47 protein-coding genes (2 of these 47 running past the window's edge) are annotated in these 57671 nt (G+C 36.9%); 18 read left to right on the top strand and 29 right to left on the bottom strand.

The genetic code is table 11. The annotated features are described in order from the left end of the window. The 10 genes from C1634_RS07850 to C1634_RS07805 all read right to left on the bottom strand — a co-directional run. Nucleotides 1–1100, bottom strand: partial view of a PepSY-associated TM helix domain-containing protein gene (locus C1634_RS07850; RefSeq protein WP_103233858.1) — the 5' portion only. 175 nt of this gene lie to the left of the window's left edge; 1100 of the gene's 1275 nt are visible here — the first part of the coding sequence; it begins with the start codon at nt 1098–1100; its stop codon lies beyond the left edge, outside the window. Between the two features lie 216 nt (nt 1101–1316). Then, a complete protein-coding gene (locus C1634_RS07845; protein WP_103233859.1) occupies nt 1317–3467 on the bottom strand; it encodes a TonB-dependent siderophore receptor in 2151 nt (716 codons plus the stop codon). 157 nt (nt 3468–3624) lie between these two features. Next, nucleotides 3625–4446, bottom strand: coding sequence for an acyl-CoA thioester hydrolase/BAAT C-terminal domain-containing protein (locus C1634_RS07840; protein WP_103233860.1), 822 nt, complete (start codon nt 4444–4446; stop codon nt 3625–3627). Nucleotides 4447–4505: 59 nt separating this feature from the next. Further along, nucleotides 4506–5081, bottom strand: a complete 576-nt coding sequence (locus C1634_RS07835; RefSeq protein ID WP_103233861.1) for a Crp/Fnr family transcriptional regulator — start codon at nt 5079–5081, stop codon at nt 4506–4508. Nucleotides 5082–5117: 36 nt separating this feature from the next. Further along, nucleotides 5118–5609 (bottom strand): hypothetical protein, encoded by a 492-nt coding sequence (locus C1634_RS07830; protein WP_103233862.1) that lies wholly within the window; start codon nt 5607–5609, stop codon nt 5118–5120. Nucleotides 5610–5730: 121 nt separating this feature from the next. After that, nucleotides 5731–7302 carry a rhomboid family intramembrane serine protease gene (locus C1634_RS07825; RefSeq protein WP_103233863.1) on the bottom strand — a complete coding sequence of 524 codons (1572 nt, stop codon included), beginning with the start codon at nt 7300–7302 and terminating at the stop codon, nt 5731–5733. A gap of 219 nt (nt 7303–7521) precedes the next feature. Next, a complete protein-coding gene (gene carB, locus C1634_RS07820) occupies nt 7522–10704 on the bottom strand; it encodes a carbamoyl-phosphate synthase large subunit (RefSeq protein WP_109738177.1) in 3183 nt (1060 codons plus the stop codon). A 56-nt stretch (nt 10705–10760) separates the two neighbouring features. After that, the gene (locus C1634_RS07815) at nt 10761–11111 is read right to left on the bottom strand and encodes a four helix bundle protein (RefSeq protein ID WP_109738176.1); all 351 of its coding nucleotides are present in this window, start codon (nt 11109–11111) and stop codon (nt 10761–10763) included. A gap of 58 nt (nt 11112–11169) precedes the next feature. Further along, nucleotides 11170–12243: a carbamoyl phosphate synthase small subunit gene (locus C1634_RS07810; protein WP_103234758.1), complete on the bottom strand. Its 1074-nt coding sequence runs from the start codon at nt 12241–12243 to the stop codon at nt 11170–11172. Nucleotides 12244–12419: 176 nt separating this feature from the next. Further along, nucleotides 12420–13310: an aspartate carbamoyltransferase catalytic subunit gene (locus tag C1634_RS07805; RefSeq protein WP_103234759.1), complete on the bottom strand. Its 891-nt coding sequence runs from the start codon at nt 13308–13310 to the stop codon at nt 12420–12422. Nucleotides 13311–13550: 240 nt separating this feature from the next. Between C1634_RS07805 and C1634_RS07800 the strand changes: the two genes are divergently transcribed. After that, nucleotides 13551–14012 (top strand): Lrp/AsnC family transcriptional regulator, encoded by a 462-nt coding sequence (locus tag C1634_RS07800; protein WP_077414878.1) that lies wholly within the window; start codon nt 13551–13553, stop codon nt 14010–14012. A gap of 910 nt (nt 14013–14922) precedes the next feature. Here the strand turns inward: C1634_RS07800 and argH are convergent. From argH to C1634_RS07750, 8 genes are all read right to left on the bottom strand, one after another. Continuing rightward, entirely contained in the window at nt 14923–16227 is a 1305-nt protein-coding gene (argH, locus tag C1634_RS07785) for an argininosuccinate lyase (RefSeq protein WP_103234761.1), read from the bottom strand. 358 nt (nt 16228–16585) lie between these two features. Beyond that, nucleotides 16586–17668, bottom strand: coding sequence for a M20 family metallo-hydrolase (locus C1634_RS07780; protein WP_103234762.1), 1083 nt, complete (start codon nt 17666–17668; stop codon nt 16586–16588). Continuing rightward, nucleotides 17643–18437: an acetylglutamate kinase gene (gene argB, locus C1634_RS07775; protein ID WP_109738307.1), complete on the bottom strand. Its 795-nt coding sequence runs from the start codon at nt 18435–18437 to the stop codon at nt 17643–17645. Before argB ends, C1634_RS07780 begins: the two co-directional genes overlap by 26 nt. A 59-nt stretch (nt 18438–18496) precedes the next feature. Then, nucleotides 18497–19456, bottom strand: coding sequence for an N-acetylornithine carbamoyltransferase (locus C1634_RS07770; RefSeq protein WP_103232340.1), 960 nt, complete (start codon nt 19454–19456; stop codon nt 18497–18499). A gap of 232 nt (nt 19457–19688) precedes the next feature. Continuing rightward, complete coding sequence (locus C1634_RS07765; protein ID WP_103232339.1) at nt 19689–20828, bottom strand: aspartate aminotransferase family protein; 1140 nt, start codon at nt 20826–20828, stop codon at nt 19689–19691. 97 nt (nt 20829–20925) lie between these two features. Next, nucleotides 20926–21891, bottom strand: coding sequence for an N-acetyl-gamma-glutamyl-phosphate reductase (gene argC, locus C1634_RS07760; protein WP_103232338.1), 966 nt, complete (start codon nt 21889–21891; stop codon nt 20926–20928). A 52-nt stretch (nt 21892–21943) separates the two neighbouring features. Continuing rightward, nucleotides 21944–23140, bottom strand: a complete 1197-nt coding sequence (locus C1634_RS07755) for an argininosuccinate synthase (RefSeq protein WP_103232337.1) — start codon at nt 23138–23140, stop codon at nt 21944–21946. Next, the gene (locus tag C1634_RS07750; RefSeq protein ID WP_103232336.1) at nt 23112–23798 is read right to left on the bottom strand and encodes a GNAT family N-acetyltransferase; all 687 of its coding nucleotides are present in this window, start codon (nt 23796–23798) and stop codon (nt 23112–23114) included. The genes C1634_RS07755 and C1634_RS07750 overlap by 29 nt, the downstream gene beginning before the upstream one ends. Nucleotides 23799–23958: 160 nt before the next feature. On the opposite strand from C1634_RS07750, the gene C1634_RS07745 reads away from it, so the two are divergent. The 13 genes from C1634_RS07745 (at nt 23959) to nhaA (ending at nt 40758) form a co-directional block, all read left to right on the top strand. Further along, a complete protein-coding gene (locus C1634_RS07745) occupies nt 23959–24375 on the top strand; it encodes an IS1/IS1595 family N-terminal zinc-binding domain-containing protein (protein WP_103232335.1) in 417 nt (138 codons plus the stop codon). A gap of 311 nt (nt 24376–24686) precedes the next feature. Further along, nucleotides 24687–26066 carry a porin gene (locus C1634_RS07740; protein WP_103232334.1) on the top strand — a complete coding sequence of 460 codons (1380 nt, stop codon included), beginning with the start codon at nt 24687–24689 and terminating at the stop codon, nt 26064–26066. A gap of 189 nt (nt 26067–26255) precedes the next feature. Next, on the top strand, nt 26256–27836 hold the full coding sequence (locus C1634_RS07735) for an MFS transporter (protein ID WP_109738174.1): 1581 nt from the start codon (nt 26256–26258) through the stop codon (nt 27834–27836). Between the two features lie 43 nt (nt 27837–27879). Then, nucleotides 27880–28107, top strand: coding sequence for a DUF6814 family protein (locus C1634_RS07730; protein ID WP_034696261.1), 228 nt, complete (start codon nt 27880–27882; stop codon nt 28105–28107). A gap of 66 nt (nt 28108–28173) precedes the next feature. Continuing rightward, nucleotides 28174–28368 (top strand): hypothetical protein, encoded by a 195-nt coding sequence (locus C1634_RS07725; protein WP_103232332.1) that lies wholly within the window; start codon nt 28174–28176, stop codon nt 28366–28368. Then, nucleotides 28361–31063 (top strand): ATP-binding protein, encoded by a 2703-nt coding sequence (locus C1634_RS07720; RefSeq protein ID WP_109738173.1) that lies wholly within the window; start codon nt 28361–28363, stop codon nt 31061–31063. The genes C1634_RS07725 and C1634_RS07720 overlap by 8 nt, the downstream gene beginning before the upstream one ends. A gap of 9 nt (nt 31064–31072) precedes the next feature. Next, a complete protein-coding gene (locus C1634_RS07715; protein WP_109738172.1) occupies nt 31073–31432 on the top strand; it encodes a response regulator transcription factor in 360 nt (119 codons plus the stop codon). Between the two features lie 127 nt (nt 31433–31559). Further along, on the top strand, nt 31560–33446 hold the full coding sequence (locus C1634_RS07710) for an AMP-binding protein (protein ID WP_109738171.1): 1887 nt from the start codon (nt 31560–31562) through the stop codon (nt 33444–33446). Between the two features lie 218 nt (nt 33447–33664). Next, nucleotides 33665–35590 carry an acetate--CoA ligase gene (gene acs, locus C1634_RS07705; protein WP_262509914.1) on the top strand — a complete coding sequence of 642 codons (1926 nt, stop codon included), beginning with the start codon at nt 33665–33667 and terminating at the stop codon, nt 35588–35590. A gap of 306 nt (nt 35591–35896) precedes the next feature. Further along, complete coding sequence (locus C1634_RS07700; protein WP_103232327.1) at nt 35897–36670, top strand: hypothetical protein; 774 nt, start codon at nt 35897–35899, stop codon at nt 36668–36670. 220 nt (nt 36671–36890) lie between these two features. Next, nucleotides 36891–37256, top strand: a complete 366-nt coding sequence (locus C1634_RS07695; RefSeq protein ID WP_103232326.1) for a hypothetical protein — start codon at nt 36891–36893, stop codon at nt 37254–37256. A gap of 110 nt (nt 37257–37366) precedes the next feature. Beyond that, nucleotides 37367–39577 (top strand): RelA/SpoT family protein, encoded by a 2211-nt coding sequence (locus C1634_RS07690; RefSeq protein WP_109738169.1) that lies wholly within the window; start codon nt 37367–37369, stop codon nt 39575–39577. Nucleotides 39578–39579: 2 nt separating this feature from the next. Next, nucleotides 39580–40758, top strand: coding sequence for a Na+/H+ antiporter NhaA (gene nhaA / locus C1634_RS07685; RefSeq protein ID WP_109738168.1), 1179 nt, complete (start codon nt 39580–39582; stop codon nt 40756–40758). On the opposite strand, the gene C1634_RS07680 is transcribed toward nhaA, so the two are convergent. Beyond that, nucleotides 40755–41768 carry a YihY/virulence factor BrkB family protein gene (locus tag C1634_RS07680; RefSeq protein ID WP_109738167.1) on the bottom strand — a complete coding sequence of 338 codons (1014 nt, stop codon included), beginning with the start codon at nt 41766–41768 and terminating at the stop codon, nt 40755–40757. The genes nhaA and C1634_RS07680 overlap by 4 nt on opposite strands. Nucleotides 41769–42013: 245 nt before the next feature. Here C1634_RS07680 and rlmH point away from each other — a divergent pair, with 245 nt between their 5' ends. Then, a complete protein-coding gene (rlmH, locus tag C1634_RS07675; protein ID WP_103234492.1) occupies nt 42014–42487 on the top strand; it encodes a 23S rRNA (pseudouridine(1915)-N(3))-methyltransferase RlmH in 474 nt (157 codons plus the stop codon). A gap of 78 nt (nt 42488–42565) precedes the next feature. Here rlmH and C1634_RS07670 read toward each other — a convergent pair whose 3' ends face one another. The 4 genes from C1634_RS07670 to C1634_RS07655 form a co-directional block, all read right to left on the bottom strand. Beyond that, complete coding sequence (locus C1634_RS07670; protein WP_103234493.1) at nt 42566–43018, bottom strand: tRNA (cytidine(34)-2'-O)-methyltransferase; 453 nt, start codon at nt 43016–43018, stop codon at nt 42566–42568. A gap of 91 nt (nt 43019–43109) precedes the next feature. Beyond that, nucleotides 43110–43922, bottom strand: coding sequence for a tetratricopeptide repeat protein (locus C1634_RS07665; RefSeq protein ID WP_109738166.1), 813 nt, complete (start codon nt 43920–43922; stop codon nt 43110–43112). Beyond that, complete coding sequence (locus C1634_RS07660; RefSeq protein WP_103234495.1) at nt 43919–44485, bottom strand: phosphatase PAP2 family protein; 567 nt, start codon at nt 44483–44485, stop codon at nt 43919–43921. Before C1634_RS07660 ends, C1634_RS07665 begins: the two co-directional genes overlap by 4 nt. 3 nt (nt 44486–44488) lie before the next feature. Next, nucleotides 44489–44830, bottom strand: coding sequence for a Sec-independent protein translocase subunit TatA/TatB (locus tag C1634_RS07655; RefSeq protein ID WP_103234496.1), 342 nt, complete (start codon nt 44828–44830; stop codon nt 44489–44491). Nucleotides 44831–45239: 409 nt separating this feature from the next. Between C1634_RS07655 and C1634_RS07650 the strand changes: the two genes are divergently transcribed. After that, entirely contained in the window at nt 45240–46190 is a 951-nt protein-coding gene (locus tag C1634_RS07650) for a hypothetical protein (RefSeq protein ID WP_109738165.1), read from the top strand. A 91-nt stretch (nt 46191–46281) separates the two neighbouring features. On the opposite strand, the gene C1634_RS07645 is transcribed toward C1634_RS07650, so the two are convergent. The 3 genes from C1634_RS07645 to secD form a co-directional block, all read right to left on the bottom strand. After that, the gene (locus tag C1634_RS07645; protein WP_103234498.1) at nt 46282–47082 is read right to left on the bottom strand and encodes an arylamine N-acetyltransferase family protein; all 801 of its coding nucleotides are present in this window, start codon (nt 47080–47082) and stop codon (nt 46282–46284) included. 134 nt (nt 47083–47216) lie between these two features. Continuing rightward, nucleotides 47217–48437: a TCR/Tet family MFS transporter gene (locus C1634_RS07640; protein ID WP_103234499.1), complete on the bottom strand. Its 1221-nt coding sequence runs from the start codon at nt 48435–48437 to the stop codon at nt 47217–47219. 229 nt (nt 48438–48666) lie between these two features. After that, nucleotides 48667–51576 (bottom strand): protein translocase subunit SecD, encoded by a 2910-nt coding sequence (gene secD / locus C1634_RS07635; RefSeq protein WP_109738164.1) that lies wholly within the window; start codon nt 51574–51576, stop codon nt 48667–48669. A 216-nt stretch (nt 51577–51792) separates the two neighbouring features. Between secD and C1634_RS07630 the strand changes: the two genes are divergently transcribed. Then, a complete protein-coding gene (locus tag C1634_RS07630) occupies nt 51793–53160 on the top strand; it encodes a PQQ-dependent sugar dehydrogenase (RefSeq protein WP_109738163.1) in 1368 nt (455 codons plus the stop codon). Between the two features lie 134 nt (nt 53161–53294). Here the strand turns inward: C1634_RS07630 and hemN are convergent, their stop codons facing one another. From hemN to C1634_RS07615, 3 genes are all read right to left on the bottom strand, one after another. Further along, a complete protein-coding gene (gene hemN / locus C1634_RS07625; protein WP_103233110.1) occupies nt 53295–54653 on the bottom strand; it encodes an oxygen-independent coproporphyrinogen III oxidase in 1359 nt (452 codons plus the stop codon). 178 nt (nt 54654–54831) lie between these two features. Next, complete coding sequence (locus C1634_RS07620) at nt 54832–55845, bottom strand: WD40/YVTN/BNR-like repeat-containing protein (protein WP_109738162.1); 1014 nt, start codon at nt 55843–55845, stop codon at nt 54832–54834. 47 nt (nt 55846–55892) lie between these two features. Continuing rightward, nucleotides 55893–57410 carry an amino acid permease gene (locus C1634_RS07615; protein ID WP_103233108.1) on the bottom strand — a complete coding sequence of 506 codons (1518 nt, stop codon included), beginning with the start codon at nt 57408–57410 and terminating at the stop codon, nt 55893–55895. 165 nt (nt 57411–57575) lie between these two features. Between C1634_RS07615 and pnuC the strand changes: the two genes are divergently transcribed. After that, nucleotides 57576–57671, top strand: partial view of a nicotinamide riboside transporter PnuC gene (gene pnuC / locus C1634_RS07610; protein ID WP_103233107.1) — the start only. Its footprint extends 576 nt past the window's final position; the window shows 96 of its 672 coding nt (coding positions 1–96); its start codon is at nt 57576–57578; its stop codon lies beyond the right edge, outside the window.

Below are 57671 nucleotides of genomic sequence, written 5' to 3'. Positions count from 1 at the left end.
CAATAGCCTACATGAAGATCAAAATTCATATGTTCTATCACTTCATGCATCTGAACTTCCTTTGGATAATTGATTTCATTTCCTGTGTATTTGTTGGCTTCCATTGTTTTTCCGTTGACAAGACTTTTTAATCCAATGAATTTGGCAGCAGCCACATGGTAAACAGCTGTAGAATCATTTCTGGGAATACTAATTCTGAACTGTTGGGCTGTAGGAAATTCTTTGAAATTTTTATCTACAAAAGCAGAAAAAGACAATGCCTTTTTCTCAGGATCAAACTTGGGTTCGTATTTTTCAGCAATGGTATGGACGTCTGCTGCTCCTCCGAAGGCCTGTTGCGTAAGATCTGTCAAAACCTTGTAAGCCATAATCAGTCCTGTGATGGTAATAAATACCGCCGGAAGCAATGAATAGAAACCAAAGACATTATGAAAATCGTAGTTTTTTCTACGCCATTTTGTTCCTGATTTAATTTTAAATGCAGCCGTTCTTGTGGTTTTATTCCATTTTTTGGGCCACCAAAGAATCAGTCCGCCGATTAGCTGAATAAAAAATATGATTGAGGCAATTCCGACCACCGTTTTACCAAACTTCCCTGCCAGCAATTGAGCATGAATATGAGCTACTACATAGAAAAATTCATAGCTTTTTGTAGAACCGATCACTTTTCCGGTGTAAGGGTCAAGATAATGGTAGGCAAATACCCCTCGCGGACCGCGTTCTTTTTTTTTAGGTTTCTCTGCTTTACCTGCATTTTTATCTTTAGGCGGCTTGGTAGCTGAAGCTACCCTGAAACTTCTGTCTGCTTCTTTATAGGTATCAAAATAAAATGCTTTCCTGTCCGGAACCTGTTGATGAAACTGGGCAAGCAATTCCTCGGGTGTCATTTTTCTGGCATTGGCCGGAGCCTGAACATATTTGGCATTTCCACCGCACAGATCAATAATTTCATCACAAAAGACGAATACCGTTCCTGAAAGGGTAACAGTCAGCACAATGATCCCGGATACCAATCCGAGCCAGAGATGCAGCCATCCGGTAATCCTTTTGGTAAGGGATTTTCCTTGCTTTTTCCTGGGATTAGTTTTTTTGTTTTCCATATCTTTTAGTATTCCCAAATTATACGGGTTGAAAATGCAAGGGCGCAAAAGAATTTATCATTGTGCATGTTGTAAAGTGAAAGGAGTATTCCTGTTACTGTTTACTTTAGCATATTTGAAGCTCCAGGAAGACTTACACGTTATAAATCTAATATTTGCGCCTTTGCGGTTTTCACCCTTATATTTTCTTTGAGATTTTTTTTGTTTTTTTAAGGATTAAAATTTGAATGCGAAGTTGGCAAGAATCTCTCTTGGTTTCTGTGGCTGCCCATAGAAGTTCCAATACATTTCATTCAGGGCATTATTCATTTTCAGTCCAATCCTGTATTTTTTCTTGTCATAGAAAACCGTTGCTCCTACCGTTGTATAAGACGGTGCCAGGAAATGATTCGTGATGTTGATATATGTTTGGTCTACAAAATTAAATCCTGCCCCGAAACCAATTCCTTCGTAAGCGCCATCCATAATCTTGTAACTGGTCCATAGATTCGCTACATGTTTAGGGGTCCAGGCCATTCTTTTCCCTTTGTCTTTGCTTCGGTCATCATACTTGTTGTCGTTATAGCCGTATCCAGCAACGATATTCCATCCTTTAAAGGGATTGGCGATAATTCCTATTTCCAGTCTCTGACTTTTAATATTACCATCCTGAATACTTCCTATTCCACCTGGATCAGCAACAAGTCTGTTTTTGACATTGATATTATAATAACTTACCGTCGTCAGTAATTTTTTATTAAAAAGATCCAGTTTGAAACCCGTTTCAATCTGATTTCCCTGCTCAGGATCCCATTTTGTTAAAACTCCAGCTTCATTAAGCGATGGAGCATAGTTTTTAAACCCATTTACGTAATTGGCAAAGAATGAAATCTGCTCTTTAACAATTTCATATACCAATCCAAATTTTGGCGAAAACTGGGTCTGACTGTAGCCCGAGACTTTATTTTCAGGATACCCGTTTTTAGTAGAAATCTCTACCCCATTCACAATGGTATCGTCATTTTTATAGCTGTCTACTCTCAAACTTGCCATTATCAAAAGGTTATCTGTGATATTCAATACATCAGAGACATAACCACTTATTGTTCTGAATGTTGTAATATCAGATTCTGTAGATTTTCTATCCTTATTCATGAATTTATTTCTTGAGATCGGGTCCCATGCTGAAGAACTGTCAAGATTCACTTTATCATAAGGCAGGAAGACATTGCTGTATCCGTTGGCTTCATAATATGGATATTGATATCTGGTTTTTTGCTGGAAATAATCTATTCCGACAACAAGGCGGTTCCTTAAGCCTCCTATTTTAAAATCTCCGATAAAATTCTGCTGGACGTTATCTGTCGTAATTTTAAAACTATCAAAAGGACGGATCATTCTTTCCACCTGATTGTTATTCAAATACCTGAGGACTAAAAAGATAGATTCATTTTCATTGGCTTCGCCTCTTTGGTAAGATGTTCGTGAAGTCCATTGATCGTTGAATTTATGAGTAACCTCAGCCATCGTTACAAAATTGGTTCTTTTGGAACCGATATCATTGCTTGTAAATGCTCTTTTATACGCTACTTCAAGGTCTTTCATCGAATGTAAGGTCAGTTTTTCTGAGTTTCTTACATAAGCATTCAATGTTTTATCTGGTGCATGAAATTCGGTATCAAGCGTTACTGTGGTTTTGTCGCTTACCTTGTACAAAACACTTCCTGAGAAAAATAATCCTTTGTTATAGCCGGCATCCTGGAAAGAGTCTTGTGAATAAGCAGCCACATTGAATCTGGCTAAAGCTGTTTTCTCTTTATTTAAAGGCGTATTCACATCCGCTGTGATTCTGTTCATTCCCCAGCTTCCGGTGGTGTAATTGATAATTCCCCCGAATTTCTCCTGTGGTTTTTTGGTTACCACATTTACCACTCCACCGTAATTGGCCAGCGTTCCTCCGAATAAGGTTCCGGATGGCCCTTTTATTACTTCTACTCTTTCAATATTAGCAATCTCGGACTGCACTCGCGGGTTTTGCGTCAATCCGTTTCTGAAACTGGCATTTGAGCTGAATCCTCTCAGAAAAATATCGTTTCCACTGTCATTCACACTGTTGCTTACGACAACTCCCGGAGCAGAAGCCATTGCTGTATTGAAATCAACAGCTCCCATTTCACTGATGATTTCTTTGGGAACGAGATTATAAACGGTAGGATTTTCCAGGTTCTCCAAAGGAAGTCTTGCTATGGATTCAGACTTTTTGGTTCTGTAATTGTGGGTTCCCTGAAGTGAGACTGACTGGATCTCGGACACTTTAATGGTATCCGTTTCCTGTGCACTCAGCATAGCCACTGCTAACAAAGATGCAGAAATAGTAATTTTTTTCATTTTTATAATTAAGCTTAGTCGAGCAAAATTACTTATTTTTATTAATTCTAAATAAAAACATGATGCAAATCATGAAATACTCTTTCTTGAATAGCCCATAAATAAAGGGTTCCTGAAAATTCAAGAACCCAATTTTATATGTGTTTACATTTTTATTTTAAAAATATTTTTGAAGAAAGATAAAAACCTGGTCAAAATGCTGGTAAGGTTCAGTATGAGTACCTTCCCATTTACGATGTTCAAAATGATACTGATAATGATTGTCTTTAAGCCTCTGAATTATTTTATCTGACATCTCTGCCGATGGACATATTTCATCCTGATTACCGGACATCAGTAAAATAGAAGCTTTAGAATTTTCTACTTTTATAAGAGACTTAGCTTCAGCGGTTTTATCCTGCAGCATTGCTTCGAACGCTTTTCTTATATCCTGCTGAATCATAAAAGGAACTGCGGCTTCATTGACAGGAACGAAAGGAAGTTCTTTACCTCCAAATGTCCAGCTGGAAGTAGAAAAATGGCTGGTATTTCCGGGAAAAGCAACATGGCTGGCCGAAAGAGCAATAATACAAGAAATATCAGGATAATAGCTTCCAAGAAGCAGGGCAAGATCAGCACCTCTGGAACCTCCTACTATCGCTATTTTATCTGTATGCGTTTTCTGTTTAGCAGCCGATATAGCATTATACACATTCTGAATCTCAATTTTGTCAAGAAACTTCGGGGAATTCTTTGAACCAAAATAGGCTAATGCCAAAAAAGCATAGTCTTTATCAAGGAACTGATCCCTTACTGATTTCCAATGTCTGGACGCCCAAGCATTACCTCCCTCTGAACCTCCCAGGCCTACTATCAAGCCTTTTATCTTTTTTGAGGGAGTATATAAGACAGCATCTGTGTTTTTGGAATGAATAGTATCCTGCGCATTCAGAGTAACGCTTATTAACAGAAAAAAGAAAATTTTAAATAATAGTTTCATGATTTTTTTTGCCAAAAATAGACCCGTACAATGGATTTATTTTTGCTCTAGATCAAAAACTACTTTTCTGTACGTAATCTGCTCAGAGTAGATTGTGTAATTCCCAGATAGGAAGCCACCATTCCCAGTGGAATCCGGTGGTAAATCCCTTTATACCCCTTTAGAAAATGTTCATACTTTTCTTTTGCTGTCGAGAATCTCTGTGAAGTAATTCTTTCCATGAGATGCCCAAATACGCTTCCCATAGAGAGTCTTGCATACCGTTCCATTTCCGGGAAATGGTCGAAAAGATAACCGAGATCATTCACCTTCAGGCAAAAGGTTTCTGTTTTTTCAAGAGAGTCGATATAGTAGATGTCCTTAGTTCTTTCTATAAAACTTTTAGGAGAATTGATCCATTCATTTTCACAAGAAAAATATTCACTGATCTCAACTCCATCTTTCAGATAATAGGTTCTCACCAGCCCTTTGAGAATAAAATAGCTTTTTGTACAAACCTTATCCGCATCCTGTACCAGCTCACCTTTTTCAAAAGTGTGAAAAGATAATCTGCTTTCAAGCTCATTTCTCAACGTATCACTCACTTTAATATAATGGCTGAAATGAGCGATAATATGATCAAATCCTGATACCATAGAAACTTATTAAGAACTAAAAAAGGTTTATATCCTTTACATAGCCATCATCATGGACATATAATAATTGGCGCAATGTAATGCGTTAATTAAAACAATTTCTTTATTCGGAAGTGTTTCGAATTTTTCAGAGGTCGTGATATTATATTCATAGTTCATAGAACTCCACTTCAGATTCGGCTTCATCACAAAAAGCTCTGTTCCCTCCTGATCAGCCAATACAAATGATTCTTTAAATATTCCTCTATGCTTAAAAAGAAACCCGTCTTTCACTCCATCAAAATAGGTCTGAATGACAATTTCTCCATTCCAGTTCATGCGAAACTTCAGAAGAACCCTTTCATTGTCTTTCAACTCAATAGTTGTTCCCCAGAAACCTTTGGGTTCAACCAGATAAAAGCGGTTACCAATCTCAATTTCTGCATTGAATTTAAACCAGCTTGTATAGATAAGTCTTCCTATAAACTGACTGTCTTTTGTGACTTCAAAAGATAAAGAATTGCTTGATTTTGCCTGATATTCTGCCATGGTTATATTTTGATTTGGTGGAATTTTTATTAGTTTTTAAATATTAATAACAGACTGAATTTTAACGCACTAATTTATAAATAATTCGGCAAACATAATGTGTTTTTAAAACGTTTGATAATTAATTGGGCTGATCTTCTTTACTTTGATGTTCTGCAGTAGGCTCTACTCCTTTTTTCAATCGCCCAGACAAGATCATTCCGATAATAAATCCAGCCACCAATCCACCAATGTGGGCAGCATTATCAATACCTCCCGTGAACCCCATGAGCAAATTAAAACCTACAAAAACAAGCGTACTGATTAAAAAAGCTTTACTAAAGTCCGCTGAAAATACTTTAAAAAGCATACAAGCTATAAAAAAACCATATAAGCCAAAAATTGCTCCTGAGGCTCCAACACTTACCGTTGCATCATACCACCAAATACTTGTAAAGCTGGCTAGAATACCTGTTATTAAATATATCAACAAGTATTTTCCTCTGCCTAAAAGTGGTTCAAGGAAAATTCCGACAAATAAGAGTCCAACCATATTTACGAAAATATGCATTAATCCTCCATGTAGAAAAATGTTTGTTAGCAGGCGCCACCATTGATTGTCTATAGTCGAGGGTCTAAAATTAGCTCCCCAATTCAATAAATCATCACTTTTAAAAGAAACTAATCCCAATCCTGAGAAAACCATTAATAGGTAAATCAGTAGATTGAAATCAATTAAAATAGGAGTTATAAAAAATCCTTCTTTTGGAATAAACATATCAAGGATTTCTTTTATGTCAGAATCTATTTCAGTAATCCCTTTTTTCTTAAAGTTTTCTAATTTACTGCTATGAAATTTGGGAAACAACAATAAGAGGAAATAGACAAAAGCACCTATCCCAAAAGAGCCCAGTACCCAGAAAAACTTATTTCCATTTCGCGTTTCAAATGGTTCTGTTCTCGCTTCAAAAATTATATTATCATGAGATAAATTTTGCTCTATTTTTTCAAGAGCTTTATTATATTCATCATGATCTTCCGTATTTCCAATGTTTTCTAAATAAATGAATTTATGAAAATCTGTATTTTCAAATTCTTTCTGTGATCGTTCTGCCAATAGCTTATACTTTTCTTTTTTCTTTTCATCAGAAAGACTATTGCTTATTTGCTCTGAGTAGAGTTTTCCTAACCAATATTTGTGAGTTTTATTAATCGTATCAGAAGCACTTTCTAAGATCGGCATTGTAACATAAATAAGCATATTAAAATGTTCGTTATTTCGTCCTGAAGTAGATACAGTATTTTGTATCGCAATATGATGCTTATCTATATAATAATTTTTAAGAGTATAATATTTTGTATTGTCTTTTTTAGGCAGTTCTGAAATGACATTTAAATTCGTCAGCTTTCCTGTAGCAGTTACTAAATATTTTTGAGCAATAATTGTCGGAATAGCGATAGCAATACAAGCTAATAACTGGTAAACAAAAGAAGAGTTCTCATTTTTAAATTTCAACAATTTTATCCTTGGTCGAAGACAAATCAAAATTAGGACAGAAGACAACCCAATAGGTAGCCAAAACTCAACAATATCTTCTTTCAATGGGATACCTATTTTCATAAAAAGGAACCAATTCAGAAAGGTATATGATAAAATAAAACCTAATGCAATTAATAAAAATGGTTTATAAATAAATTGTAATTTATCTTTCATTCTGTTTTTCAATATTTCAGACAGTCCTCAATTTTTCTTATGTTGAGTTTGTCTTTATCATTATGTTCAGCTATCAGATCTCCCACTAAAGCCTTGCTCTGCTTCTAAACCTGCTAATAACTAGGTTTTCAAAGTTACTTATTTCTTAAAAATTTAATTAAAAAAACCTCATAGATTTCAGAAATCTATGAGGTTTGGAATATTTATTCTTGATCGAAATTACATCGTCTCCATTTTGAAGCTCATGCTTTCGATTACTTTTAAGATCGCTTCTACTGTATCCATTGACGTCAAACAAGGAACACCGTTTTCCACGCTCATTCTTCTGATCTGGAATCCGTCTCTTTCTGCCTGTTTACCTTTTGTAGTGGTATTTACAACATACTGAACTTTTCCTTTCTGAATCAGGTCGATAAGGTTTACGCTTTCTTCTCCTATTTTGTATCCGATTTTGCAAGGGATTCCTTTTTCTCCGAAGAACTTCGCAGTACCTTCTGTAGCCCAGATTCTGAATCCTACTTCATGGAATCTTGCTGCAAGAGCTGCTGCTTCTTCTTTGTGCTTATCTGCTACTGTAAACAAGATAGACCCGTGCATAGGAACTTTTCTTCCTGCTGCAACCAATCCTTTGTAAAGTGCTTTTTCAAGGGTGGTATCTTTCCCCATTACTTCTCCTGTAGACTTCATTTCTGGGCCTAAAGAGATATCAACTTTCGTTAATTTTGAGAAAGAGAACACCGGTACTTTTACAAATACGCCTTCTTTGTTTGGAACCAATCCGTTTTTGTAACCTAAATCTTTCAGTTTTTGTCCTAAAATTGCCTTTGTTGCAAGGTTAGCCATTGGAACCTCTGTGATTTTAGATAAGAAAGGAACTGTTCTTGAAGAACGTGGGTTCACCTCGATTACGTAAACATTTCCTTCAAAAAGAACGTATTGGATGTTCATTAATCCGATCACCTTTAATCCTTTTGCCAGCCTTTCCGTATAGTCTACCAGGGTATCAATTTCGCTCTGAGAGATATTCTGTGGTGGATATACCGCTATAGAGTCTCCGGAGTGAACTCCTGCTCTTTCGATATGTTCCATAATTCCCGGAATTACTACTGTTTCACCGTCACAGATGGCGTCTACTTCAATTTCCTTTCCTACCATGTACTTGTCTACCAAAACAGGGTGCTCTGGGCTAGCCTCTACAGCGTTTTCCATATAGTGAGCCAATTCTGCTTCTGCGTATACAATTTCCATTGCTCTACCTCCAAGAACGTAGCTTGGACGTACCAATACCGGGTAGCCGATTTCGTTTGCAATTTTTATCGCTTCTTCTTTTGATGTAGATGTTCTTCCTTTTGGCTGAGGAATTCCCATTTCCTGAAGTGCTTTTTCAAATTTGTCTCTGTTTTCAGCTCTGTCAAGGTCTTCTAATGAAGTTCCTAAGATCTGTACTCCGTGAGATGCTAATTTATCGGCAAGGTTGATCGCCGTCTGTCCTCCGAACTGTACAACTACCCCTTTAGGTTTTTCAAGATCAATGATGTTCATTACATCTTCTTCCGTAAGTGGCTCGAAGTATAATTTGTCAGAGATCGAGAAGTCTGTAGAAACAGTTTCAGGGTTGTTGTTGATGATAATTGCCTCGTAACCCATTTCTTTGATCGCCCATACTGAGTGAACAGTAGCGTAGTCAAACTCAACTCCCTGTCCGATTCTGATAGGTCCTGAACCCAGTACAATGATTTTTTCTTTGTCTGAAACAACACTTTCGTTCTCTTCTTCGTAAGTTCCGTAGAAATAAGGGGTTTCACTTTCAAACTCAGCGGCACAAGTATCTACCATTTTGTAAACCGGCATTACTCCGTTTTCTTTTCTAAAGTTGAAAACCTCACGTTCTGCTACATCCCAAAGAACAGCAATAGTAACATCTGCAAAACCTAATTTTTTAGCTTCAATTAATGTTTCTTTATTAAATTTGTTCTCAGCGATTACTTTTTCAAAATCAACTAATTTTTTCAGTTTCCAGATGAAGAACTTGTCGATTTTACTCCATTCTACAATCTGTTCCCAATCATATCCTCTTCTTAAAGCGTCACCGATGATGAATAATCTCTCATCATCACACACTCTGATTCTTCTTTCGATTTCTTCAGCAGTAAGAGCCTCAGCCTGCTTTGTTTTTAATCCTAAATGTTTGATTCCTGTTTCTAATGAACGGATTGCTTTCTGTAGGGATTCTTCAAGATTTCTTCCGATTGCCATTACCTCACCAGTCGCTTTCATCTGAGTAGAAAGTCTTCTGTCTGCTGTTTCGAATTTATCGAATGGGAATCTTGGGAATTTTGTTACTACATAGTCAAGAGCAGGCTCGAAACATGCGTATGTTTTTCCTGTTACCGGGTTCATGATTTCATCCAGCGTTAATCCTACAGCAATTTTTGCAGCAATTTTTGCAATCGGATATCCTGTTGCTTTACTTGCTAAAGCCGATGAACGGGAAACTCTTGGGTTTACCTCGATGATATAGTAGTCGAATGAATTTGGATCTAAAGCCAGCTGTACGTTACACCCTCCTTCGATTCCTAAAGCTCTGATGATTTTTAAAGAAGCATTTCTCAGTAACTGATACTCTCTGTCTGAAAGCGTCTGAGAAGGTGCCACTACGATAGAGTCTCCTGTGTGAACACCTACCGGATCTATATTTTCCATGTTACAAACCACAATGGCATTGTCGTTTGCATCACGCATTACTTCGTATTCAATTTCTTTGAAACCAGCGATTGATTTTTCAATAAGACACTGTGTAACCGGGCTGTGCTTTAATCCCAGTTCAGCAATTTCCTTCAATTCTACTTCAGTTGAAGCGATACCTCCTCCTGTACCTCCCATTGTAAAGGCAGGACGAACAATTACCGGATAGCCAATCTCGTTTGCAAATGCAAGGGCTCCTTCTACGGTATTGACAATATCAGAGTCTGGAACCGGTTCGTTCAATTCTCTCATCAATTCACGGAAAAGGTCTCTGTCTTCTGCTCTGTTGATCGCAGAAAGTGTAGTACCCAATACTTCCACTTTGCATTCTTCAAGAATTCCTGATTTTTCCAACTCAACAGCCATATTCAGTCCTGTTTGTCCTCCAAGTGTTGGTAATAATGCATCAGGACGTTCTTTTCTGATGATGTGGCTTACAAACTGTAATGAAATCGGCTCGATATATACTTTATCAGCGATTTCCACATCTGTCATAATTGTTGCAGGGTTTGAATTGATCAAAATTACCTTGTAGCCTTCTTCCTTTAAAGACAGACAAGCCTGCGTTCCTGCGTAATCAAATTCAGCTGCCTGACCAATGATGATAGGTCCTGAACCGATTACTAAAATTGTTTTTATATCTGTACGTTTTGCCATTTTTCTTTTTTTATTAGAGTCAAGAATCTAGAGCCAAGAGCCAAGATTTCCAGACTTTATTTTAAACTATTTTTGAATGAGTAAATCATTCTTTGAATTTCAGAAACTTCATTTAATAAAGCATTTACTTTGTCTTCAGTTAAAAGATTCAACTCTTTCACCAAAATCAATTGAGTTTGCAATTCAAATGCAGAGCCTAAAGCAATAGCAAGAAAGTGATTAAATTCTTTACTGCTATTTCTCCCAGAACCTTCAGCAATATTAGAAGGAATAGAAACGACACATCTTTTAATTTGAGAAATCAAACCAAACTTTTCATCACTGCTTATCTCTTTACAAATAATATAAATATTTTTTGCCAACGCAATAGATTTTTGCCAGAAAAGTAGTTTTTCAAAGTTGTGCATCTGTATGTTTTTTCCGTCTTAAGTCTTGACTCTTGGTTCTTGGCTCCTTATTTTATTTTTACTTCTTAAAGTCCTCCATCATTTGAATAAACTCATCAAACAGGTAGTTTGCATCTTCAGGGCCTGGGCTTGCTTCAGGGTGATACTGAACAGAGAAACAAGGGTGGATCTTGTGTTTTAGACCTTCATTTGTTCTGTCGTTCAATGCAATGTGTGTTTCGATAAGGTCTGTTCCTTTTAAACTTTCCTGATCTACTGCATACCCATGGTTCTGAGAAGTAATAGCTACTGTATTTTTCTCCAGATCCAATACCGGGTGATTTCCTCCTCTGTGTCCGAATTTCAGTTTGAAAGTTTTCGCTCCACAAGCAAGACCAATCAACTGGTGTCCTAAACAGATTCCGAAGATCGGAACTTTTCCTAATAACCCTCTGATCATATCCAAAGCATGCGGCACATCTTCCGGGTCACCAGGACCGTTTGACAGCATGATTCCGTCCGGATCCATCAATAGAATCTCTTCTGCTGTAGTATCCTGTGAAACAACGATGATATCGCAGTTTCTTTGAGATAGCTCTCTGATAATTCCCAGTTTTGCACCGAAATCTACCAACACTACTTTGAAACCTCTGTTAGGGTTAGCATAAGGTGTTTTTGTTGAAACTTCCTCTACCTGATTGGTTGGGAAATTCGTTGCTTTCAGCTCTGCAGCTACTGCAGCTTCATCAGCATCAGCGTTCACAATTTTTCCTTTCACCACTCCATAGTTACGAAGAATTCTTGTCAGTCTTCTCGTATCAATTCCTGAAATTCCTGAAAGGTTTTTCTTTTTAAATAATTCATCTAAAGTAATCTGAGTACGGAAGTTGGAAGGAAGATCGCAAAGTTCTTTTACGATAAGCCCTTTGATTGCCGGCTCTATACTTTCATAATCATCACGGTTAATACCATAATTCCCGATAAGCGGATAGGTCATACAAACTATCTGACCGCAATATGATGGGTCAGAAATCAATTCCTGATACCCTGTCATTCCGGTATTGAAAACTACTTCTCCTGCAGTTTCCAATTCTGCTCCGAAACCTTCTCCATGAAACACTTCACCGGACTCCAGTATTAATTTTTTCTTCATTTTAAACTTTTATCTCTTATTATTATATGTCATTAACAGGTCGCCCTTACAGGGCTCGGATTATTTAAATCCTTTTTATTTCTATGGGGTTCTCCCATTGCTATTAACAGGCCGCCCCTCCGGGGCTCTTTAACTTTTAACTTCTTACTTTTAACCTAGCTCTTTTACCTTGGCTCTTATTTAAAAGTATACCCTTTTTCTTCCAACGCTTCTTTCAAAATGGCCATTCTGGCGAATACTCCGTTTTGCATTTGTTTGAAGATTCTTGATCTTTCACATTCTACAAGGTCTGAATCTATTTCCACTCCTCTGTTGATTGGTGCCGGGTGCATGATGATTGCTTCTTTTTTCATTACCCGCTCTCTGTCTTTGGTCAGACCATATCTTTTATGGTATTCTGAAGCAGTGAAGCTCATTGCCGCATCATGTCTTTCGTGTTGAATTCTTAATAACATCAGCACATCTACTTCAACGATCAGTTCATCTACTGAAAGATAGGTTCCGTTGATCAAAGCTCCTTCGTCAAACCATTGTTCAGGTCCTGAGAAGTATACTTTAGCGCCTAATCTTCTTAATGCTTCTGCACTTGAGTTGGCAACACGGCTGTGTTTTACATCTCCTACAATTCCTACTTTCAATCCTTCAAACTTTCCGAATTCCTGATAGATCGTCAGCAAGTCCAGCATACATTGTGAAGGGTGGTTTCCTGTTCCGTCACCTCCATTGATTACCGGAATGTTAATATTTTTCAGTTCCTCGAAGTATCTGTCTTTCTTATCGCGGATGACAACAAGGTCTACTCCTATACTTTCGATGGTCTTTACTGTATCATAAAGACTTTCGCCTTTGTTTACCGAACTGTGCGATGCATCAAAAGGAACTATCTGAAGTCCCAGTTTTCTTTCTGCAAGATCAAAACTTGTTTTGGTTCTTGTACTGTCTTCGAAGAAAAGGTTTGAGCAAAAAACTTCTCCTTCAATTTTAGCAGTTTTACCATTTGCAAAAGCCATTGCTTCTGTCAGTATACTGTTGATTCTCTCGGTGCTTAGTTCTGTAATCGTAAACATAATTCTTATTTTTGGGCATAAAAAAAGCGAAGACAACAATCTTCGCTAATAACAATAAATATCGTAAAGGGCGCTTTCGCCCGGTAAATCTAATGATATAAATGCTTTTTTATTCATTAGGTGCAAAGATATAACAATTTTATGAACCTACAAAAATTAAGTTTAAAATAAATTAAAAACCTCAGTATTTCCTTATTCTCATTTAAAATTAATATTTTTGTTAAAACTCAAATTTATTCTATGGATTTAAAAGACAAAATGATTCTCAGCATTATTCAGGAAGACTCTACACTATCGGTTAAAGAAATTTCCGAAAAGATTGGTCTTACTTTTACTCCTACGTATGAGCGAATCAAACAATTGGAGAAACAGGGAATCATTCAGAAATATGTCGGGCTTTTAAACCGTGAAAAATTGGGTTTAAATATTGTCGTCTACTGTAATGTCCGTCTGAAGGAACAATCCAAGAAAGTATTGGAAACCTTTGAAGAACATATCGGAAAATATGATGAGGTACAGGAAATCATCAGCCTTTCCGGAGAGTATGACTATATGTTAAAAATAATTGCTAAAGACATCAATTCTTATAACGAATTTGCTGTGAATGTTATCTCAAACATTCCTAATATCGGGCAGTACCACAGCTCCATCGTGCTTCATGAGGTAAAAAAATCTACCAAGTTTAAAATTGACCTGGAATAAATATTTCCGCTTTAAACTTACAATCAATCCCGATTTCACCTGCTGAAAATTTTTGATTTTCTTGCATCTTGAAATACACATACATATTTGTTTTATTCCTTGCTCCTTTGCGCTTACCATTATATTTTATTTTGTTAGAAAAACGCAAAGACGCAAAGAAATTTATCAACTTTATGCTATCAGGCGCAAAGATTTTATCTTTGATAAAATTTTGGGCAGTATATTTAATCTTTATTTTCAACTATAAATACTACTTCACAAGACAACAAAATTGATCAAATTTAAAATTGATCTGGAATAAATATTTCCGATTTAAACTTGCAATTAATTCCGACTTTACTTGCTGAAATCTTTGATTTTCTTGCGTCTTACAATACATATTTGTTTTATTCCTTGCGCCTTTGCGCTTACCAACAGGTTTTATTTTGTTAGAAAAACGCAAAGACGCAAAAAAATCATCAACTTTATGCTATAGGGCGCAAAGATTTTATCTTCGATAAAATTTTGGGCAGTATATTTACTCTTTATTTTCAACTATAAATAATACTTCACTAGCCAGCAAAATCTACCAAATTCAAAATTGAACTCGAGTAAATCCTTTTATTTTATACCATTAAGATTTTTTTAAGGATGAAAAGTAATTAAGGAATTCGTGGGCGAATTTTAAAACTATGCAGCTAAAAAATCGCAGATTTCCTTAGCTTACCTTAAAGCCTTCATCTACCTTAATGGTTCAATATAATCAATCATCAAATTCAAAGAGCGGAGTAAAATCAAACCATTAAGATCACTTAAGCAGCTAAGATTTATTAAGATTAAGGTTTACAAACGAAAAGACAGCAGGCTAAAATAAATTTTAGAAATTCCACTGATTCTGCCCAAGTTTTTGATGACCTTAATGGCTTATATTTTAACCCAATAATTTATTTTTCAGTTTATTAAACTGGTATTCTATTTTATCCAGGCAAAGGTTCCCGATACTTCCCTGGTGGGTATGTTCAAGATTTCCTTGCTTAAATTCAAATTCATTGTTTTCGATCTCCTGGCCTACCTTCACATAAGCATCACGGAATGAGCTTCCATTTTTCACTTCTTCGTTGATCTTTTCTACACTGAAAAGGTATTTATACTTTTCATCTTCCAGAATCCCGTCTTTTACCTGAATATTAGGCAAAGTATAGCTTAGGATCTCTAAGCATTCCTTTAAAGAATCTATGGCTGGGAAAAGAATTTCTTTGGTAAGCTGTACATCTCTGTGATATCCTGAAGGAAGGTTATTTGTCAAAAGGATCAGTTCATTCGGAAGGGACTGGATTCTGTTGCATCGTGCACGAACCAGCTCAAAGATATCCGGATTTTTCTTATGAGGCATAATGCTGCTTCCTGTTGTAAATTCCTTTGGAAAGCTAATAAAATCAAAGTTTTGGCTCAAATACAAACAAACATCATAAGCGAATTTCCCAAGCGTTCCCGCCAAAGTCGCCATAGACATTGCCAGCATTTTTTCTGACTTCCCACGGGTCATCTGAGCATACACTGAATTATAATTCATCGACTGGAAACCTAAGTTATAGGTTGTACTTTCACGATTGATCGGAAACGACGAACCATAACCTGCCGCTGATCCCAGTGGATTTTTATTAATGATATTCTTTACTGAAAACAGCATTTCCACATCATCCAAAAGCGCCTCCGCGTAGGCTCCAAACCATAAACCGAATGATGAAGGCATTGCAATCTGCAAGTGAGTATATCCAGGCAGCAAAACATTCTTGTGCTGATCTGCCAACTGAATTAAAATCTGGAAAAACTCATCGGTAAGAGCTGTGATCTCACGGATCTCATCCAATAAATATAATTTAATATCCAGTAAAACCTGATCATTTCTTGATCTTGCTGTGTGGATTTTCTTTCCCGTATCTCCTAATTTTTCAATTAAGATCGCTTCTACCTGAGAATGGATATCCTCAGCATCTTTATCAATTTCAAAACTCCCATTCTCAATTTCATTTAAAATAGTCTCCAAAACAGATAGCATCTGCTCTGATTCTTCCTGAGTGATAATGCCGGTTTCTGCCAACATTTTACAATGTGCCATAGAACCTTTGACATCATATTTCGCTAAACGCTCGTCAAAGTCAAGATCTTTCCCGACTGTAAATTGAGTGACTAATATATTGGTGGCCAGGTCATCCTTCTGCCATATCTTTTTCATATGTAATTGTCTATTTTTTTTAAAATCATATGCAATCACCACTTCTATCTGTTGTATTACCAGAAAAATTCGTGGGTAGTGATTTCATCATATTTGATTTAAAATATTTGTTGGTTTTGACACGCCCAGCAAGGCAATCCTTATTACTATTAACTATAAAAAAACATTTCCTTATGTAAAGCTTTCATTTCTAATTTTCTTTTTGCATAAATCTTATTAAAAACTAAACTTCAATGCCTGCCGGGCAGCGTCAAAACATATATTTAGAGATTAGAAATTAGATGTTAGAACTTAGTTATAACCTTTGTATGGCCTTTTTCTTACTAACTTCTGGTCTCTAGCTTCTAACTTCTCTCTTTTATAACACTTTTTCTAAAATTCTGATGTAGATTTCTATTCCCTCTTCTATTTCCTGGATATAGATAAATTCATCTGCCGTATGAGAGCGCCTACTGTCTCCAGGGCCCATTTTTACGGATGTACATGGAATAATCGCCTGATCTGAAGAGGTTGGTGAACCGTAGGTTGTCCTTCCGATTTCAATCCCTGCTTTTACAAACGGATGGTCCATTTCGATCTTTGAAGAATTCAGTCTGAAAGATCTGGCAGTCAACGTAGATTTCATCTGAGACTGAATGATTTCAAATGTTTCCTGATTGGAATATTCGTCTGTAACCCTCACATCCAGTGTAAAATTGCACGACTCCGGAACGACGTTATGCTGTACTCCTGCATGAATTCCGGATAAGGTAACTTTCACTTCTCCCAGATATTCTGAAACCTTTGGAAATTTAAAGGCTAAAATATTCTGCAGATCCAGCATACATTTTACAATCGAGTTATCATGATTAGGATGAGCGGCATGAGAAGGAGTTCCTTTCATTTCTCCATCAATCACAAGAAGGCCTTTTTCTGCAATCGCCAGATTCATCTGCGTGGGTTCTCCTACAATGGCGAGTTCTACATTAGGCAGCTGTGAAAATAAAGCTTCAATTCCATCAAATCCTGAAATCTCCTCCTCTGCCGTCAAAGCAATAACTAAATTATATTTTAAATCTTCTTTATCATAAAAGTGTAAAAAAACCTGTGCCATAGAAACCAAAGAAGCTCCGGCATCATTGCTTCCCAATCCAAACAGCTTCCCGTCTTTTTCAATAGGAACAAACGGATCCAATGTATAAGCCTTATTAGGTTTTACGGTATCATGATGGGTATTCAGCAAAATGGAAGGTTTAAACACATCAAAGTGTTTATTCACTGCCCAGATATTGTTTTTAAAACGTTTGGTAGGAATCTGATGTTTCTTGAAAAAATTCTCAATTTCCACCGACGTATTGAATTCATCTTTACTGAATGAAGGAATCTCAATCAAATTTTTAAGCAATCCGACTGCATTATTCAACAACTCTTCTTTATTATAAACAGATTTCAGTTCCTGCATGATGATTTTCTATATGGTTTTTAAGTTCTGTTTCTTTGATCAGAAACACCTTATTTACATTATTTTTTATCGCTCCCAGAGCATTTTCAAGTTTGGGTAAAATACCCTTGTGAAGTTTTCCTTCTTCTTTTAATACCGCAAACTCTCCTTCCGTTACGCTTCTGATCAATGATTCGGGGTCGTTTACATCCTCCAAAACTCCTGCTTTATCAAAGCAATACAAGAGTTCAACTTCATATTTCTCCGAAAGGGCCTGCGCCATTACAGAAGCAATAGTATCTGCATTGGTATTAAAAAGGTTTCCTTTCTTATCGTGGGTAATCGCAGAAAATACAGGAACAAGATCCAGTTTCATTAATTTTGAAACCAACTTTTTATTCACACTTTTCTTATTGATATCTCCCACAAACCCGAAGTCTATCTCAGGATCTTCTCTTTTTTTGGCCTTGATCAGATTTCCGTCTGCACCGGAAAAGCCTATGGCATTGCATTTTTTCTGTTGTAATTTTTCAACAATATTCTTATTGATTCCTCCTGCATATACCATTGTTACAATGTCCAATGTCTCTTTATCTGTAATCCTCCTTCCGTTGATCATTTTCTGCTCGATACCCAGTTTATCAGCCAGCGTCGTCGCCAACTTTCCACCGCCATGAACAAGGATCTTCTTTTCCTGGATTTCAGAAAACTGTTCTAAGAATTGGTTTAATAATTCCTCATCATCAATTAGAGCTCCCCCAATTTTTATGATGTATAATTTTTTTTTCATTGTAAACTTTTTGAGATCCTTACCTCTTTTATCCTTGTCAAGGATTAAAAGCAAAAAAATTATTTGGCTTTTAATTCATCTAAAATTTCACTGAACACAGCCTGTGCAGAGAAAATACGGTTTTTTGCCTGCTGATAAATGATAGAATTCTCGCCATCCATCACCTCATCACTCAATTCTACATTACGGCGAACCGGAAGACAGTGCATTACTTTTGCATTATTGGTATTGGCTAATTTTTCATTCGTCAGCATCCAATCTCCATTCACTTCAGGCATTGCTGCATAGTCATCAAAGGAGGACCAGTTTTTCACATAAATGAAGTCTGCATCCTTCAACGCTTCGTCCTGATCATGAATTACTTTTATATTTTTTGTAAATTTTTTATCCAAATCATACCCTTCGGGATTGGCAATTATAAGCTCTACATCCATTTCCTGCATCCATTCTGCGAAAGAGTTTCCCACAGCATGTGCAATAGGCTTAATGTGTGGTGCCCAAGTTAACACCACTTTAGGTTTATGCTCTTTTTTCCAGTTTTCTGTAATGGTAATACAGTCTGCTAAACTTTGCAGCGGGTGACGGGTTGCAGATTCCAATGAAATAACAGGAACTTTTGCATGTTTTTCAAACTGACTTAAGATGCTTTCATTCACATCATCTTCCTTACTCTTCATTCCGGCAAAACAACGCACCGCAATGATATCACAGTATTGATTCAGAACCTCGATAGCATCTTTAATGTGTTCTACCGTATCTCCATTCATGACAGCTCCGTCAGCAAATTCAAGATTCCAGGCTTCCTGAGCAGCATTTAATGTCAATACATTTAATCCCAGATTTTGAGCTGCAATCTGACTGCTCAAACGGGTTCTAAGGCTTGAGTTTAAAAATACAAGTCCTATTGTTTTACCTTTTCCTTTTTCTGTTTCGGTAAGGGGGTCTGCTTTTATTTGTAAAGCTTTTTTTATGATTTCCTGTAAGTTTTCTACATCACTTACAGAGGTGAATTTTTTCATTTTGAATTGATTTTAAAGATTTTCTTTTCCCTATTAATTGTTGATCTAACCACAAAAGTTTTTATTTAAACACTTTAGAACACTTAAGTTTTAAAAGTTTATTATTTTGAAAATATGTAAGATCACATAAGATGAAAATCAAAGATTTTCAAAAACTTAAGTGTACTTCTTAAGCGCTTAGTATTTTCTTACAATCACTTAAGTGTTTAAACTCTTTTGTGACTTTTGCGGTTTAAATTTTCTCCAATACTGTTTTCAGAGCATTGATGAAAAGATCTGTTTCCTCTTTTTTGATATTCAGTGCCGGAAGAATCCTCAACACTGTTTTATCGTTAGAGTTTCCTGTGAAAATATGATGATCGAACAATAAGCTTTTCCTTATTTCTGAACAGTCTCTATCGAGTTCTATTCCGATCATCAACCCTTTCCTTCGGATGGATTTAATATGTGGTAAATCTTTAATTTCATTTTCAATATACGCGCCTATCTGCTGAGCGTTTTCGATAAGATTTTCATCTTTCATTACATCCAGTACAGCAATTGAAGCCGCACAAGCCAGATGATTCCCCCCGAATGTAGTTCCCAGCAAACCGTTGCTTGCCTGGAATTTAGGATGGATCAAAACTCCGCCAACGGGGAAACCATTCCCCATTCCTTTAGCTGTAGTAATGATATCTGCTTCTACACCAAATTCCTGGTGCGCAAAGAAGTATCCGCTTCTTCCATATCCTGACTGCACTTCATCCAAAATAAGAACAGCATTATATTTCTCGCACAATTCTTTAATTTTAGATAAAAATTCCGGCGTTGGAATCATAATTCCTCCTACTCCCTGAATTCCTTCGATAATCACAGACGAAATTTCATTTCCATACTTCTCAAAAGTTTCTTCAAGCTGCTGTACATCATTCCATTCTGATTTGATGAATCTTTCAGAAAAGTTAACCGGAGCCACAATTTTTGGATTGTCTGTCACAGAAACCGCTGCGGAAGTTCTTCCATGGAATGAACCTGAGAAATACAGCACTTTGTTTTTTCCGTTATGAAATGAAGCCAGTTTCAATGCATTTTCATTTGCTTCTGCTCCTGAGTTGCATAAGAAAAGGTTATAATCTTCATATCCTGAAAGTTTCCCTAGTTTTTCAGCCAGCTCAGTCTGCAGTTCATTCTGTACCGAATTGGAATAAAAAGAAATTTTTTCCAATTGATCTTTCAGTTTGTTCTGATAGTGTGGATGGTTATGTCCAATGGAAATGACAGCATGACCTCCGTAAAAATCAAGATACTGTTCTCCTTTATCATCCCAAAGGAAAGATCCTTGAGCTTTTACCGGATTTATGTTGAATAATGGATATACGTTGAATAAATTCATGTCTTTTTATAAATGATAATTGATAAATGTTTAATGATACGGGATTCGAGGTTATCAGCTCCCATACATTTTACTTTGTACATTCTACATTGTACTTTTAGAAGGCTATTGGCTTCAAATTCAGTCCTGCATTTTCTTCCCAGTTCATAGCCAGATTCATATTCTGTACTGCCTGTCCTGAAGCACCTTTTAACAAATTGTCAATCGCTGAGTGAATAACGACAACATTTCCACTCTTTTCGATCTGAATCACACAGCGATTGGTATTGACAACCTGCTTTAAATCAACTGCCCTGCTACTTACCGTAACGAAAGGCTCCTCTGCATAAAAATCCTGATACAATTGTTCTATTTCCTTCAGCTCCAGATCCGTCTTCATTGTGGAACTTGTAAAAATTCCTCTTGCAAAATCTCCTCTCCATGGAACAAAATTCAGGGTTACTTCTTTATTATTATATGAAATCAGCTGTTGTAAAATCTCATCTACATGCTGATGAGTTAAAGTTTTATACGCTGAAACATTATCATTTCTCCAGGTAAAATGAGTCGTTGCCTGCAAAGACTGTCCGGCTCCTGTAGAGCCCGTAATCCCTGTAGTAAAGACTTCATTTAACATTCCTTTTTCTGCTAATGGCAGCAAAGCCAATTGAATCGCCGTTGCAAAACATCCTGGATTGGCAATACTTTTTGCCCCTGCCAGTTGTTTTTTATTGATTTCCGGTAATCCGTAGATAAAATCTCTGTTTCCGAAATTCCCTTCTAAACGGAAATCATTTCCAAGATCAATAACCAGTGTTTCATCCTTAACTGAATTTTTAGTTAACCAATTCTGACTTTCCTTATGCGGAAGACATAGAAAAAGAATGTCCACCTCTTCAGGCTTATCAGTCAAAACCATCTCACAAACCGTCGTTAAATCCGGGTACAGATCCGAAATTTTTGTCCCCGAATTCGAACGACTATATAAAAAACTCAATGTCACATGGGGATGAAAAGCCAGTAAGCGTATCAGCTCACTTCCTGTATAACCGTTGGCACCAATTATTCCTACTGTTTTCTTCATTTTGATTCTGACAGAAATACATCCTGCCTTACATTAAATCGTCCCTTCGGAACTAGTTGATATTCTGATTAATCTGGTGGTATATATTTAAAGAATTGCTTACAATTTTTGTATATCCTTTCACATCATCACCGGTCCATGCTCTGTTGGCTTCTCCATAACTTCCGAATTTATCAGACATCAGGTCATGATCGGATTCTATTCCGTTAAGAATAAATCTGTATGGATGAAGCGTTACAAACACTTTCCCGCTTACAGTTTTCTGAGAATCTGTCAGGAAAGATTCTATATTTCTCATGACAGGATCTAAGAAAAGTGCTTCATGAAGCCAGTTTCCATACCAATCGGATAACTGAGACTTCATCATTTGCTGATATTTTGAAAGGGTATGCTTTTCTAATAAATGATGCGCTTTAAGAATCACCGAGGCAGCTGCCGCTTCAAATCCTACTCGCCCTTTAATCCCAACAATGGTATCTCCTACGTGAATATCACGGCCTATTCCATATGCTGAAGCCAAAGTTTCTATTTTTTGAATGGCATATACTGAATGTTCAAAGCTTTCTCCGTTCACTCCTACAACTTCTCCATTTTTAAACTCGATCTCCAGTTCTGAGGGCTGAGTTTCTTTGATTTGAGATGGAAAAGCTTCTTCCGGAAGGTAATTTCTTGAAGTCAAGGTTTCTTTCCCTCCTACTGAAGTTCCCCAAAGTCCTTTATTGACTGAATATTGTGCTTTCTGGAATTCCATTTCATACCCGTGATCTTTCAAAAACTCAATTTCTTCTTCACGGGACAAAGCCATATCACGGATTGGAGTAATGATCTCTATATTCGGACACATTACCTGGAAGATCAAATCAAAACGAACCTGATCGTTTCCAGCTCCTGTACTTCCGTGTGCAATGGCATCTGCCTGTACTTCAATGGCATATTTTGCAATTTCCTGCGCCTGAATAGTACGCTCAGCACTTACAGACAGAGGATACGTATTATTTTTCAATACATTCCCGAAAATCAAATATTTCACACATGAATTATAATAATCTTCCTGAGCGTCTACGCACCTGTATTCCTTTACTCCAAGATTGAAGGCTCTTTTTTCCAATTCTTTTTCTTCTTCTTTAGAAAAACCTCCGGTATTTACAGTAACAGCATACACATCATACCCTAGTGTTTCACTAAGATATTTTGCACAATAGGAAGTATCTAAACCTCCGCTAAACGCTAAGATGATTTTCTTTTTCATCTGGACTTTTTTTATTTTTATTACTAGTCAAATGGAACTCCCCAATGGAATTTGGTGCAGACTGCCCAAAATCGGCTTGGCTCATTTCATCATATTTATTTTCAGGACGATTACTTATCGTCTCTTTTTTTTTATCGTTTTCAGGAACAAATAACATCGCTGTACACAGACAGTTTTTACGTTCCTTCATCATTAAAATCTCATAGTTCACACAGTTCTTGCAACCATTCCAGAATTCTTCATCCTGAGTCAGCTCAGAATAGATTACTGGTTTATAGCCTAAATCACTATTGATTTTCATTACTGCTAAACCTGTTGTCAATCCGAATACTTTCGCTTCCGGATATTTATCTCTAGATAATTGGAAAACTTTCTGCTTGATCTGAGTCGCTATTCCTCCGTTCCTGAATTTCGGAGACACAATCAGTCCCGAATTGGCTACAAACTTCCCATGTGACCAGGTCTCTACATAACAAAAACCTACCCACTCACCATTTTCAGTGGCTACCACAGCATTGCCTTCTGAAATCTTCTTACTCAAATATTCTATGGAACGTTTTGCGATCCCCGTTCCTCTACGCTGTGCAGAATCGTACATTTCCTGCTGTATTTCACTCACATACATTAGATGTTCGCATGAGGAAATTTCTATTTCCATTTATTTATCTAATTTTTTTGGCAAATTTAAAATATATTTTCTTTTAAATCCAAATAAAAAAGATATTTTTTTTGTTTTAAAATTTTTTACAGGTAAAATTATCTTTAATCAAAAATATACATTTGCTAATTTATTATATATTTGCTAAAATAATATAGTTATGGAAAACACCTGTCCTAAATGCAACAGTACCAAAGTGGTAAAAAGCGGGATCATCAATGAAAAACAACGCTTCCACTGCAAAGACTGCAAGTACTATTTTACCGTTAAAAAACTTGGAAAACAGATCGATGATTATTATGTAACCAAGGCTCTTCAGCTTTATCTGGAAGGCTTAAGCTACCGTGAAATTGAAAGAATTATCGGTGTTTCACATGTCACTATAAGTTCATGGATCAAAAAGTACAATATCACAAGACCTCCTCACTCTGAGTTCCATCCTGTTTATAAGATTTTAAAACAAAATGAATTGATTGACTATATTGCAAAGGAAGAAAACATTAAAAACTCAGGGATTATCATTACTCAGTTTGCTGATAAGTATATGTTGATCAAGTGGGAAAGGTTTAAGAAATAGTGCGGGTTTCGGGATGCGGGTTAGATGATGCGGCGGTAAGGATTGCGGGTTTCGAATTAAGGACTAAAAACCAAGATAAAAATATTTTCACAAAACAATATATACCAACTACTTAAAAACAAAATAATTTTAAAATCTCGAACCTCGAACCTCGGATCCAGAATCTCCAAAACCCGGATCCCGCACCTCGAAACTCAAGGCCTCGCAAACAGTAACTATACTATTACCACTAATATATATTAAATTTTCATAAACAAATTATTAATTACAATTTGGCATTCACAAAAAACAACGCCAAAAATTGATAATTTATGAAGAAATTACTTACATTTATTGGAGTAGCCTTAATCAGCAGTTCTGCATATTCCCAAGGTTCTCCTGATTACGGCAATGGCTTAAAAATAAACCTCAATCCGAATGGTGATAAATTCGTCAGATTTATCTTATGGGACCAGTTTTGGCTAAGAAATACCTCCATGAACCCCGGAAGTATGGTAGGCAGCGAACCTACTGACAATTCTTGGAGCGTAGGAAACAGGAGATTACGAGCCTTAGCCTACGCACAGATCTCTAAAAGATATATGATTCTCCTTCATTTTGGGATTAACAACCAAACTTTTATCAATGGAGGTGCAACAGGCACTTCCGGCACAGGAGGTTATGGAAATGGAAAGAAAACACAGCTTTTTTTTCATGATGCATGGAACGAATACGCAGTTATTTTACCTGGAGAAGCGGGAAAATTCAGTTTATCTTTAGGGGCAGGGCTTCATTACTATATGGGGCTTTCCCGTATGACCATGGCTTCTACGCTTAATTTCCTGACATTAGACTCTCCTGTCTTTTCCTGGCCGCTGATTGACAACTCTGACCAGTTTGCAAGACAACTCGGAATGTTTGCGAAAGGTAAATACGGAAAACTGGAATACCGTTTCAGCTTAAACAAACCTTTTGCAACCGATCTTACTCCCTCGAATGTAACGGATCCTTCGAAAGCTGTAGCAGTAGACAACAATGGAAATCCAAGTTTTTCAAAAGCAGGATATGTTGAATACCAGTTTCTTGATGAAGAATCCAATACACTTCCCTATAAAGTAGGATCTTATCTCGGAACAAAAAAAGTCTTCAATGTAGGAGCCGGTTTCTATCATCAGGCAGACGGAACAAGAACTTCCGTGAATTCAACGATTGAAAAGCATGATATTACTCTTTTTGCTGTAGATGCTTTCGCGGATATTCCTTTGGGAGAAGCAAAAAACAAAATGGCAATTTCTGCTTATGCAGGATATTATAACTACAATTTCGGCCCCAACTACATAAGAAACCTGGGAACCATGAATATTGCAGCTTCTGATCCTAATTTTATCGGAAATAAAGCCATCGCAGGACCAGGAAATCTACAACCGACTATCGGAACAGGTAATATTATCTACGCACAGGCAGGTTTACTTTTACCCAGCCAGGCAGAAAAACCGAAAATCAGAATACAGCCTTTCGCGGCCTATACTCACAAAAGCTTTGAGGCTTTCGATAAACCTTCATCGCAGTTTGATGTCGGTGCCAATTGGTTCATAGATGGACATCATGCGAAAATAACAACACAATATTCTACAAGACCTGTTTACACAAGTCCTACAGAAAGTCCTTCTTCCAAAGGGGAATTTATTGTACAGTTTCAGATCTACTTGTAAAATTTAACCATTAAGAATAGTAAAGAAATTAAGATGAGTTAAGTTTCATTAAAGGTAGACAGGAAGAATACCGCTGAAGAAAATAGCTTTAGCTATAATCTTAATTATTCTTATCAACTTAAAACCTCTTAATGGTTCAAAAAAATTCAAATTAAAATCCTATTCCATTAATATCAAAAATTAATCAATATGAGCGAAAACCATCACGAAAGCTATGAAAACATGACCGACAGGCAGAAAAACCGCACCATTTGGAGCGTTATCACCGCCTCATCACTCGGTACATTGATAGAATGGTATGACTTCTATATCTTCGGAAGTTTGGCCGTCGTTTTAGCCACCAAATTTTTCCCTGCAGATAATCCTACTGCAGCATTTTTATCTACATTGGCAACTTTTGCAGCTGGATTTGTTGTAAGACCTTTTGGAGCTTTATTTTTCGGAAGACTGGGAGATATTATCGGAAGAAAATATACTTTCCTCGTTACCTTGCTGATTATGGGGTTTTCTACTTTCCTGATCGGATGTATCCCAAGCTACGAAACTATTGGATTCATGGCACCGGTTTTAGTTTTAATTTTAAGATTGCTTCAAGGATTAGCCCTTGGAGGTGAGTATGGCGGCGCGGCCACATATGTAGCAGAATATGCCCAGCCTCATCGAAGAGGTTACTGGACTTCATGGATCCAAACCACTGCAACAGCTGGACTTTTCATTTCACTGATTGTTATTTTAATTACGAAAACAACCCTTTCTGCAGAAGAATTTGACACCTGGGGATGGAGAGTTCCTTTCTGGATCTCGATTTTAATGGTTGCCGTTTCTTATGTGATCAGAAAAAACATGAAAGAATCTCCGCTTTTTGCTAAGGCTAAAAGTGAAGGAAAGACTTCTAAAAATCCTTTAAAAGAAAGCTTCGGGAATAAATATAACTTCAAGTTTGTATTACTGGCTTTATTCGGAGCTGCAATGGGACAAGGGGTCATCTGGTATACAGGGCAGTTCTATGCTATGAGTTTCCTTCAAAAAGTGATGAATGTAGAATCTTCACAGGTAGATTCGTTAATGGCGATTGCTTTATTTTTAGGAACTCCTTTCTTTGTATTCTTCGGGTGGCTGTCTGATAAAATCGGAAGGAAAGCCGTGATGATGACCGGAATGCTCGTCGCTATTTTAGCTTACAGACCTATTTATGAAAGCATGTTCAAGAGTGTAAATCTTGAAACCAAAACCCTCGCTACCAATGGAATTACAGAAAAAAGAACCGCTAAAATCCATAATAAAATCGCTGCAGACAGCCTAATCACTTTTCACAAAGAAACTCTTTACACAGACGGCACTTTGATCAAAAAAGACAGTGTTGTTCATTGGTCACCTGCGGGAGTCGTTATGAAAGATGGAAAAGCTGAAGAGCCTAAAGTATCTCAAAGCTTAAAATTAAGTGACAACACCAAATGGTATCTGATCTTTTTGGTATTTATTCAAGTACTATTTGTGACTATGGTATACGGACCTATCGCGGCTTTCCTTGTTGAAATGTTCCCTGTGAGAATCCGTTACACCTCAATGTCATTACCTTATCACATCGGAAACGGAGTATTCGGAGGGCTTCTTCCGGCAGTGGCAACTTACCTGGTAACTACCGGAAAAGAAGCGGGACATGCGACATGGTATCTGGAAGGACTCTGGTATCCGATTGGAGTTGCCACCGTATGTTTGATCATTGGATTATTTTATCTTAAAAATAAGAACAATAATCTTCACGATTAAGTACTGAATCACTCAAATTTTTATTAATTTTAAAACTACTAAAATGAACGGACTAAAAAAAATATTAGGCATTCTCTGGATCGCCATCGCGGTGATTGTAGGATATTTCGGAATTACAGTATTGGGAATCCCCAAAATAGCTTCCGGAAAACAGGAAGATCTGGTTTTTGGCATCATCATTCTTTTTGTACTGATGCCGATTATCTCAGGCGGAATGGCCATTTTCGGTTATTATGCTTTAAAAGGAGAATATTCTGACGATAAAATTTAAAAGAAATATGGATAGATAATTGATGAATGCAGTCATTCATCAATTATCTTTTATCAAAAATCATTTATGAAAAAAAGACACGAACAAAAACTTATCATACTGAGCATAGGTCTTATGATTGCTTTCAGTATTCCAATTTCACTGATATTCAACAGTGAAAAGGAAGTTTTAGGCTATCCTATGATCCTGATCTACCTGTTCGTTGTCTGGATGATCTCTATTATAATTTCTTTTGTAATTGTAAAAAGGTATAATGAGTAGTTTTGCATTATTTTTTGTCGTCCTTCTTTATCTTGCTCTTCTTTTCTTAGTTGCCCACCTGGCGGAGAAAAAAAAGAGCAAACGCTGGATCAACAATCCCTACATTTACGCACTATCCCTTGCAGTATATTGTACTGCATGGACGTATTACGGCAGCATTGGTGTTGCAGCGACAAGCGGATTAAACTATTTACCCATTTATATTGGCCCTATCATGATTATTCCGGCATGGATCTATATCAACACCCGGATTGTAAGGATTTCAAGAGTCAATAAAATAAGCAGCCTTGCCGATTTCATTTCATTGAGATACGGGAACAGCAGAAGCCTGAGCGCCATCATCACAGTGGTCTGCCTTCTGGCAATAGTCCCTTATATTGGGCTGCAGATCAAAGCTATTTCTGAAACCTTCCATCTGGTAACGGAAACTCCGATGTCCAAAGATATCCTGACCGATAATGCGACTTTTGTTGTGGTTTTAATTGCCTTATTTTCCTCCTATTACGGAACACGATATGTTGATGCATCAGAAAAACGTTTGGGAATTATCTCAGCGATTGCCCTGGAAAGCTTTTTAAAGCTATTCTTTATTATTATCCTCGGACTTTTCGTGATCTATTATGCCTTCGATGGATTCTCAGATATTTATGAGAAGGCCAGCAAGTTTGAAGATTTTAAAGAGAAAAATACATTCAACGGGACTGAAGGTGCGATGAACTGGATGCTTCTGTGTATGATTTCCGCAACAGCAATATGCATTCTACCAAGACAGTTTCATACCGCAATTGTTGAAAACAGGCAGGAAAAACATATTAAAACAGCTATTTGGTTTTTCCCGCTTTACCTTCTAATTTTTACTATTTTTATTTTCCCGATTGCCTGGGGAGGAAGGTTGATTTTTGACGGACAAAAAGTAAATCCTGAGTTCTACTCTATTCTAATTCCTCAGCATTTTGGCAATACCCTAATCACAGTACTTGTCTTTCTTGGAGGATTGAGTTCCTGCATTTCAATGATTATTATCTCTGCCATTACTCTATCCATCATGCTTTCTAACAACCTCATCATTCCATATGGACTATTGGGAAAATTAAAGTCTGAAAGTGAAGAAAAAAACACAAGAAGCATCACCAATATCAGAAAATTCAGCATTTTTGCACTGATTATCATGGCTTTTGCCTTCTACAAATATTTCATTCTGAAAACCTCACTGGATTCTGTAGGATTAATCTCATTTGTCGTGATTGCACAACTTGCCCCTGCATTTTTCGGAGCTTTATTCTGGAGAAGAGGAAGTTACAAAGGCGCTGTTACCGGACTTTTAGCCGGATTAGTAATCTGCTATTTCGGGCTGATTATTCCACAGTATTATTTTTCGTACAATCAGGAGTTTAAAGGAGTAATAAGGGATATGTATAACGCTTTCGGCTTTTTTACCATTCCTTATCTGGGCAGAATTCCGCAGATCTTTTTCTGGTCGATGCTCGTCAATACAAGCTTGTTTACCATTATCTCTGTAAGTTCCAAAGGAAATTACCGCGAAAGAAACTTTGCGGAACTATATGTGGATATTGACAAATATATTCAGAATCATGAAAATGCTTTTATCTGGCGTGGAACAGCCTATATTTCAGATATTCAGAATATTCTTGAGCGTTTTTTAGGCAAAAATAAAACAGAGCAGGCATTAAGAATTTTTAATTTAAAATATAACATCGATTCCAAAACAGAAACCGCAGACTCAAGATTTATCAAATTCTCAGAAAACCTTTTGGCAGGAAGAATAGGTACAGCTTCAGCAAAAATATTAATTGAAGGAGTCACTAAAGAAGATAAAATATCTTTAAAGGAGGTTTTAAAGATTCTTGAAGAATCTCAGGAAAATATCAGTTTAAATAAAAAACTTACGGAACAATCTGAAGAGCTACAGAAACTTTCCAATGATCTGCGAACCGCTAACGAAAATCTTATCATCAAAGACCATCAAAAAGACGATTTTCTCGACTCTGTTGCTCATGAACTGAGAACTCCAATCACAGCCATTCGTTCTGCAGGGGAAATTTTAGCGGATGACGACGATATTCCTTTTGATATCAAACAAGAGTTTTTAAATAACATCATCACAGAATCCGACAGATTAAGTGAGATCATTAATGACATTCTCTATCTGGACAAATTACAGCATGGCGAAATCTCTTTACACATTCAGGAAAATAATATCACAGAAACCTATAAAAAAGCATTAAATCCACTTATTCACCTGATACAGCAGAAAAATATTCATTTAAGTGAAGTTAATCTCCTGAATCATTTTATATTTGAATATGATGAAGCGAGAATGATTCAGCTGTTTCAGAACATCTGGGGAAATGCCTTAAAGTTTACAGATGAACAGGGAACAATCCAGACGAAATTATTTGAAAAAGACGGGAAGCTCATCATCAGTATTTTCAATACCGGGAAGCATATTCCTGAGGAAGATTTGGAAATGATTTTTGACAAATTTTATCAGTCTAAAAATCAAAATATTTTGAAGCCTACAGGAAGCGGACTGGGACTGGCCATTTCCAAAAAAATAGTACAGGCGCACAGCGGAAGTATAAAAGCCGAAAACAGCGGACTGGGCGTTACTTTCACCATAAGCATTCCCGAAAAAACTAAAAAAGAGATTACAGATGAAGTTGAACACCATTAAAACCTTTTTATGAGAAAGATAATCATTGCGGATGACGAACACAAAATATTAATGTCGCTGGAATACAGCTTTAAGAAAAATGGCTATGACGTCTATATTGCCCGAGACGGAACAGAAGTACTCGATTTTCTGAAAACGATGGTTCCGGACGTGATCCTTCTCGATATCATGATGCCGAATCTTGATGGGTACAGCACTTTGGACCTCATCAAACAGGATGAAAAACTAAAAGATACCAAAGTTCTCTTTCTGAGTGCCAAAAACAATCCCAGAGATATTGAAAAAGGATTGGAAATGGGGGCCGATGCTTACATTACAAAACCCTACTCGATTAAGAAACTGATGCAGCAGATTGAGGAGATGTTTTAAGGGAGAATGAAGAGCCAAGAATCAAGATATAAGATTTCAGGTAACCACTGGTAAAAACGGTTTTTGCTTCGTCTTTGGCTCGCAATTTAGCCTTGACAAGGATAGACAAAAAACCAAACACAAGACTATTGATATGGATACATTATTTAAACAAAGCATAGAACATAAAGAAGATTTCTGGAAGGAGCAGGCCGGAAAACTCAAATGGTTTGATTTCCCCCAGCAAATCCTTTCAAACGGTGAGAATGATTACCCACAGTGGTTTTCCGATGGAAAGCTCAACATGTGTTATTTATGTATCGACAGGCACATTGAAGAGGGTTTCGGAGATCAGGTGGCCATCATTTATGATTCTCCTGTAACCGATCAAAAGAAAACCTACACCTTCAGTCAGGCGAAAGAGGAAATTGCAAAATTGGCAGGAGGGCTGGCTTCTTTAGGATTACAAAAAGGAGATACGGCAGTTATCTATATGCCTATGATTCCGCAGACTCTTTTTGCCATGTTGGCATGTGCCAGAATCGGGGTTATTCATAATGTGGTTTTTGGAGGCTTTGCTCCTCATGAACTTGTCGTGAGAATTGATGACTGCAAACCAAAAGTTTTAATCACAGCTACCGCAGGAGTGGAAATCGCCAAAAGAATTCCTTATCTCCCGCTGGTGGAAAAAGCGATTGAACTGGCACAGGATAAAGTAGATAATATTATTGTCTACAACAGAAAATTAGTAGATAATCAGGATGAAATGTTCGATGGATTGATTGATTATGAAGAATTGGTTGAAAAATCAGCTCCTGTAGACTGTATTTCTGTGGAATCTACCCATCCGCTCTATCTGCTTTACACATCGGGAACTACCGGAAAACCTAAAGGCATTGTTCGTGATACCGGAGGGTATGCCACTGCATTACAATTCTCCATGACCTATGTTTACGGAGTGGAACCGGGAGAAACCTATTGGGCGGCCTCAGATTTTGGATGGGCAGTTGGCCATAGTTTTTCTGTGTACGGACCATTAATCAACAGAAATACCACTATTATTTTTGAAGGAAAACCTATTATGACTCCTGATGCAGGGACTTTCTGGAGAATCATTTCAGAATATAAAGTTTCAGTAATGTTTACGGCTCCTACTGCTATCAGGGCGATTAAAAAAGAAGACCCAAACGGAGAATTGGTAAAAAAATATGATTTGTCACATTTCAAAAAACAGTTTCTGGCTGGTGAAAGATGCGATGTTGCTACCCTGGACTGGTTTGCAGAGCATATCGGCGTTCCGGCTATAGACCATTGGTGGCAGACAGAATCCGGGTGGCCTATGCTTGGATTACTGACTCATGATGAAAACTACCAAATCAAAAGAGCTTCTGCAGGAAAAACTATTCCTGGATATGACATTAAAATCTTTGATGAAAACGGATTGGAACTGGATCCACATCACGAAGGTTATCTGGTGATCAAACTTCCTCTCCCACCCGGCGCGATGCTTGGAATATGGAAAGATTACGAACGTTTTGAAAACAGCTACCTGTCTCAGTACAAAGGGTATTATTTTTCAGGAGACGGCGCTATACAGGATGAAGACGGCTATATTTTCATTACAGGAAGAGTGGATGATGTGATCAATGTAGCGGGACACAGACTTTCCACTTCTGAGATGGAAGAAATTGTTTCTTCGCATCCGGATGTCGCAGAATGTGCTGTAGTTGGCATTGATGATGACTTAAAAGGACAGGTCCCTTTTGCTGCTGTTGTGTTGAAAAACGGTTCGGCTATTTCTGAAGAAGACATCGAAAAAGATATCATTCAAATGGTCCGCAATAAAATCGGAGCGGTAGCTTTTCTGAAAAACGCAATGGTTGTCAAACGCTTACCTAAAACACGATCCGGAAAGATTTTAAGAAAACTGATCCGAACGTTGCTTGACGGAAAAGATTTCCAGGTTCCCTCAACGATTGATGATGAAAAAATCATTGATGAAATTCAGGAAAAAATCAAGGAATATAGGGCTTAAGCGGGAAATTAAACATAAATTTAAACAATTGTTTAATCCATTATAAAACGTTGAACCATGAAGAGAAATAAAGATAGTAAGGAGGAATAAGTTCATCAAAGATGAATAAGAAGCATCATTAACTAAATAGTTTCAGCTGTGATCTTAAACCACTTAAAAATTAACCGCTTGCGCTTTCAAAAATCAAAAACATAAAAATATTTATCAAAATAAAATCAATAAAAAACGAAAGGGATATGAGAAATTACTTAATAGAAGATTTACCACAATATTTTGAAGATTATAAAAAGTCTATCAAAAATCCTAAAAAATTCTGGGATAAGGTAGCGGATCAAAACTTCGTGTGGTACCAACGATGGAGCAAGGTTGTTAAGTATGATATGAATGAAGCTAAAATTACCTGGTTCAAAAACGCAAAACTAAATATTACTAAAAACTGTATCGACAGACACCTTGCCATAAGAGGAGAGAAAACAGCCATCATCTGGGAACCTAACGATCCAAAGGAAGAAGCACAGCATATTTCTTACCAAGAATTATATACCCGTGTTAATAAAACGGCTAATGTTTTACAGGATATGGGTATTAAAAAGGGAGACAGAGTCTGTATTTACCTTCCCATGATTCCTGAATTGGCTATTACCATGCTTGCCTGTGCAAAGCTGGGGGCAGTGCATTCTGTGATCTTCGCAGGATTCTCAGCTGCAGCAGTCGCTTCAAGGGTAAATGACTGTGAAGCAAAGATGGTGATCACATCAGATGGAAGCTACCGGGGAAATAAGGTTCTTGACCTAAAAAGTATTGTTGATGACGCTTTGGAAAAAACACCAACGGTTGAAAACGTTCTTGTAGTTAAGAGAACCCACAATGAAATTAAGATGAAAGAAGGAAGAGATCACTGGATGGCCGATCTGTATGAGAAAGCTTCTGCTGATTTCGTTACGGTCATTATGGATTCTGAAGATCCGCTTTTCATTCTGTATACTTCCGGATCTACAGGGAAACCAAAAGGAATGCTCCACACTTGTGCCGGCTATATGGTGTATACTGCTTATACATTCAAAAATGTATTTAATTATAAGGAAAATGATATTTATTGGTGTACTGCAGACATCGGATGGATTACGGGACACTCTTACATTCTTTACGGACCTTTATTAAATGGAGCAACTACCGTAATTTTTGAAGGAGTTCCTACTTATCCTGAACCAGACCGTTTCTGGGAAGTGATTGAAAAACATAAAATCACTCAGTTTTATACCGCTCCTACTGCCATTCGTTCTTTAGCAAAAGAAAGTGCGGAATGGGTAGATAAACATGACCTTAGCTCTCTGAAAGTAATTGGTTCTGTAGGAGAACCTATCAACGATGAAGCATGGCATTGGTTCAACGATCATGTTGGAAAGAAAAAATGTCCGATCGTAGACACCTGGTGGCAGACTGAAACGGGAGGAATTATGATTTCACCACTTCCTTTTGTAACTCCAACAAAACCTACTTATGCTACCCTTCCTTTACCCGGTGTACAGCCCGTTTTGATGGATGATAAGCGAAATGAGATTACAGGAAACCAGGTGACCGGAAATCTTTGTATCCGTTTTCCATGGCCGGGAATTGCAAGAACCATCTGGGGCGACCACCAACGATATAAAGAAACGTATTTCACCGCTTTCCCTGGAAAATATTTTACCGGAGATGGGGCTTTGAGAGATGAAGTCGGCTATTACAGAATTACAGGTCGTGTAGACGATGTAATCATTGTTTCGGGGCACAATCTGGGAACCGCTCCTATTGAAGACAGTATCAACCAGCACCCTGCAGTTGCAGAATCCGCTATTGTAGGTTATCCTCATGATATCAAAGGAAATGCGCTTTATGGATACGTCACCCTTAAAGAAACCGGAGAAGGCCGTGATAAAGAGAATCTTAAAAAAGAAATCAACCAGCTGATTGCTGATCAGATAGGACCTATTGCGAAACTGGATAAAATACAGTTTGTATCGGGGCTTCCGAAAACGCGTTCAGGGAAAATCATGCGTAGAATACTGAGAAAAATTGCAGAAGGTGACTTCAGTAATTTTGGAGACATCAGTACTCTGCTCAACCCTGAAATTGTAGAGGAAATCAAAAACGAAAGAATTTAATTAATCATTTTTTTAACCAATAGTGAGCCCTGGAAGTTATTTTCGGGGCTTTTTTGTGGTTTTCTTATTTTAATTTCTGTCGCTTCCCATAGATCATTTTGCATCAGAATAAGACAAATTGAAATCTATATGATAATAATTTAATAATAGGATTTATATCAAATCGAAATCAGTGGAGACCGAATAACTCCATCACTATCAAATAATGATTTATAAATAGCAGAAAATCCCTATATTCAGATTCCTACATTTAGGGTGTATAATGCTTGTATTTATAAGACTTTTAAATAATAAAATGAAAATTTCATGAGAAATATATTTTTCTTCCTCTTATTGGGTCCTCTATTGCTATCCCAAAATTTTAAAATAAAAGATTCTCTTAAAGTTCTTGCCAAAAGTAATTTTAAATCAATGGAAGTTTTTGAAAATAAAAAAGGGGAATTAATTCCTACAAGAAATTATAGCTATGATCAAAGTAAAAATGAGATTACTATAAAAAATACTTCTGATAAAAATAAAGAGTGGATAAAAACAATAATAAAACTTGATAAGAATTATAATACTCTTGAGGAACAAAGAGTTATTGAAGGGATGATGATTTCTGAAAAAGAAAATATTCTTATAAAAAAACAAGTTTCAATAATTACAAAATATTATTTAAACAATAATACTTTGCAGATTGAAAGATTTGATTCAAAAGAAAAACTCTCTGTAAAAGAATTTAATCTTCTTGATGAAAAGGATAGAGTAATTGAAAGTATACAAATGTTAAATATTTCTAATAATATCGTTGTCGCTCAAATAGAAAAATATAATTGGATTAATGATCACAGTTATAAGTATGAGAAGCTAACTTTTAATGCTCCTAAGTCCATTGTAATTGGAACCTACCAATTAAACCAATATGGAGAAGTACAATCATTTAAAGGAAGGATGACTATAAATGGCAATACAGAATTGTATGATTATAATCTTGAGGGAAAACTAAAACAGTTTGACTCTAAAGGAAACTTAGTAAAAGTTTATACATTGGATAATGGAAAAGAAAATATTGTAGAGGAAAGAAAAATAATTTATTAAAAATGGGTAAACAGGTATTTTGTGTAATACACCTCTAGAAATTCTGTTGAACCCAACATTACTCAATTATTAAATTTAAACACCCGTTCAATAATTATTCACAAACATTATTATTTTATATTGAAAACGGAATATTAATTAACAAAATTTATTAACTAAAACACAATGATAATCAGAAAATTATTACTAACTTTAGTCATAACTTTAAAACCAATTAACTATGTCACATATATTAGCTGGACTATTTGATCATCACAGCGACTACAAAAAACTGGAAAGTGATCTGGAGAATTCAGGATTTGAAAACTCAGATTACATTGTATACCTTAATAATGGTTCTAATAATTCCCAATATCTGGCAAGTGTTACCGTAAATGATATCAATCAGATTGATCTTGCCCGGAATGCGTTTATTCAGAATACAGCATTGAAATCATACTTATTTGAAAATATGAATATCAATGAAACGAATTATGATACCATTAAAAAGTATATTGATGCAAGGAACAGAGCTGAAATTCAGAACAGCCCTGAGATTAAAATCAAAACGTCAAGTGACGGTATGAATTCTGAAGTAAAATTCTAATCGATATAAAAATCTAATAGCCGAAGATCCACAGTGCCTACTGCGGATCTTTTATGTTTGAAAAAACTAAAAAATTTCGTATTTTCGTCTTATTATAGGCATGTACACAAATGAGTTACGATTTAGAACAAGAAAATAAAGAGATCCTGGCCAGGTATAAGGACTTGATTTCTAATACATACAGGACGTTAGATGAGGAAAATAATAAACTTATCAGAAAGGCATTCGATATTGCTCTGGACGCCCACAAGGATCAAAGGAGAAAATCTGGCGAACCTTACATCTACCACCCTATTGCTGTTGCTAAAATTGTAGCGACAGAGATTGGTTTGGGTGCTACCTCTATCGCCTGTGCCCTTTTGCATGATGTGATTGAAGATTCCGATTATACCTACGAAGATCTGAAAAAAATATTTGGAGAAAAGATAGCCAATATCGTGAATGGATTGACCAAAATATCCATCATGAATCATCAGAACATCTCTGTACAGTCTGAAAATTACAGAAAACTGTTATTGACATTATCCGAGGATTTCAGGGTTATTCTTATTAAAATTGCGGACCGCCTTCATAATATGAGGACACTGGAAAGCATGGCTCCGGATAAGCAGAAAAAAATTGCCTCTGAAACGGTTTATATCTATGCTCCGATGGCTCACCGTCTCGGATTGTACAACATCAAATCTGAGCTGGAAGATCTTTCCTTAAAATATAACAGCCCGGAAGTATATAATGAGATCACAGAAAAATTGGAACTTGCCAAAGAAAACCGTGAGCGATATATTAACGAGTTTACAAAAGAAGTTTCAACAAGACTTGGGGAAGAAGGCTTAAATTTTAAAATCAAAGGCCGTGCAAAAGCCATCTCTTCCATTTACAGAAAGATGCTGAAACAGGGAGTTTCCTTCGAGGAAGTTTTTGACAACTATGCCATCAGAATTATTTATAAATCCGATGCAAAAAATGAAAAATTTCTGGCCTGGAAGATCTATTCTATTGTTACAGATGTATATCATAGTAACCCATCAAGAATGCGTGACTGGATTACACAACCTCGTTCTACAGGATACGAAAGCTTACACTTAACGGTTTTAGGTCCTGACAGAAAATGGATTGAAGTACAGATCCGTTCAGAACGAATGGATGAAATTGCTGAAAAAGGAGTTGCTGCTCACTATAAATACAAAGAAGGTTACAAACAAAGTTCTGATGACAGAAACTTTGAAAAATGGGTAACAGAGATCCGTGAAGTACTGGAACAACAGCAGAATCTTTCCACTTCAGAGCTTTTGGATAACATTAAGCTTAATTTATACTCCAAGGAAGTATTTGTCTTTACACCAAAAGGAGAAATTAAAATTCTGCCGACCAATGCTACTGCTCTGGATTTTGCTTTCTCGGTCCATTCAGATCTGGGAATGAAGTGTCTGGGTGCTAAAATCAATGGAAAATTGGTTCCTATTTCCTATATCCTTCAAAACGGAGATCAGATAGATATTCTTTCTTCACAGAATCAGAAACCAAAATCTGACTGGCTGGAATTCGTAGTAACATCAAAAGCGAAGTCCAAGATCAAAAGTTATCTGAACTCTCAGAAAAACCAACTGGTAGAGGAAGGAAAAGAAATTTTACAGAGAAAACTTCGTCATGCGAAAATCAATTTTAATGATGAAGAAATTAATAAACTTCAAAAGTTCTTTAATTTAAAATCTTCTCAGGAATTATTCCTTAAATTCCAAAGCAACGAACTGGATGTAAGTAGTTTAAGAAAATACATTGAAAGCAAAAATGTATTTAATAATTTACTTTCAAGATTCAGAAAGTCACCTAGTAAAAATCACCATTTCGAGGAACCTAAAGAGGAAAACCTTGATATGATTGTCTTTGGAAAAGATGAGGAGAAACTTAACTATAGCTATGCAAAATGCTGTACCGTAATTCCAGGAGACAAAATTTTCGGCTTCATCACCATTTCAGACGGAATTAAGGTTCACAGTGATACCTGTCCGAATGCGATCAACCTAAGAGCACAGTATGACTATCGTGTCATTCCTGCCAAATGGGTGAATGCTGAAAGCTTCAAGAACAGAGTGAAAATTGAAATTGAAGGACTTGACAGAATGGGAATGATCAACGACATTACCACTGTCATCAGCGGAAGTATGGGAATGGATATGAAAAGTATGTCTATTGAATCCAACAATGGAGTTTTCACAGGAAATATCAATCTGGAAGTCAAAAATAAAGGTCAGCTGGAAGAGACCTTCAAAAAACTTAAAAATATTAATGGGGTTTCAAGAGTGAGACGACTACAATCATAGACATGAATTTATCTCTTTATTTTAAAAAATTTTTCAACAACAGTCAGTCTTCAGGAATTATTCTTATTTTCTGTGTGCTTATTTCATTACTTATTGCCAACTCCTCTGCTGCAGAAAATTTTCAGCACTTTTTAGACCAAGAAGTGGGTACTCATTTATTTGGGCTGGAATATCCTGTCAGCATCTGGATCAATGACGGATTGATGGCTATTTTCTTTCTTTTGGTAGGCCTTGAAATAAAACGGGAACTTGTAGAAGGAGAACTTTCATCCTTTAAAAATGCTTCGCTGCCTATTTTTGCAGCAGTGGGCGGAATGCTTATTCCGGCGGGAATCTACAGTATTTTCAACACAGGAACAGAATACGGCAATGGCTGGGGAATCCCTATGGCTACAGATATTGCTTTCTCCTTGGCTATCATTTCGATGCTGGGTAAAAAGATCCCTAATTCTATTAAGATATTTTTAGCGGCATTGGCTATTGTAGACGATTTGGGAGCCATTCTTGTGATTGCAATTTTCTATACCGAGCAGATTCACTGGACCTATCTCCTGCTTTCTTTTGGGGTGACTGCCCTATTATTTATTTTAAATTTTTTAAAAGTAACCAAAACTATATTTTACATTATTCCGGGATTATTTTTATGGTATTTCCTTCATCATTCCGGAATTCATGCTACAATAGCAGGTGTTTTACTCGCATTTTCGATTCCTACCAATGCTTCGAATGTAGAAATTTCACCATTGGAAAAACTGGAGCATAAGCTTCACATCCCGGTAAGCTTTCTGATCATGCCCATATTTGCTTTAACGAATACCAATATCACTTTTTCCAGTGAGATGGTAGCAGGAGTTACAAGTACCTTAGGATTGGGAATTATCTGCGGTTTGATATTGGGAAAACTAATTGGCATCAACTTATTCTCTCTGATCGCAATCAAATTAAAGCTTAGTTCCCTGCCTCAAAACAGCAACTGGCTTCAGATGATTGGTGTAGGTCTGCTTGCCGGAATTGGGTTTACCATGTCCATTTTCATCGCATTACTTTCATTTAAAGGTGAAATTGAGATTCAGGACGAAGCGAAATTTGCTATTCTGATCGCTTCATTTATAGCTGCGATTGCAGGATTTATCATATTAAGTATCAGTTCAAAAGAAAATCCCGAACTGGAAGAAAATTAATCTTTCTTCCGGTTTTCAAGTTTTCTATTATGTTCCTCATCACTGTCAAAACTGGGTTCTGTAATCTGCGTGTGATAGTGCATGGTTTCTTTCTGAATCTCATCAGACAGCAATTTTTCAATTCTGAGTTTTCTGATGGCCATATTCAATTCGTTTCCGAATAGAAGCAGATATACATTCACATTCACCCAAACCATCAGCAGAATCATACTGCCGATAGACCCGTAAAGGACGTTATATCGTGCTATATCCTTTACATAAATTGCAAAAATATAAGTCGTAACCACAAACAGCACTGTTGTCAGAATAGCCCCCGGAACCGCCTGTCTGAATCTTGAGATTTTCACAGTTCCCAGCCAGTAAAATAAGGTCAAAAGTATAAAGTAAAAAAGCGGGAAAGAAACGAATCCAATAATTTTGGAAAGGTTGTCTACAAGCCATGTAACATCATAAGCGGGTGTAAAAAGCTTCATCACAACCTCTGCGTAATACACTCCGAAAAGGGTTAAAAAAACGATAGTAATAAAACCTATTGTAATAAAGAATGAAAGAATAAACTCTTTTACATCACTTAATTTTTCATCCGTATTTTCATTAAAACCATTAATCAGGGAAAATGTACCGTTCGTAGCAAAAACAAGCGCCAGTAAAATGGTCAGATTACTGATTCCCTTCATATTCGGAATGATGTTGTTTACGATATACCCTTTTACGTCTCCTTCCATGTTTGAAGGGAAAACATTATGCAGCAGTACATCAAAAATATAGAACTGCAGCTCATCATAAAGCGGCATATAAGGAAGAACCGAAAGCAGGAACAGAAGAAACGGAAATAAACTGATGGTAAAGCTCCACGAAATAGCAGCAGCCTTTCTTCCTATTTTTCCTTTAAAAATACCTGAGATATAGATCTGAAACATCTGCCAAAGCGATATTCCCAAAACAGGAATATGAATGCCGTCAAAAAACTCTTGAATCTTCAAAATAAAATTAGGAACCTTTACACTCATCGATCTGTTTGTCTTTATACAAATGTAGGGGAATTAAATTAAATAGGGAAAAGATTGGGGTGATAGGTGGCAGGAATTAGGTGTTAGGTGGCAGGGATTAGAGAGTTTGAGAGTGTAAGGGTTTGAGTTTAACATTGTGAGTAACTCGCACCATAAAAAAAACCAGCAACAAAAGAACCTCGCAACCCGAAACTCGTAACAAATTCACCACGAAACCCTATCTTTGCCGTCTGAAACTTCTTACAATGCGAATCAGTTTACTTTGTATCGGTAAAACAGACGATAAGGAAATCACGTCTTTAATTAATTATTATCTCAACCGATTACCCAAACACTGGAATTTTGAAATTAATGAAATTCCGGATGTTAAAAATGCCAAAAACCTATCTCCTGACCTTCTTAAAAAAGAAGAAGCCAAATTATTTTTAAACCATATCGATAAAAACGATCTGGTAGTCATTCTTGATGAAAAGGGAAAACAATTTACCAGCCGTGAGTTTTCACAGAAAATTGATACCTGGATGAATTCTTCCGTGAAAAAAGTACACATCCTGATAGGAGGAGCTTATGGATTTTCGGAAGAAATTTACAGCAGAGCCAATGAAAAAATGTCTTTATCCAAAATGACTTTTACGCATCAGATGATCCGCCTGTTTATTGTAGAACAGCTTTACCGTGCAGATCAGATCTTGCAAGGCAAGCCTTATCATAACGATTAAACCCTTCTTTTTCAGAAGGGTTTTTATTGCTGTGGGCTTTACGGCCTATTTTCTATTTAAAAAATAAAGAATCATTTTTTATTTCAGATTGATCTGCCTTTTTGCTTCGCCTATGACAAAAGCAACAGAATTGGCGATATTAAAGCTTCGGATCAGTTTCGACATAGGAATGGTCAAATGATTCTCAAAACGGTCTAAAACGTCTTTACTCAGCCCTACACTCTCCTTTCCGAAAACCAACCAGTCTCCATCCTGAAAATCGGTTTCCAAATATGATTTTTCAGCATGTGAACTCATTAAAAAAACACGGGATAGATCAGGAATATTTTTAATCCATTCTTCAACATCTGCATATTCAGAAACATCAAGATGTACCCAATAATCCAATCCGGAACGCTTTAGGTTTTTATCATTAATAATAAATCCAAAAGGGTGAATCAAATGTAATTTACTTTCTGTTCCTACACATAATCTTCCGATATTTCCTGTATTATTGGGTATTTCGGGCTCTACAAGGACAATATTCAACATCTCTATCTCTTTATTCGTTTTTTTAAGTTACACCAGGTCTTGGTATTTTAGTATGATTTATCTAAATGATTTGGAATGGAAAAATGGCAGCTTATTTCTTTGCACATTTAGCATAAGAATCTGTCAACACCGCTTTTTCATACCCCAAGGCTACTGCTTTATTCAAATTTTCGCAGGCTTCTTTAAGTTTGGAAGTGTCTAACAAAATCATGGCTTTGCTCACATAAGATTGCGCAAATTTCGGATCTATCGAAATGGCTTTATTGGCATCGGTAAGGGCTTCCTTATATTTTTTCATTTTAAAATATACATCTGCACGTCCATTGTAAAGTAAGGATTCCGGTTTCTCTGCAAGAAGTGTATTATAATCTTTCAAAGCTCCGTCAAGGTCGCCATTATTTTTTTTCAGATTGGCCAGTCCGGTTTTTGCAAAAATATTATCGGGAGCAAAAGTGAGAATCTGATTTAAATCTTTGATGGCAAGATCCTTTTTCCCCTGGCTGTCATAGATTTTGGAACGGGTAAGATATAAATCCGGAGTTTCAGCATTCACCTGAAGTCCTTTTTCTATATATTCCAGTGCTTTCACCTTATTTCCTTTCTGGCTGTAAAGTGATGACAGGTTTACATACACAGAAACCGACATGGGATTTGCTTTTAAAGCATAGTCATAGGATTTAAAAGCCTGAGTAGTCTTTCCAAGTCTTCGCTGAGCGGTCCCGAGATAATCGTAATATTCTGACTGAAATTTCTGGATCTGCTCTTTCTCTGCCAGTTTTAAATACTGCTCTTCGGCACATTTATAATCAGCCTTTGCAAAACATTCTTCCGCCAGTTTTTTATTCTGGGCGTAAAAATTGAGAGATAAACAGAGGGAAGTTACTAGTAATACAATTTTTTTCATGAGGTTATAGATTGTTTATTGATCACTTTCTTGGCGAGTGCACCAAATATCACTCCCAATAAAGATCCAACAAACGCCCCCACCAAAATATCTATCGGGAAATGCACTCCTAAATATATACGGCTGTAGGAAACCACTATAGCCCATACAAATATAGCATATGGAAACCATTTAAGTTTATTTTTTAATAAAATACTTAAAAAGGCAGCTAAAAAGAAGGTATTGGAAGCATGTGCAGAATAAAACCCAAACTGTCCACCGCATTTCACAATTCTCATGTGATGTTCCAAAGTGGGGTCATGACAGGGTCTCAGCCTTGCCACACCATATTTGAAAACACTTGCCAACTGGTCAGAAACCGTTGCACCAATGGCCAAAAATATAAGGATAAAAACTAATGATCTTAGTTTATGATTTTTGTATAAAAAATAGAGAAATATAATATAAAGAGGTACCCAGATCCAGGTACTTGAAATCAGCATCCAAAATTGGTCGAAAGATGAATCGCCCAAATTATTAAGGTAAAGAAATACCTTTTTATCTTCCTGAATAATCTCTTCCATACCTTATCTGCTTACAGGTCCCTCATAGGTCTCATCATCTGCAGGCTTCGGTTTCGGAGGTTCATTAGAAGCAAGAGAACCCGGTTCTGTAAGAATATCTTTCTTGATATCATTCATAGGGTTGAAATCTTTTGCAGCATCTTTTACTTTCTCAATTTCACGTTTGATTTCAGAAACAGGGTTATCTGTTTCCTTCATGATTTCAGTTTTGATATCTTCTACTGCTCCACGCATTTTTCTAACGCCTGCACCTAAGTCACGCGCAATCTGAGGAAGTTTATCCGGTCCGAATAATACAACGATTGCAATGGCAATGAGTGCCATTTCTCCAATGCTTAATTCCATTCGGTAAAATTACGAAAGATTATTACATTTATTTACTGTAAACAAAAAATTTAAACAAATTTTAAGATTTTATAAAAGTTGTATGAGTTGAAGAGTTTATTTGTTGCGAGTTTATTTTAATTCGGGGTAAATATTGCAGGTTTATTTTGTTGTGAGTTTCTGGTTTCGAGTTGCGAGGTATGAATTGCAGGTTGTTTTTATTCCTTGTCACTCACAACCTTAAACTTTAAACCCTGAACTTTAAACTCTAAAACCCTCAAACCATCCCACTCTCAAACTCACCCCCTAATCCCTGCTACCTAATATCTGCTACCTATCACCTATTAATTAACAAATACTTAATTCAAAACAATGAGAGTTACGCAATAATTCTGTATATTTATGATACACAATCCATTAAATATTTATTATGAAAAAACTATTGACTACTTTTAAAGTTGTCGCTGTATTATCGGTATTGGCACTCCACAGCTGCCGTAACGAAGACAGCGAAATGAATCAACAGGAAACGGCTCAGGCCAGGGTAACCGCAGATGATCTGAAAAAGAAAATTACTCCTCTCCCATCACAGGTTCTCCCGGATGCAGTGCAACTTCAGCTAAATGAATCCGGAAAAAATCTTGAGATCTATTTGAAAAATGACTTACAGATTGACAAAGTGACTGTCCTGGGAAAAATTTTAACCCCAAAAGGTATTGAGCTTTCTAAAAGTCTGATTGCCGATAAAGACCAGTACGTGGCATCCGGGAACATTATGGATCCATCTTCTGTAAAGATTGGGAAGATTGGTGATCTATACAGCGGTGACGACCTTACAACAGCACAGCAGGGATTAAAAGAAGCCATCACCGAAGAAGTGAAATCCGGCACCAATGTGATGGAAGTAACCTGGAACAGCAAAAACGGAAAATTTACCACGGTATGTTTTTACAATGATTCAGGAATTATCTGGGATAATATCTTTGGAGGCCTTATCATGATGGATACCCGCGGAAATTCGGAAGCTTCCAACAATAATCCGGCTGCAAAAGTAGTTTCTACATGGTATAAACAATGGTGGACCGCCAACTGGCTATGGGGTTCTAAAAGAGGTGAAGCGGGATATCAGATTACTATTTATTATTCCGGTTCTACGGTTTCCAATGCAGATGTAAGCGACTGGGGATCTATCAGTTTAGGGAAAGCAAAAAGTGAGAGTAAAATCATAAAGAAAACAGGAGCTTACGGGCAATGTCGTTATGCTTTAGGACTTTGCACTCCTACAGGTTCTTTAAGCTTTAACTCCAGCAATTTCTCGGTGTCTTTCTCAGGATTGGGCAGCAATATTGTAAGTAACGGGACAAAATCCCTTTATCCATAATAATTTTCATAAAAATCAGATTTTAAGAGAAACGGGAAGCTCGCTGAGCTTCCCGTTTTTTATTGTCAAAAATTTATATTTCTAAATTTCATCAAGCATCAGCTTTTGATTTCAGGGCTTCTATTGCATTTTCTTTTAACCCAAAAGTATTGAGCAATATTTCATACAGTTGCATTTCATTTTCTATGGATATGGATTCTTTCGCCCCATTATCAGAACGGATATTCAGTACACGATCTGTATAAGTATAACGGACATTCTCATCCACTTTTGAAAGAATCAGTTTGTTCTTAAAATGAGAATCCGGGTGGGTAGACAGATACCAATTGGAAATATCAAGATCAGCAGGTTCCACATGCTCCAATATAAAGCGATATACCGGAAGCCATTGCTCTTTCCACATCCAAAGTGTATAGGTCTCTTCTTTATGGGAAATTTTAAATATCCCATTCGGTGTTTGCTGCTGTCCCTCTTCATCTAAAAGTATAGGTGTCGTAAGGGTTGCTGTACCAAATCCGCAATCTACCACGTATTTTTTCCCTTCAAAATCAACAATAAGCAATAGATGGGTCTGCGCGGCAATGCTGTCTTCCTGTCTTCCCCATACTACCCTTCCCAGCTGAAGCTTTACATTGAATCCTAAATATCGTAACACCTCGCTTAAAAGCAGATTTTGCTCATAGCAATATCCTCCTCGGGAGTCTATAACCAGTTTTTTGAAAATATCATTCAACTCTAAAGAAGGAACTGTTCCTGTATAAGAATCAATATTCTCAAAAGGAATATACTTAGGATGCAGCTGATGAATTTTCCTTAATGTTTCAAGGTTTGTTTCTACTTCTCCGGAGTAATGAATCCGCTCTAAATATTTTTCTATTTTTAACTCATCCATGATATCAACTTTAATAATAACATAAGTTCAATTACAATTTACATAATTTTTGAAACAGAGCCGCAAAAAATAAGGTTAAGATGTAAATTCACCTTAACCTTTTTATTTTGTTTGTTTAATATCTAAAAAGAGAATTATATTTTCTTTTGTTTCTGAAAAGCAGAATAAGTAACCACCACACTAACAGCCATTAAAATAAATGCTAAAAAGAAGGGGGCTCCTGAAAACTTGAAGGGCGCTTCTTCGTGGGTAAAAAAGTAAAATAGATTCGTCATCATCGGAGGTCCGATAATGGATGTAGCACTCATCAAACTCGTTAATGCCCCTTGAAGTTCTCCCTGTTCATTGGAAGGAACGCTTTTCGTAATGACAGATTGCAAAGCCGGACCACAGATTCCTCCTAAACAGTACGGCACCAAAAACACAAACATCATCCATCCTTCAGAAGCAAAAGCAAACAGCAACATTCCTACAGCATAGAAAGCCAATCCGTAATAGATACTTTTCTGTTCTCCCAGCCTTGGTGTCGTATATCTGATAAGACCTCCCTGTACAAGCCCTACCAATAAGCCTACTACTCCTAATGAGATCCCCACCATCCTTTCTGTCCAGTTGAACTTATACATCGTAAAGAAGCTCCAGTTGCTCTGTACCGCATGGCCTGCAATATAAATCAATATTAATGAAAAAATAAGTCCCGAAATTTCAGGATGCTTTCCTAAAAACTTAAATGAGCCTATAGGATTCGCACGTTTCCAGTTAAACTCCCTTCTTTTATCTTTATCCAAACTTTCAGGGAGGATGAAGTATCCGTAAAGGAAATTAAGCAGACACAAGCCCGCAGCAGCATAGAAAGGCACTCTGGCACCATAATGTCCAAGAACCCCGCCCAGAACCGGACCTATAATAAATCCGAGCCCAAAAGCCGCTCCTATCAATCCGAAATTTTTAGCTCTGTCTTCATCCGTGGAAATATCTGCAATATAGGCACTGGCTGTCGTGACACTGGCCCCGGTAATTCCGGCAATGACCCTTCCTAAAAACAGCCACCATATCGTGGGAGCCAATGCAAGGAAAATATAATCTACTGCAAAACCGAAAAGGGAAATCAGGATAATAGGTCTTCGTCCATATTTATCACTCAGATTCCCAACAAGCGGAGAGAATATAAATTGGGTAAATGCGTAGGCAAATCCCAGCCATCCCCCATATTTTGCAGCTTCACTGATGTCTGCATGAATGAGTTCCTCAATCAATTTGGGAACTACAGGAATGATGATTCCCCATCCTGTAATATCGATCAGTAAAGTAATAAATATAAAGCCTATGGCCGCTTTTTTCCTTGAATTTTCCATGATGGTGCAAAATTAATCAAATCTGGAAAATAATGATTCTAAATTTCACTGTATTAAAGAAGTATAACATCAATAATATATAAAATAGGTGAAAACATTTGTGGAGGCATGGCTATGTGGTCGTAAGAGATCAATTTATAACGTAAATGGGATCAATATATAAAGCGGATAAAGAGCATAAAAAAAGCCTTTCTTTCGAAAGGCTTTTACTAATTTATTGTAGTTTGTATTACTTTGAAGCAAGTTCTTCTTTCGAAGAAGTGGTTCTTCCATGAACCTCTTCTTCTTTTCCTGTTTTCAGGAAGTCATAAGCAATTGCAGACGCAATAAAGATGGATGAGTAAGTACCGAATCCAATACCTATTAACATCGCAAACATGAATCCTCTTAAGTTATCACCACCAAAGATGAAAATCGCAAGGATAACCAAAATTGTAGTGAATGAGGTGTTGAATGTTCTACCCAATGTACTTGAGATAGAGTCATCAAATAAACCTGCTAATGTTAAAGATTTTTTCTCTCTCAGGTATTCTCTAATTCTGTCGAAGATAATTACCGTATCGTTGATTGAATACCCCAATACTGTAAGAATCGCAGCAATGAAATCCTGATTGATTTCCATGTTGAACGGCATGTATTTGTGAAGTAATGAATACGTTCCTAAAATAATAACCGCATCGTGGAATAAAGCTGCAACCGCTCCAAGGGAGAACTGCCACTTTCTAAATCTGATCAAGATATAAACAAAGATCATTGCTAATGCAGCTAATACCGCATAGATACCGTGAATCTGGATATCATCAGCAACAGAAGGTCCTACTTTCTCAGAAGAAACAATACCTGCATGGTCTTTATCAGCAGATTTGAAATCTTTCAATGTTGTTCCTGCCGGTAAATTTCCTTTTAATCCTTCAAATAATTTTTGTTCAATAATCTGGTCAGCTTTTAAAGATTCATCCTCGATAAGATAATCCGTAGAAATCTTCAATTGTTTGCTGTTTCCGAAAGTTTTAGCTTCTACAGAAGAGTTTTTACCGTCTTCAGTTTTGAATAAAGCTACTAATTTGTCTTCAACATCTTCAGCTTTTACATCTTTATCAAATCTTACGACGTAGTTTCTACCACCCGTAAAGTCGATACCGTATTTGAAACCGTGAGTTGCGATTGAAACAACACAAATAACGGTAAGAATAGCAGAAACGATGTATGCATATTTTCTCTTTCCAATGAAATCGATCCAGGTATTTCTGAATAAATTCTTCGTAGCCGGCGTCCAAACAGAAAGACCTTTTCCTTTATTTAATCTTGAGAAGATCATTACTCTTGAAAGCAATACCGATGTAAATAATGTCATCAAAATACCGATCATCAACGTCAATGCGAAACCTTTGATAGGCCCTGTTCCGAAAAAGAACAATACAACTGCCGTTAAGAATGTCGTCGTGTGACCATCAATAATCGCATTCAATGCATGTTTGAAACCATCTTTGTAAGCTTCAAGAATACTTTTTCCTGCGAATAATTCTTCTTTAGTTCTTTCATAAATGATAACGTTCGTATCGACGGCGACGGCCATCGTAAGAACGATACCTGCGATACCTGGAAGCGTAAGCGTAAAGTCTCCAGAATCCATGATACCGAAAATATAGAATAAGTTGATCACCATTGCAATTACCGCATAAACACCAGCTCCACCATAGTAGAAAATGATATAAACGATGATAATTCCAAATGCAATCAGGAATGACATTAAACCAGAGTCAATAGCTTCCTGACCTAAAGATGGTCCTACAACGGTAGCCTGAACTACTTTTGCTCCTGCAGGTAATTTACCCGCACCTAGAACGTCTACCAATTCTTTAGCTTCCTCCTGAGAGAAGTTACCAGAAATTTGAGTTCTACCGTTAGGAATAGCGTTTACAACGTTCGGAGCTGTATATACTCTGTTATCAAGAGTTACGGCAACCGGTTTTCCTACGTTTTTCTCTGTTAAAGTTTTCCATTCTTTTGCTCCTTTGGAATCCATCTGCATGTCTACCACTACTCTGCTCAGCTCATCATAGCTGATATTAGCAGTTTCAACAGCACCGTCTACAGGAGCTTTTTGATTGATGTTACCTCTGATGGCATACAATACTAAGCTTTCGCTGTCTGTAGCCTCAGGTTTGTAACCCCACATGAACTGTGTATATTTAATATTAGAAGGACGTAAAGACTGACCTACTTTGCTATTTAAAATTTTGTTTACAACTGCAGTGTCAGATAACTTTACGTTAGCAACACCATTAGTTCTTAATTTGTCAAGCTGTAGAAGGTTCATGAAGTTCACATTCTTTGCAACCCCCATAGAATCTCCTTTTGCAGCAACCATAGTTGTCAAAGTCTGGAAATAAGGTGCAATTTCAGGAACTTGCTGTACTTCCCAGAACTGAAGTTTTGCAGAAGTCTGAAGCATTTTCTTCACTTTATCGATGTCCTTCATACCAGGCATTTCAACAGAAATTCTAGCAGTACCAGGAACTCTCTGAACGTTCGGCTGGATTGCTCCAAGCTTGTCAATTCTCGTTCTGATTACCTCAAAAGCTGTTCCTACAGATGCATCGATTTTTCTTTTAACAATACTTTTCACCTGATCATCAGGTGTGTTGTACTTCACCTCAGTAAGTGTTGTTGTTCCGAAAATATCCGGATCTGCCAACTTAAGGTTGGTACCTTTAGCTTTGTTAACAACATCAAACTGATCGAAGAAATTATCGATGTAAGATCTTGTAGAATTCTTCTGTACTTCATCCGTTTTGTTTAAAGCCTCAATAAGAACAGGATTTGTAGAATAATTGGTTAAATCATTCACAAGATCTCTTTGGTTGATTTCCAAAAGAACGTTGATCCCCCCTTTAAGGTCAAGACCAAGTTTCATTTCCTTGTCTTTGGCTTTAGTGTAATAAAGTTTTGTGAATCCTAGATTCAAAGTATCCTTAGAAAGTTTAGCAATTTCTTTCTGATACTTTTCCGGATTGTCTCCTGCAATAGCAGTTGCCTGCTTTTCAATTTTGCTGGCGTACCATGTTGGTAATAGCTCGTTTAAGCAAATCAACCCTAGTACAATAGCGACAATTGTAATAAGTCCTTTTCCTTGCATTTTGTTATAACTACGTTAAATTAAGTCGGCAAATATAATGATTTTCTTGTATTTTATGAATTTTTAACAACAGAAATGGTTTATTTTCAGATATATTGGTATTCTGATTTCTATTTAAGATTTAACAATTTTTTCCGACTATCCTAATGAAGTCTTCAAATCCGATTGGTATAAAATTTTCATTCATATTTTCAACACACTAAATATCAAAATATTATGAAAAAACTACTTTTTACCCTCAGCATTTTTTCTTCCTTAATCGTTAATTCTCAAAGCATTAATTTGGATGAATTTGTCACAGGATTAACCAGTCCTGTAGAGATCACGAACGCCAATGACAGCCGGCTTTTTGTTGTACAGCAGAACGGTATCATTAAAATTATTCAACCCAACGGGACAATTAACACAACTAATTTTCTGAATATCACTTCAAAAATTGTTTTTGGCGGTGAAAGAGGTCTTTTGGGACTGGCATTTCACCCGCAATACTCTACCAACGGGTATTTTTTTGTGTATTATAACAATCCTTCAGGGAATATTATCGTTGCGAGGTACAGTGTAAGTTCGACAGATCCAAACGTAGCCGATCCCGCTTCCGAAAAAATCCTGCTGAACATTCCCAAGCCATTCGACAATCACAATGGAGGAAGTATTCATTTTGCTCCTGACGGAAAACTCTGGATCATCACCGGAGACGGAGGAAGTGGTGGTGACCCGAATAATAATGCCCAGAATAAAAATATATTATTGGGGAAAATGCTCAGAATTGATGTGGATGCTACCGGTCCCTACAACATCCCTCCAGACAACCCTTTTGCAGGAGCCGGCGTGGACGGTGCTGACGAAATATGGGCGTACGGCCTACGAAACGGCTGGAAATTTTCTTTTGACCTTACCACAGGAAACGCTATGATCGCTGACGTGGGACAGGGAGCCATAGAAGAAATCAACAAAATGCCTATTACTACGGCTGGATTAAACTACGGCTGGCGCTGCTATGAAGGGAATAACGCATACAATACAACAGGATGTGCCGCACAGTCTACGATGACCTTTCCTATTGCGGTATATGACCATTCCGGGGGGAAATGTTCCATCACCGGAGGTTATGTTTATAGAGGAACACAATATCCGTCACTTCAGGGAAAATATTTCTTCGCAGATTACTGTTCTACCCAAATCGGAATTCTGGATAGCAATAATGCTATAACATGGACCTCTCCTTCTTCCGGAAATAACTTTTCTACTTTTGGAGAAGACTATCAAAAAGAATTGTATGTAGCAGCAGTAACCAGTGGAAAAATTTTTAAAATATCCACAGGTACTTTAGGCACTCAGGAAAATACTTTAGGCAGTATCAAAGTGTACCCGAATCCTGCTTCAAAAGAGCTTTTCATTGAGGGGATTAAAGATAAAAAAGCAACGTTGGAAATCATCAGTGCTGAAGGAAGAATCGTATTGGAAAAAGATCAGATCACTAATAGTAAAAGTATTGATATTTCCGGAATCCCTGCCGGAGTCTATTTTATCAATCTAAAATCTGGAAATCTGAAATCCTATAGTCAGAAATTAATTATTAAATAGAGCAACCTACTCGTGGAGATGCTTCCATTTTGCTCAGCATGACAGCTATTCTATTATAAGTGTCATCATATGAGCACTTCAACTAAAATTTTAAAGCCAATAAAAAAGCGGTTCAGATCTGAACCGCTTTTGTTTTATATCGTCATCGAGAAAATCCTCGTTTCCGGTTTATTTCTCAACATTCTCAGGTCAAAAACCATAGCAACATTTCTTGTAAAGGCTCTTCCTGCTTCTGTAATTTTGATTTCAGTTCCGTTGATCTCAACCAATCCGTCATTTTCCATCTCTTTTAGCATTTCTAATGCATTATCAAGCTCCGGGAAAAAATTGTTGACATCGAAGGTAGTTTCAAGCTGACACATAAGGTTCAGAATATGTCTTCTTACAATCAGGTCCTCTTCATTCAGAACGTGTCCTTTTACCACAGGAATTTCACCCTCTTCAACCATTCTCTGATAGTCTTCCACCGTTTTTACATTTTGAGCAAATGCATACCAGGAATCTGAAATAGCAGACATCCCAAGTCCTACCATCAGCTGGGTATTGCTGGAAGTATAGCCCATAAAATTCCTGTGAAGCTTTTTATGGATCAGAGACTGATACAGATCATCGTGCTCAAGAGAAAAGTGATCCATTCCTACCTCAATATATCCTAGATCCTCAAGCAGTTTTTTACCATCTTCATACAAACGGCGTTTTTCTTCCCCACTTGGCAGGTCATTTTCATCAAAACCTCTCTGTCCCACTCCTTTTACCCATGGCACGTGTGCATAAGAATAAAAAGCCAGTCTGTCCGGTTTCAGCTCCATTGTTTTTCTGATCGTGTGTTCCATTGCCTCCCAATTCTGGTGTGGCAATCCGAAAACAAGATCATGGCTGATTCCTCTGTATCCAATTTCCTTCGCCCATTCTGTCACATTTTTCACATTTTCAAAAGGTTGAATTCTATTGATCGCTTTCTGTACTTTAGGATCGTAATCCTGAACACCAAAGCTTACTCTTCTGAAGCCCAGATCATATAAAGTGTGAAGATGTTCCTTCGTCGTATTGTTCGGGTGACCTTCGAAAGAAAATTCGGGGTGTTCTGCAATGTCTACCGTTGAAAAGATTCCTTCCAATAATGTTCTTAGATTCTCAGGAGAAAAAAACGTAGGGGTACCTCCTCCCAGGTGTAATTCTTTCAGTTTGGGTCTTTCTCTGAAAAGATCAAGATACAGTTTCCATTCTTTCAACACACTTTCCAGGTAAGGTATTTCAACACTGTGTTGCTTGGTAATACGCTTATGACAAGCACAGAACGTACACAACGCCTCGCAGAAAGGTAAATGGATATAAATAGAAATCCCCTCCTCAGCATTACTCTCATGAAACGACCTGATTACGCTTTCCTTCCATTTTTCCGGTGAAAATGATGAATCATCCCAATAAGGAACAGTAGGATAAGAAGTGTAACGGGGTCCGGGAATATTATACTTATCTATTAAAGAGTTCATTTTGAAAATTAAAATTTTATACGGGTATGAAATTTAACATAACTGAAATTTCATCCTACAAAATTAACTATTAGTTATGAATTTTAACCTATGAATTATATTAGGTTCTATTTTATAATGAGTCTAAATACGTATGATCAGGCTTTTGACAAATAGTGATAAATTCTATGACTTATATTTAAAATTTTAATTTCATGACGACAATCTTGCCATTTCCTGCAAGAACCACACGGTTACCATCTATCCATTGGCAGACAAAGAATCCTTTTTCATCGGAAATTTTCTTCCATGTTTTCCCAAAATCGGAGGAATAGCTGATGTGCTTGTCTCCTACTGCAATCATCTCTTTCCCTTTCGTCCCAGGCTTTATTTTCACACAGGTTGTATATCCTGCATTCTCTCCAGAAGCTTGAATCTGCCAGGTTTTACCTCCATCATTGGTGGTGGCCATATTATTGACATTCGCATCCTGTTTGGTATAATCTCCTCCTACTGCAATTCCGAAATAGTCATCATAAAAATCAATAGAATACATTCCCTGAGAAGATTCTCCCTGTACAAATGGTGTATTGAAAACTTCAATTTTTTCATCTTTCAGATTCATTCTTAAGATTCTTGAAGCTTTTCCTCCCGTTGCAATCCACAGATATTTTTTAGTTGACGAAATGTTGGTATTACTGGCTGCGAAGGCTGCTTCACCCTCATTCAATGATACATTGTTTTTAAACATACTCCATTTTCCCTCTTTATACACCGCCATTTTCAGCAGATGGTCTTTATCTGCATCGCTGAAAGTGTAAGCAAGCTTATCATTCACAAAGTGCAAAGCATCATAAAAAGCTGTTTTTGCAGTATCTTTAAAAACAACCTGCGACTTCAGATCTTTTTTATCAATTTTAAAAAAACGGGCAGGACTTTCAATATTGATGGCATAAAAAGAAGTTTTATCCTGAGCTAATGTTCTGAACTGAAGTTTGTCTTCGGATAGTTTTATCTGCTTTTGATTTTTATAGTCTTTGAGGTCTACAAAACCGAATTTGGAGTCTGTACCACTGTACCAGACTTTATGATCATACAGCTCCAGTGCTCTGATACTGATTTTCTCAGTAAGAATTGTTTGCAGGCTTTCCACCTGTTGGGAAAACGCTGTAAGTCCTGCGGACAGAAATAAAATGGAAAAAATCTTTTTCATATACTATTTTAAGACAAAAAAAACCGCCGAAGCGGTTTATATTATTATTAATCTTGGTTCTGATATTTTTCAGGATTGTTAAGCTTACTGTTTGATTTTCCATAAAGGAAGTATACCAAACCTCCTAAGAACAACCATACAGCAGAAAGTTCCAATGCATGAGCACTTAAGTTAAAAATCAAATAAATATTGATAAATACTCCCAGTGCTACTACTACTTTATAAGCAGGAACTTTGAAAGGTCTGATCAAGTTAGGTTCTTTTTTTCTCATCACCCAAACTGCGATACAAACCAGTGTAAATGCAAACAGGGTTCCAAAACTTGTCATATCTGCCAATGTAGAAATCGGTGTAAATGCAGCGATCAAAGCCACTACAATTCCTAACAAAATAATTCCTTTGTAAGGTGTTTTTGTTTTTGGGTGAAGCTGACCAAAGAATTTAGGAATCAATCCGTCTTTTGCCATTCCGATGAAGATTCTTGACTGTCCCATCATCATTACCATTACTACAGAAATTAATCCTACAGTAGCAGCGATGGTTACCACGTTACTCGCCCAGTGCTTGCCTGCAATTTCGAAAGCATACGCTACAGGAGCTTTTATCGCATCAGGATATTTTCCTTCCGGGTTAAAGTCTGTATAATGCATCATCCCTGTCAATACAAGAGAAACACAGATATATAAAGCTGTACACACCAATAATGAAGCAATAATAGCAAAAGGAACATCTTTTTTAGGATTAATAGCCTCTCCTGCCTGTGTAGAAACAGCATCAAAACCGATATAGGCAAAGAAAATAGCTGCAGCTCCGGAAATAATCCCTTTAACACCGTAGGCAGAGACCAGATCTCCTTCAGAGTTTCTAATCTTTACCGGATCCGGAATAAAAGGTTTCCAGTTTTTAACACCATCTACAGCGTTATAAAGATCAGTATTAGAGAAAATAATATATATTCCTGCAATAATTACAAAGATAACAGCTGAAGTTTTCATCAAAACGATCAGGTTGTTAGCTCCCGCAGCTTCTTTAGTTCCTTTTACCAATAATGCGGTAATCAAAAGAACAAGAATGAATGCAGGCAGGTTCATAGAAAAACCATCTCCTGTGTAACTTGAAGGATCTGACGTCAGATAAGCAGGTAAATGAATATTAAAAATTTTCAAAAACTTGTTGAAATATCCTGACCAGCTCACGGAAACGGCCATACTCGCCATGGCATACTCGAGGATGAGGCACCACCCCATGGCCCAGGCAAAAATTTCCCCTACTGTTCCGTATGCATATGCATAAGCTGAACCTTCTACAGGAATAATGGATGCAAACTCTGCATAGCATAATGCAGCAAAAACGCAGGCAATCCCTGCTATGATAAAGGAAATTGCAAGTGCTGGTCCTGCATGATAATAGGCTCCCGTTCCCGTAAGAACAAAGATTCCACCACCGATGATAGCACCCACTCCAATTGCTGTTAAACTCCATTTTCCAAGGACTTTCTTCAGCTCACTTTTCTTCATATCTGCCTCATAGGCACTTAGTGGCTTTTTAACCCAAATTTTCGACATGTTTTTTTATTTATTAAGGATTTACGAAAATATAAAAAATTTAGAGACTCTCACGTTAATCGTTAAAAATTCATCATTTATTTTACATTAAAAACTTTAAAAACCTGACCAGCACCTCATTCAAAGTATTTTAATAAGTCTTAAATTTTCTTTATTTTTGATAACATGAATGTATATGATCTTTTCGTAAAGCCCTATGAAAACTACGATGCTTTACAGATTATGCTGGAAGCTGCGGGGGCAATTTTCGGAACCTTGAGT

Origin of the sequence: Chryseobacterium viscerum (genome assembly GCF_002899945.2) — a bacterium.
GTDB classification, from domain to species: domain Bacteria; phylum Bacteroidota; class Bacteroidia; order Flavobacteriales; family Weeksellaceae; genus Chryseobacterium; species Chryseobacterium viscerum.
This window is presented reverse-complemented; position numbering and strand designations above follow the sequence as displayed.

Bases quoted from the DNA above. Each gene is read 5' to 3' on its own strand.
- C1634_RS07845 (WP_103233859.1), bottom strand. From the start codon at position 3,467: ATGAAAAAAATTACTATTTCTGCATCTTTGTTAGCAGTGGCTATGCTG.
- C1634_RS07840 (WP_103233860.1), bottom strand. From the start codon at position 4,446: ATGAAACTATTATTTAAAATTTTCTTTTTTCTGTTAATAAGCGTTACT.
- C1634_RS07835 (WP_103233861.1), bottom strand. From the start codon at position 5,081: ATGGTATCAGGATTTGATCATATTATCGCTCATTTCAGCCATTATATT.
- C1634_RS07830 (WP_103233862.1), bottom strand. From the start codon at position 5,609: ATGGCAGAATATCAGGCAAAATCAAGCAATTCTTTATCTTTTGAAGTC.
- C1634_RS07825 (WP_103233863.1), bottom strand. From the start codon at position 7,302: ATGAAAGATAAATTACAATTTATTTATAAACCATTTTTATTAATTGCA.
- carB (WP_109738177.1), bottom strand. From the start codon at position 10,704: ATGGCAAAACGTACAGATATAAAAACAATTTTAGTAATCGGTTCAGGA.
- C1634_RS07815 (WP_109738176.1), bottom strand. From the start codon at position 11,111: ATGCACAACTTTGAAAAACTACTTTTCTGGCAAAAATCTATTGCGTTG.
- C1634_RS07810 (WP_103234758.1), bottom strand. From the start codon at position 12,243: ATGAAGAAAAAATTAATACTGGAGTCCGGTGAAGTGTTTCATGGAGAA.
- C1634_RS07805 (WP_103234759.1), bottom strand. From the start codon at position 13,310: ATGTTTACGATTACAGAACTAAGCACCGAGAGAATCAACAGTATACTG.
- C1634_RS07800 (WP_077414878.1), top strand. From the start codon at position 13,551: ATGGATTTAAAAGACAAAATGATTCTCAGCATTATTCAGGAAGACTCT.
- argH (WP_103234761.1), bottom strand. From the start codon at position 16,227: ATGAAAAAGATATGGCAGAAGGATGACCTGGCCACCAATATATTAGTC.
- C1634_RS07780 (WP_103234762.1), bottom strand. From the start codon at position 17,668: ATGCAGGAACTGAAATCTGTTTATAATAAAGAAGAGTTGTTGAATAAT.
- argB (WP_109738307.1), bottom strand. From the start codon at position 18,437: ATGAAAAAAAAATTATACATCATAAAAATTGGGGGAGCTCTAATTGAT.
- C1634_RS07770 (WP_103232340.1), bottom strand. From the start codon at position 19,456: ATGAAAAAATTCACCTCTGTAAGTGATGTAGAAAACTTACAGGAAATC.
- C1634_RS07765 (WP_103232339.1), bottom strand. From the start codon at position 20,828: ATGAATTTATTCAACGTATATCCATTATTCAACATAAATCCGGTAAAA.
- argC (WP_103232338.1), bottom strand. From the start codon at position 21,891: ATGAAGAAAACAGTAGGAATAATTGGTGCCAACGGTTATACAGGAAGT.
- C1634_RS07755 (WP_103232337.1), bottom strand. From the start codon at position 23,140: ATGAAAAAGAAAATCATCTTAGCGTTTAGCGGAGGTTTAGATACTTCC.
- C1634_RS07750 (WP_103232336.1), bottom strand. From the start codon at position 23,798: ATGGAAATAGAAATTTCCTCATGCGAACATCTAATGTATGTGAGTGAA.
- C1634_RS07745 (WP_103232335.1), top strand. From the start codon at position 23,959: ATGGAAAACACCTGTCCTAAATGCAACAGTACCAAAGTGGTAAAAAGC.
- C1634_RS07740 (WP_103232334.1), top strand. From the start codon at position 24,687: ATGAAGAAATTACTTACATTTATTGGAGTAGCCTTAATCAGCAGTTCT.
- C1634_RS07735 (WP_109738174.1), top strand. From the start codon at position 26,256: ATGAGCGAAAACCATCACGAAAGCTATGAAAACATGACCGACAGGCAG.
- C1634_RS07730 (WP_034696261.1), top strand. From the start codon at position 27,880: ATGAACGGACTAAAAAAAATATTAGGCATTCTCTGGATCGCCATCGCG.
- C1634_RS07725 (WP_103232332.1), top strand. From the start codon at position 28,174: ATGAAAAAAAGACACGAACAAAAACTTATCATACTGAGCATAGGTCTT.
- C1634_RS07720 (WP_109738173.1), top strand. From the start codon at position 28,361: ATGAGTAGTTTTGCATTATTTTTTGTCGTCCTTCTTTATCTTGCTCTT.
- C1634_RS07715 (WP_109738172.1), top strand. From the start codon at position 31,073: ATGAGAAAGATAATCATTGCGGATGACGAACACAAAATATTAATGTCG.
- C1634_RS07700 (WP_103232327.1), top strand. From the start codon at position 35,897: ATGAGAAATATATTTTTCTTCCTCTTATTGGGTCCTCTATTGCTATCC.
- C1634_RS07695 (WP_103232326.1), top strand. From the start codon at position 36,891: ATGTCACATATATTAGCTGGACTATTTGATCATCACAGCGACTACAAA.
- C1634_RS07690 (WP_109738169.1), top strand. From the start codon at position 37,367: ATGAGTTACGATTTAGAACAAGAAAATAAAGAGATCCTGGCCAGGTAT.
- nhaA (WP_109738168.1), top strand. From the start codon at position 39,580: ATGAATTTATCTCTTTATTTTAAAAAATTTTTCAACAACAGTCAGTCT.
- C1634_RS07680 (WP_109738167.1), bottom strand. From the start codon at position 41,768: ATGAGTGTAAAGGTTCCTAATTTTATTTTGAAGATTCAAGAGTTTTTT.
- rlmH (WP_103234492.1), top strand. From the start codon at position 42,014: ATGCGAATCAGTTTACTTTGTATCGGTAAAACAGACGATAAGGAAATC.
- C1634_RS07670 (WP_103234493.1), bottom strand. From the start codon at position 43,018: ATGTTGAATATTGTCCTTGTAGAGCCCGAAATACCCAATAATACAGGA.
- C1634_RS07665 (WP_109738166.1), bottom strand. From the start codon at position 43,922: ATGAAAAAAATTGTATTACTAGTAACTTCCCTCTGTTTATCTCTCAAT.
- C1634_RS07660 (WP_103234495.1), bottom strand. From the start codon at position 44,485: ATGGAAGAGATTATTCAGGAAGATAAAAAGGTATTTCTTTACCTTAAT.
- C1634_RS07655 (WP_103234496.1), bottom strand. From the start codon at position 44,830: ATGGAATTAAGCATTGGAGAAATGGCACTCATTGCCATTGCAATCGTT.
- C1634_RS07650 (WP_109738165.1), top strand. From the start codon at position 45,240: ATGAAAAAACTATTGACTACTTTTAAAGTTGTCGCTGTATTATCGGTA.
- C1634_RS07645 (WP_103234498.1), bottom strand. From the start codon at position 47,082: ATGGATGAGTTAAAAATAGAAAAATATTTAGAGCGGATTCATTACTCC.
- C1634_RS07640 (WP_103234499.1), bottom strand. From the start codon at position 48,437: ATGGAAAATTCAAGGAAAAAAGCGGCCATAGGCTTTATATTTATTACT.
- secD (WP_109738164.1), bottom strand. From the start codon at position 51,576: ATGCAAGGAAAAGGACTTATTACAATTGTCGCTATTGTACTAGGGTTG.
- C1634_RS07630 (WP_109738163.1), top strand. From the start codon at position 51,793: ATGAAAAAACTACTTTTTACCCTCAGCATTTTTTCTTCCTTAATCGTT.
- hemN (WP_103233110.1), bottom strand. From the start codon at position 54,653: ATGAACTCTTTAATAGATAAGTATAATATTCCCGGACCCCGTTACACT.
- C1634_RS07620 (WP_109738162.1), bottom strand. From the start codon at position 55,845: ATGAAAAAGATTTTTTCCATTTTATTTCTGTCCGCAGGACTTACAGCG.
- C1634_RS07615 (WP_103233108.1), bottom strand. From the start codon at position 57,410: ATGTCGAAAATTTGGGTTAAAAAGCCACTAAGTGCCTATGAGGCAGAT.